21 protein-coding genes are annotated in these 40,528 nt (G+C 32.5%); 10 read left to right on the forward strand and 11 right to left on the reverse strand.

Features of this window, described 5'->3' with window-relative positions:
• Positions 1–522: 522 nt before the first annotated feature.
• The 3 genes from BMX42_RS14010 to BMX42_RS14020 all read right to left on the reverse strand — a co-directional run bounded on the left by BMX42_RS14010 (position 523) and on the right by BMX42_RS14020 (position 3,752).
• Complete coding sequence (locus BMX42_RS14010) at positions 523–2,262, reverse strand: chloride channel protein (protein ID WP_091315935.1); 1,740 nt, start codon at positions 2,260–2,262, stop codon at positions 523–525.
• A gap of 154 nt (positions 2,263–2,416) precedes the next feature.
• A complete protein-coding gene (locus BMX42_RS14015) occupies positions 2,417–3,085 on the reverse strand; it encodes a DNA alkylation repair protein (RefSeq protein WP_091315939.1) in 669 nt (222 codons plus the stop codon).
• The gene (locus BMX42_RS14020) at positions 3,063–3,752 is read right to left on the reverse strand and encodes an acyl carrier protein phosphodiesterase (protein WP_317040037.1); all 690 of its coding nucleotides are present in this window, start codon (positions 3,750–3,752) and stop codon (positions 3,063–3,065) included. The genes BMX42_RS14015 and BMX42_RS14020 overlap by 23 nt, the downstream gene beginning before the upstream one ends.
• A gap of 45 nt (positions 3,753–3,797) precedes the next feature.
• On the opposite strand from BMX42_RS14020, the gene glmM reads away from it, so the two are divergent.
• The gene (glmM, locus tag BMX42_RS14025) at positions 3,798–5,198 is read left to right on the forward strand and encodes a phosphoglucosamine mutase (protein WP_091315944.1); all 1,401 of its coding nucleotides are present in this window, start codon (positions 3,798–3,800) and stop codon (positions 5,196–5,198) included.
• Positions 5,199–5,249: 51 nt separating this feature from the next.
• Here the strand turns inward: glmM and BMX42_RS14030 are convergent, their stop codons facing one another.
• The 7 genes from BMX42_RS14030 to truA form a co-directional block, all read right to left on the reverse strand.
• Complete coding sequence (locus BMX42_RS14030) at positions 5,250–5,684, reverse strand: VOC family protein (protein ID WP_091315947.1); 435 nt, start codon at positions 5,682–5,684, stop codon at positions 5,250–5,252.
• A 100-nt stretch (positions 5,685–5,784) separates the two neighbouring features.
• On the reverse strand, positions 5,785–6,267 hold the full coding sequence (locus BMX42_RS14035) for a hypothetical protein (protein WP_143055662.1): 483 nt from the start codon (positions 6,265–6,267) through the stop codon (positions 5,785–5,787).
• Between the two features lie 147 nt (positions 6,268–6,414).
• Entirely contained in the window at positions 6,415–8,313 is a 1,899-nt protein-coding gene (locus BMX42_RS14040; protein WP_091315955.1) for an SPFH domain-containing protein, read from the reverse strand.
• A 328-nt stretch (positions 8,314–8,641) separates the two neighbouring features.
• Positions 8,642–9,136, reverse strand: a complete 495-nt coding sequence (locus BMX42_RS14045; RefSeq protein WP_091315959.1) for a hypothetical protein — start codon at positions 9,134–9,136, stop codon at positions 8,642–8,644.
• 143 nt (positions 9,137–9,279) lie between these two features.
• Entirely contained in the window at positions 9,280–10,668 is a 1,389-nt protein-coding gene (lpdA, locus tag BMX42_RS14050) for a dihydrolipoyl dehydrogenase (protein WP_091315962.1), read from the reverse strand.
• Between the two features lie 67 nt (positions 10,669–10,735).
• Complete coding sequence (locus BMX42_RS14055; protein ID WP_091315965.1) at positions 10,736–12,562, reverse strand: ABC transporter ATP-binding protein; 1,827 nt, start codon at positions 12,560–12,562, stop codon at positions 10,736–10,738.
• Positions 12,563–12,584: 22 nt separating this feature from the next.
• Positions 12,585–13,319: a tRNA pseudouridine(38-40) synthase TruA gene (truA, locus tag BMX42_RS14060; RefSeq protein ID WP_091315969.1), complete on the reverse strand. Its 735-nt coding sequence runs from the start codon at positions 13,317–13,319 to the stop codon at positions 12,585–12,587.
• Between the two features lie 186 nt (positions 13,320–13,505).
• Between truA and BMX42_RS14065 the strand changes: the two genes are divergently transcribed.
• Entirely contained in the window at positions 13,506–14,000 is a 495-nt protein-coding gene (locus BMX42_RS14065; RefSeq protein ID WP_091315974.1) for a metallophosphoesterase family protein, read from the forward strand.
• A 119-nt stretch (positions 14,001–14,119) separates the two neighbouring features.
• Here the strand turns inward: BMX42_RS14065 and BMX42_RS14070 are convergent, their stop codons facing one another.
• A complete protein-coding gene (locus BMX42_RS14070; protein ID WP_091315976.1) occupies positions 14,120–14,530 on the reverse strand; it encodes a DUF4293 domain-containing protein in 411 nt (136 codons plus the stop codon).
• Positions 14,531–14,713: 183 nt separating this feature from the next.
• Between BMX42_RS14070 and rho the strand changes: the two genes are divergently transcribed.
• The 8 genes from rho to BMX42_RS14110 all read left to right on the forward strand — a co-directional run.
• Complete coding sequence (gene rho, locus BMX42_RS14075; RefSeq protein WP_091315979.1) at positions 14,714–16,450, forward strand: transcription termination factor Rho; 1,737 nt, start codon at positions 14,714–14,716, stop codon at positions 16,448–16,450.
• A gap of 215 nt (positions 16,451–16,665) precedes the next feature.
• A complete protein-coding gene (locus BMX42_RS14080) occupies positions 16,666–18,219 on the forward strand; it encodes a helix-turn-helix domain-containing protein (RefSeq protein WP_091315982.1) in 1,554 nt (517 codons plus the stop codon).
• A 50-nt stretch (positions 18,220–18,269) separates the two neighbouring features.
• The gene (locus tag BMX42_RS14085; protein ID WP_218141450.1) at positions 18,270–19,373 is read left to right on the forward strand and encodes a tetratricopeptide repeat protein; all 1,104 of its coding nucleotides are present in this window, start codon (positions 18,270–18,272) and stop codon (positions 19,371–19,373) included.
• Positions 19,374–19,591: 218 nt separating this feature from the next.
• Positions 19,592–25,714, forward strand: coding sequence for a beta strand repeat-containing protein (locus BMX42_RS14090; protein WP_218141451.1), 6,123 nt, complete (start codon positions 19,592–19,594; stop codon positions 25,712–25,714).
• An 84-nt stretch (positions 25,715–25,798) separates the two neighbouring features.
• Positions 25,799–32,983 (forward strand): choice-of-anchor J domain-containing protein, encoded by a 7,185-nt coding sequence (locus BMX42_RS14095; protein ID WP_091315991.1) that lies wholly within the window; start codon positions 25,799–25,801, stop codon positions 32,981–32,983.
• 124 nt (positions 32,984–33,107) lie between these two features.
• Complete coding sequence (locus tag BMX42_RS14100; RefSeq protein ID WP_091315994.1) at positions 33,108–34,040, forward strand: PorP/SprF family type IX secretion system membrane protein; 933 nt, start codon at positions 33,108–33,110, stop codon at positions 34,038–34,040.
• A gap of 17 nt (positions 34,041–34,057) precedes the next feature.
• Positions 34,058–35,929 carry an OmpA family protein gene (locus tag BMX42_RS14105; protein WP_091315998.1) on the forward strand — a complete coding sequence of 624 codons (1,872 nt, stop codon included), beginning with the start codon at positions 34,058–34,060 and terminating at the stop codon, positions 35,927–35,929.
• Between the two features lie 91 nt (positions 35,930–36,020).
• Positions 36,021–40,528: beta strand repeat-containing protein (locus tag BMX42_RS14110; RefSeq protein WP_394332817.1), on the forward strand; the 4,508-nt coding region annotated here is incomplete at its 3' end.

Consider the following 40,528-nt stretch of genomic DNA (forward strand, 5'->3'; position numbering starts at 1 on the left):
TACAACGTTTTGCGGCTAACCGCAGTGCTGCCTTTTTGGGCAGGATTGCGGTTAACCGCTGTTGTGCGCTGTTGTTTCTTGTCGGCTAAGATAAGAAATAACAGTTACAGTTGGAATGTTAAGAAAGTTAGATAAATGATTTTAAAATATTGACTCCTATCAGACCGTAATGATAGGCGCAGTTTTTTTAAATCTCAGTCTTAAAAATTTCGCTAAACACTAGAGTTAAAACAGTTACAATAAAAAACATTTGACTTTGTCATTTTTTTCTTATAACTTTGGCAAGCCTTTTAGCGACTTCGCTTTGAAAATACATTTTCAGCAAATTTCTTTTGCAAGGCTTGACGAAAAACAAATCCATTTTTCCGTTTCTTAACTCAAGCTTTTCCACAAAATTTTTCGACTATTTATCAAGTTCCATACTTCCAATTGCGTACAACTCATAAATATCCGAACATTTCGTTTTCAATTATTTATAAGTATTTGTTGTTGTTTGTTGTTGTTTGTAAATATAAATAATCTCTACTCAATCACCAATTCTTTCAATTGCTCGCGGTATTTTTCTAGAATATCAGATTTAGAGATGAAACCAATAAAAACTTTATCTTGTACAACTGGTAAAATAATTTGTTGTGTGGTTTCAAATTTATTCATAATGGTTTCGATATTGTCTTCAAAATCTACAATATCTTTCTGTTTTACAGGTTGCATTACTTCGGTGATAGAAGTGTATTTTACTTTAAATGCAGAGAATATAATCGGACGAATATCATCTAAGTAAATTAAGCCTATTAGTTTTTTATCGTCGTTTAAAACTGGGAAAATAACATCATCTGAAGCGGCAATTTTTTCAATTAAAGCTTCTAAGGTTTTAGATTGGGTAACAGGGTTGAAATTGTTGTTAATCAGTTTTTTAACATCGATGGATTGTAGAATATTTTTATCTTTATCATCTGTAAAAACTTCACCTTTATCGGCTAAATTTTTAATGTCAAATGAATACGGTTCAAAGTGTTTCGAAATGGCAAAACTAATAGAAGAAACCAACATTAGTGGCACCATTAAACTATAACCTCCGGTAATTTCCGCAATCAAGAAAATGGCTGTCAACGGTGAATGAAACAAACCACTCAACACACCCGACATTCCAACTAATGTGAAATTACTAATCGGTAAATTCGTAATTTTTAACATGTTGAAAAAGTACGCTGTGGAAAATCCTAAATACGAGCCTACGAATAGAGAAGGAGCGAAGTTACCACCATTTCCACCAGCACCTAAGGTAATTCCGGTGGCAAAAACTTTGAATAAAAGTGTTAGTGTGATGAATCCGAAAATGATCCACTTGTTGTTTTCAAATTTTGCAACTAGTGTGTTTTCCAATAATTTTTCTGGTTGATTGGCAGCTAAAAGTTTGATACCTTCGTAACCTTCACCAAATAAAGAAGGAAATATAAAAATTAAACCAGCTAAGATACAAGCACCAAATAAAGCTTTTCTATAGGAATTTTTAGAACGTTTTGAAAAATAGTGTTCAATTTTTCTGAAATTTCTTGCATAAAAAATAGAAACTAATCCTGATAATATACCTAAGAAAATATAAAAAACGATATTTTTAGAATCAAAATGTTGAATAGTTTTGAAACTGAATAATATATCTTCATTCATTAAAATCATTGATAATATAGAACCTGTAGCAGCACTAATTATTAAAGGCGTAAAAGCCGTAATACTAATTTCTGCTAAAACTACTTCAATAGCAAATAAAACACCTGCAATTGGCGCGTTAAATGCTGCTGCTATTCCGGCTGCCACTCCGCAGGCTAAAAGTAAGGTTCTGTCTTTATAACTCAATCTGTATTTTAAGGCATAATTACTTCCGAAAGCTGCACCAGTAATAGTAATTGGTGACTCTAAACCGGCGCTTCCACCCATACCAACGGTTAACGAACTCGTAATAATTTGCGCATACATTTGTTTTGCTGGCATAACGCTACGTTTTTTAGCAACGGCATACATAATTTGTGAAGTTCCTTTTTGGATGTTTCCGTTTAAAAAGTTTCTTATTACAAAAACTGTTAATAAAATTCCGATTATAGGTAAAGTACTTTTACTGTAAGGTAAGTGTAATTTATTGTTTAAATATTGTGAAAATATAAAGACATTATGAGCAAAAGATTTTAAAATAATTACAGCTAATGAAGCAGATAATCCAACTAATACGCTAGATACATACAAAAACTGACGTGGTTCTAAAACCATCTTCAACTTAGAAAAATATTGTTCAAAAAAATTTGTTATTTTTTGTATTGATTTAAACACAGGGAATTTTTTTTATTTAGAATGGCTAAAATACGGTATTTTTAATTGCTAAACAAAATAATTGACACTTTGAAACCTTTGAAAGTTGACTAATTTAGATAATCTTTCTTATGGCTTCTTTTTTGCTTAAAGGTTTTAAATTGGCCTGATTTACATATTCTAAAACACCAGATGGATTTACGGAACCATATTCGCGCAAAGCCCAACCAATGGCTTTTTGAATGAAAAACTCATTAGAATGTTTGTGTTTTTCACATTCGGAAATTAAAAGATTGAAATCGGTTTTTTGTTTATAACCTAATTGAAAAATTATGGCAGTTCGGTTTAGCCACATATTATCAGAATTGGAAAATTGATCGATAATTGCATATTTTTTTTCAGGGAATTTCGTTAAATAACCACCAACTGCATATTTTGCTAATGTATCTACGCTGTCCCACCACGAGTTAGTTATGATGAGTTTTTCAATTAAATGAATATCATTAATTTGAAATTTCTTCTTGATTTCTTTTAAGAAAATATCGATTGCTGCGTGATGCATTTCTCGGTGTGGAAATTGATATAATTCCCAACAAATAGTTCGAAAATTATCTTTAATGTCTTCTTGGTATTCAGCAGCACAATTTTTTAGTATCTCACGTCTGGCCTGAGTTGGAATGCCATAAAAAGGAAAATTATTTTTTAAATAATCACTTTGTTTTTGTCCGTAAACAACATCTTCATTGACCTCAAATGACTGCTTAATTTCTGTAATCAAACTCATTTCTTAACTTATCTAATTCTAATTTGCATTGTTGTTCTAATTCGGTAAAAAAGATAAAAAATTCTTGTTCAATTTCGGTATAGAATTCTTTGATATCTTCCATTGCAGCTGGCATATTTACACGATGTTGCGTTCTATGATCCATTTGAAATAAAATCAATTCCAATCCGGCTAACGTTTTATAACACACTAACCAATTGGTTTCCATCATATAGGGTAACGAATTCTGAGTTTTCTCCGTTAAAATATTGTAGTTATCTTGTAATAATGTGTAAAAATCATCTGCATAATCTTCTAGTTTTGTTTTAGAATATTGTTTCCAATTCTTAGCTAAAAAATGATCGTAAACAATGTCCATAATTACACCAGAATAATGTCCGAATTTTTCGTGTAAGCGATGTTTACTTTGCCTATAAACTGCATGAGAATCGGTAAAACTATCAATAAAACGGTGTAATCTAATTCCGATTTGAATACCAATTGGATATTGCTCATAATGATTTCCTTTTACCGCATCGGCCATAAAGTTGCCAATTTTAATAAAATCATCATCATCTGAAAGATATATATGAGCTAAATAATTCAAATTTTTATAGTTTAGAAGGTTTTGTGTTGAAATTTCTTTCGTAAATATATAAAAATCTTTCAAAGTTTTATTGAAATCCAATGCTGAACTTTTTATATTTGTAATTCATAAAAAAAATTGAAATAAATGACTTTAATAAAATCTATATCAGGAATTCGTGGAACTATTGGTGGAAAAGTAGGAGATAACCTGACTCCAGTTGATGCAGTAAAATTTGCTTCGGCATACGGAACCTTTTTAAAAGCTGGAAGCGGGAAGTTGGAAGATGGAAGAAAGCTGAAAGTGGTTATTGGTCGTGATGCCCGAATTTCTGGACCGATGATTCATAATTTAGTACAAAATACCCTTTTAGGTTTAGGAATTGATGTGATTGATTTAGGTTTATCAACTACGCCAACTGTGGAAGTTGCTGTTCCAATGGAGAATGCAGATGGTGGAATTATTTTAACAGCTTCACACAATCCAAAACAATGGAATGCCTTGAAATTGTTAAATGCCAAAGGAGAGTTTTTAAGTGGAGCAGAAGGTGCTAAAATTTTAGAAATTGCTGATGCAGAAGCGTTTGATTTTGTTGATGTAGATACTTTAGGTGAAGTAACTGTTAACGATTCTTACATGGATATTCATATTGATGAAGTGTTGGAATTGCCTTTAGTGGATGCAGATTTAGTGAAAACTAAGAAATATAAAGTAGTTGTTGATGGTGTGAATTCAACAGGTGGAATTATTATCCCGAATTTACTAGAACAAATGGGTGTGGAAGTGGTGAAATTATACTGTGAACCAAACGGACATTTTCCTCACAATCCGGAACCTTTGAAAGAACATTTAGGTGATATTTGCAAATTAGTTATTGATGAAAAAGCCGATTTCGGTATTGTTGTGGATCCAGATGTGGATCGTTTAGCCTTTATTTCTAATGATGGAGAAATGTTTGGTGAAGAATATACTTTAGTAGCTGTGGCCGATTATGTATTGAGTAAAACACCAGGTAATACGGTTTCTAATATGAGTTCGTCCCGTGCTTTACGCGATATTACTGAAAAACATAATGGAAGTTACCAAGCGAGTGCAGTAGGTGAGGTGAATGTGGTAGAATTAATGAAGAAAACCAATGCAATTATTGGTGGTGAAGGAAACGGCGGAATTATTTATCCAGAATTGCATTACGGAAGAGATAGTTTGGTTGGAGTCGCTTTATTTTTAACTTATTTGGCTGGTCAAGATAAAACGGTTGCTGAATTACGTGCGAGTTATCCGCAATATTACATGAGTAAAAATAAAATTGAATTGACTCCACAAATTGACGTGGATGCGATTTTAGAATCGTTAACGGCGACATATAAAAATGAGCAAATTTCTACGATTGACGGTGTGAAAATTGATTTTGCAACAGAATGGGTGCATTTAAGAAAATCGAACACAGAACCAATTATCAGAATTTATACTGAAGCGCCAAAACAGCAAGAAGCTGATGTATTAGCGGAACGTTTTGTAAAGGAATTGAAAGTTATTTCTGGGATTTAATGATAAAAAAAAACCTGACAGGTTTTTGAAACCTGTCAGGTTTAATATATTTTATTTTGGTATTTCATCAAAATTTACCATCCAATTGATTCCGAATTTATCGGTAAACATTCCGAAATAAGCACCCCAAAATGTATTTTCCATTGGCATTGTTACTTTTCCACCTGCAGAAAGTCCAGCGAATAATTTATCTGCTTCCTCTTTGCTATCTGCATTAATAGAAATTGAAAAGTTAGTTCCAGAAGTTACACTTCCGCTAAAACTTGTTGCATCACTTCCCATTAAGATTGTTTCTTTACTAATTGGTAAGCTCACGTGCATAATAAGTTCACCTTCTTCTGCACTTGGAGGCGGACAATTTTCGTCTGCTGGCATATCTTTAAATTTACCGATATAAGCGAATTCACCACCAAAAACCGATTTGTAAAAATTGAATGCTTCTTCTGTTTTACCATTAAAGGTAAGATAACTGTTTACTGTTGCCATAATTTTATTTTTTTAGATTTTTTAGTTCAAAATTGAAAAGTAAATATAAAAAAAATCTGCCAAATTTACTCAGCAGATTTTTTAAATTTATGTTATAATTTTATTTGTTTTTACCATTTCCTTTACCATTTCCATTTCCATTTCCTTTATTTTTGATTTTGACTCCATGACCATTATCGTTGCTATATTTTTCTTTAGCGTAAATAACTCGAGTTCTAGGTTGTATAACTTTTACTGATTTATATTTTACACGATGATCGGCATTATAATAATAAGGATAACCACCATAATAATTTAATTGAACTTGTGGAACAACTCCTAAATTAATACTAATAAAAGGAGTAGGAACAGCTACACTTATAGACCAACCACCATTGTTTAAATACAAATAATGATGGGCTTGTAAATCATAATAGAAATTCTGTTGTGGAAAATATACATATCTTGTTTTTGCTCTGTATCCATGTGCTGGCGCCCACTTTGGAGGCTGTGCAAATGAAGTTTCAGGAACAATAAATAAACCTAATAATAAGGCTATTATAAAGACTTTAAAACTTTTGGTTTTTGAGGTTTGAGTTTTCATAATTAAACTATTTAAATTATATAATGTAAAATTAAACATCACACAAGATTTTGAGTTACATGATTAATATAAAATGTTATATAATTATTCTCAAAAATTGTTCTAAAAAAAATCCGTTCCAAATAAATGGAACGGATTTTAAAAAGGTTATTTTTTATCTTCGTTTTTGGTATCCATCATTTCCATGAGTTTCATCCCTAATAAACCACTAATTCCGCCTTCTGAACCGTTTGTTCCAGAAATTAAAACATCAGGAATTACTTTAATATTTCCTTTACCAATTTCTTCGGTAATTTTATATTTCGTAAAGTTATCGCCACCCATTGCAGAAACTTGTAATTGATATGATTCTGCAGTTGATTTACCAATTGCCATAATTTTCTCCGCTTCAGCTAAACCAGTTTTTGAGATTTTTTCTGCTTCAGCACTTGCGTTTAATTTTGTTGCTTCTGCTTGTGCACCAGCTCTTGCTTTAGTCGCTTCTGCTTCTGCAATGGCTCTCATTTTTGTAGCTTCTGCTTCTGCATTTACGTTTAGTTTTAAACTTGTAGCGTCTCCTTCTGCTTTCTTAACCGTTGCATCTGCAGTACGTTGTGCGATTTCCACACTTTGAGAAGCTCGAACAATTTCTTTTTGCATGTCAGCAATAGCAGTTTCTTTTTCCATACCTTGACGTTGTTCTTGCGCCATTTTTTGTGTTTGATATGTTTTTTGCTCTTCTTCTGCTAATTTTCTGTCCGTTAAGGTTTTCATTAATGAATCTGGAGGAACAATGTCACCAATTAAAGTATCCACCGCATTTACGTTGTATTCATCTAAGACTGTTTTAATGTGGTTTTTAGCTGATTCTTGTCTTTCTTTACGTGTACTCAAGAATGAGATTACATCACTATCTTGCGCCGAGTTACGGAAATAGTTGCCAATTGTTGGTTCTAATACCTGAGAAACTAAATTTGTCATACTACCGAAACGAGCAATTACTTTTGGAGCTTCATTTGCAGGAACATGAATAATTTGAGCCACATCTAAATTAAATGGGAAACCATCTTTAGAACGAACCGTAATTGTAGATAAATTTTTATCCAAATCATGTGATTCACTTCTTGCATTTGCCCAGTTTAAAACTAAGTTAGTTGTTGGAACTGCTTCTAATTTTGTTGTATATTTATTTAATGCATATTTTCCTGGTCCAAGTGGTTCCATCCAAACACCACGTTGTCCTTTTGAAACTATATTTCCATGTTTAAATGTGTCTCCTGTAACATCTTTTCCGTCTTCACCAATATATGAAATAACTACTCCTACATAACCAATTGGCACATCTGTCATCGGGTTTTGTTCAATTTGAAATGCCCAAGTATTGATATAGTACGAACCTGCAAGCATTACATTTGGTTGTAAACCTCTGTTTCCACCTTGTTGTAAAAAGGTATCACAATCCTGAAAATTGTTATGTTCCTCTGTGAGTTTACCTGCAATTTGACCTTGTGGAATTGGCTCACCATCTAGAGCCGTTACAATTCCAATCATGTTTTCATAAATCTTTACTTGGTCAATAATAATAATTTCAAATAAATACGTATTAATACGATATGATCCACTTGTAATAAAAGCAGTTTGACGTCCTTTTTGCCCACCATTATCTAAGAAAGCCTTTGCATCTTGAAAGTTATCTGAATCTACTTTTCTAGCTAAAATTCTACCTGTTGGAATTTCTTTTCCATCTTTACTTAAAACCAATCCAATTTTTCCTTCAGGAATAATTGTGAAAGCTGTCATATCAACAGAATATTGCCAAATCCACATTCCCCAATATAAACCTGGAGCTAGAGATTGCGCTTGGAAACCGGCTTCACCTTTAGTAGCAATAATTCTACTATCTGGCAAAGACTTATCAGCTCCGAAAAGCACGAATTTTTTGGTTACTAAACCAATTTTGTCTTCTGGAACAATAACCATTCCGAAGAAAACACGTAAAACAAATTTGTAAAATACAATGGTAAGGACTAAAACTAGCACCCACCAAAAATCGAAAATTGATGTCATATTAAATTATTATAGTTGATAAATGTTTTTGATTTTTATTCTGAAAAGAGATTAAAATGTGGTTAATCTGTGATTGTGCAGTTTCAAATTCTGTAGTAAGAATTGTTTTTTGAAAAGATAGTATTAACACCTATGTGCCATTTGAAGGTCGTTTAAAATAAAAATCTATTATTATACGTAAGTGTAAATAATAAGTTACAAATTTTTAAATAAATATTTTTAGTTAATAGGGAAGTGGTTGTGAATTAATTAGTTGAGTTTTTCTGAATTGCATAAAAAAAACCGTCAAGTTTTGTAACAAGACGGTTTTTGATATTTTTAATAAAAATTATTTCTTTTTGCCGTGACCTTTTCCATTTCCATGGCCTTTATCTTTTCCATTACCACCACCGTGGCCATTGCCATGATGATTGTCATTGTGATGATGATGTCCATCAATTACCACAACTTTATTAGGTTTCATTTTTTTTACTTTAACCTTTTTATATTTTACACAATGAGTTGTGTTGTAATAATATGGGTAAGCTCCATAATAATCTAATTGAATTTGCGGTGCGCTTCCTAAGTTAATACTTATAAAAGGTGTAGGAATTGCTACGCTAATTGACCATTTGCCGCTGTTTAAATAAAAATATGATCTCTGTTGGATGTCATAATAAAAATTTTGCTCTGGAAAATAAATATGTCTTGTTTTTGCTCTGTATCCATGAGCTGGAGCCCATTTTGGAGGACCTTGACTAAACATTTCTGTTGGAAAAAAGAATAGACCTATTAAGGCAAACATGGCAAAAATTTTAATCGATTTTTTAAAAATTACTTTCATACTATTGGTTTTAAATTAATTATTAGTCTGCTTATTCCAAATATAGACAATAATGATGCCAATTGCTAAAAAAAACCGTCAAGTTTTGCAACAAGACGGTTTTGATATTTATATATTACTTTGTAAATCTAAAATTGTAAATCTTAAATATGAATCACTTCATCATAAGCAGCAGCAACAGCTTCCATAACCGCTTCACTCATAGTAGGGTGAGGGTGAACCGCTTTTAAGATTTCATGACCAGTAGTTTCTAATTTTCTAGCTACAACTGCTTCCGCAATCATATCAGTAACTCCAGCACCAATCATATGGCAACCTAACCATTCACCGTATTTTGCATCGAAAATTACTTTTACGAATCCGTCTGTAGTTCCAGCAGCAGTTGCTTTTCCTGAAGCAGAGAATGGGAATTTACCAACTTTAATTTCGTAACCTTTTTCTTTAGCTGCTTTTTCAGTTAAACCAACAGAAGCAATTTCTGGAGTTGCATAAGTACAACCTGGGATGTTTCCATAATCTAATGGTTCAACGTGTAAACCTGCAATTTTTTCCACACATAGAATTCCTTCTGCAGAAGCAACGTGTGCTAAAGCTTGACCTGGAGTGATATCTCCAATGGCATAATATCCTGGAACATTAGTTTGGTAGAAATCATTAACTAAGATTTTGTCTCTATCTGTAGCAATACCTACTTCTTCTAAACCAATATTTTCAATGTTTGTTTTAATTCCAACTGCTGAAAGTAAAATTTCAGCTTCTAAAGTTTCTTCTCCTTTAGCTGTTTTTACAGTCGCTTTTACACCATTTCCTGTAGTATCAATTTTCTCCACAGAAGAATTAGTCATAATTTTTACACCTGCTTTTTTCATTGAACGCTCCATTTGTTTAGAAATGTCTTCGTCTTCAACTGGTACAATATTTGGCATAAATTCTACAATCGTAACATCAGTTCCCATTGAATTATAGAAATGAGCAAATTCCACTCCAATCGCACCAGAACCTACAATAATCATAGATTTTGGTTGCGTTGGTAAAGTCATTGCTTGTCTGTATCCAATTACTTTTACACCATCTTGTGGTAAGTTTGGTAACTCACGAGAACGAGCTCCTGTAGCAATAATAATGTTATCAGCAGAATATTCCGTTACTTTACCATCAGCGGCAGTAACGTCAATTTTCTTACCTGGTTTTACTTTTCCAAAACCATCGATAACATCAATTTTATTTTTTTTCATTAAGAATTGAACACCTTTGCTCATTCCACCAGCCACATTACGTGAACGGGCAACAACTGCGTTAAAATCTTTATCTACATTATCTACTTTTAATCCGTAGTCAGCAGCATGTTTTAAATAATCGAAAACTTGAGCCGATTTTAGTAATGCTTTCGTTGGAATACAACCCCAATTTAAACAAACTCCACCTAAATTTTCTTTTTCAATAACAGCAACTTTAAATCCTAATTGTGAGGCTCTAATTGCTGTAACATATCCACCAGGACCACTTCCTAAAACTATAATATCGTATTTCATTTTTTATATTTTATTGTGTTTTTATCTTATTTTTCTGAATGCGAAATTAGTAAATATTTATTTATTTTTACGATACAACTTCGGGTTTTTCAAATTGTGCTTCGTATAATTTTTTATAGTAACCGTTTTCTAGTTTCAATAATTCTTTGTGTTTGCCTTTTTCTACGATTAAACCTTTGTCCATCACAATGATAGTATCAGCATTTACGATGGTTGCCAAACGATGTGCGATGATAATTGAAGTTCTTCCTTCGGTTAATGTTTTGGTTGCTTTTTGAATTAATTCTTCCGAATGTGAATCGATAGAAGAAGTGGCTTCATCTAAAATTAAAATACTCGGATTGCTAATATAAGCGCGTAAAAAGGCAATTAATTGGCGTTGTCCAGAAGATAACATGACACCACGTTCTTTTACATCATAATCGTATCCGTTTGGTAACGACATTAAAAAATCGTGAATTCCGATTTTTTTCGCCGCATTGTAAACATCTTCTCTTTTTATATTTTCATCGAAAAGGGTAATGTTGTTGTAAATAGAATCGGCAAACAAGAAAACATCTTGCAAAACCATGGCGATTTCTTTTCGAAGCGTTTCTAAAGTATAATCGTTAATATTAATATCATCGATCAATATTTTTCCTGAATCAATTTCGTAAAAACGATTTAATAAATTAATGATTGTCGATTTTCCAGCACCAGTCGCACCAACAATAGCAACAGTTTCCGCTTCTTTTACTTCTAGATTTATACCTTTTAAGATTTCTTCATTTTTCAGATAACTAAATCTTACGTTTTGAAATTTAATACTTCCGTGGAATTTTTCAGAATGAATGGTTCCATTATCTTGAACTTCAACATCAGAATCTAAAATTTCAAAAACTCTATCAGCAGACACAATTCCCATTTGTAATACATTGAATTTATCCGCAATTTGACGTAATGGATTGTACAACATGGAAATGTACATGTTGAACGAAATTAGTTGTCCAACACTAGTTTCTGTATCGCCGTTAATGATTAATAGTGCACCGAAATACACTACCAAACCTAAAGTAATACTTGAAATGATATCGGCAATAGGGAAGAAGATACTATTGTATAAAATGTTCTTTAACCAAGCTTTATTGTGTTTGTGGTTGATCTCTTTAAATTTTTCTAATTCAATTTTTTCACGATTAAATAACTGAACTATTTTCATTCCAGTTAATCGTTCTTGAATAAACGTGTTTAAATTCGCTACTTCATTACGAACTTCGTTAAAAGCCACTTTCATCTTCTTATTGAAAATGTTTGTCGCAATTAAAATAATTGGCATAATAAGTAAAACAATAGCTGTAATTTTCCAGTTGATAATCAGCATAAAAGCTAAAACAATTATCATTTTCAAGAAATCACTGACAATCATAAACAAACCTTGACTGAAAATACTGGCAATGTTTTCCATATCGGAAACGCACCGTGTAATTAGTTTTCCAACAGGTTCATTATCAAAATATTTTGTTTTGAAACTTGCTAAATGTGCGAATAATTTTTCTCTAATATCTTTAACAATATCTTGCCCGAGCCAACTTGAAATGTAAACGAAGAAATATTGAGCAACAACCTCTAAAATTAATATAATAAGCATTAAAGCAACTAATACTTTTATGTTATAACCATCATTACCATCTTCAAGAATAAAGCTCATTAAATTCAGAAAGTAATCCTGAATAACATTGGTTTCTTTACCTGAATTTACGAAGTATTTATCGATAGTAATGTTTAAAACCAGAGGTCTAAGAGCCGCTACAATTGCCAAAAAAATAGCCCAAAAAGCAACACTTACTAGTTTGCTTTTAAATGGCTTGGCGTATTGTAATACTTTTTTAAAAGAGGATGATTTTAAAACGCTCATTTGGCTTATATAATTTTAAAGGCTAAAGATAAGGATATTTTACTTTTGTTAGATATAATCCGTGAGCAGGAACTGAAAATCCGGCTTTGTTTCTGCTTTTACTTTCAATAATTGCTCTAAAATCGGATAAAGAGGTTTTGTGAATCCCAACATTTATTAGTGTTCCAACGATGGCTCGAACCATATTTCGCAAAAATCTATCGGCGGTAATGGTAAAAATTATTTGATTTCCACTTTGTTGCCAATGTGCTTCAGTGATTTTACAATTGAAAGTTCTTACATCGGTATGAATTTTAGAAAAGCATTCAAAATCAATGTATTCGAATAGCATTTTGCTTGCTTCATTCATCAAATCTAAATCTAATTTATGATGCACTTTCCAACTTCCGTCAGCATTAAAAACATCTTTAAATGTATTGATGTGATATTCGTACGTTCTGCTTGTCGCGTCAAATCTGGCATGAGCATCTGGTTTGACTTCAATAATATTGAAAATCGCAATATCTTTTGGTAAAAACGAGTTTAATTTCTGAATAGTATTCTGTACATCAAATTCAACTTCTGTATCAAAATGTGCGAACATTTGTTTGGCGTGTACACCAGAATCGGTACGTCCAGCGCCAACAATTTCAATCTTTTCTCTAAGTAATAAAGATAAAGATTTGTCTAAAGTTTCCTGAATTGAAATCGCATTCGGTTGCACTTGAAACCCAAAATATTCTTTTCCGTTATAGGCAAATTCGATGAAGTATCTCAATTTTTCTGATTTTGTTTGGCAAAAATAATCATTTTCAATTTATTGGAACACAGATTTAACGGATTTCACAGATTTTAATAAAAACTTTGCGACTGATTGTCTTTGTTGTAAAACTTCTTCGCAACTTTAATAAAAACTTTGTGCCTTTGCGTCTTCGTGGCGAAACTTATTTCTTACTTTTGCGATATGAAAAAAATACTCTTACTTTCTGATACGCACAGTCACATTGACGCAACTATTTTAAAATACGTGAAATTAGCGGATGAAGTTTGGCATGCGGGTGATATTGGTGATTTAAAGGTTACAGATACTATTAAAAAACTAAAACCTTTACGAGCAGTTTTTGGAAACATTGACAATCACGAAGCGCGTTTAGAATTTCCTTTGAACAACAGATTTTTCTGTGAAGGTGTGGAAGTTTTAATTACGCATATTGGTGGTTATCCTGGAAAATATAGTCCAGCTATTCGAGAAGAGATAACTAAAAATCCTCCTAAATTATTTATTTGCGGACATTCGCATATTTTAAAAGTGATGTTTGATAAAAAATTAAACTGTTTGCACATGAATCCGGGTGCTGCTGGAATTTCTGGTTTTCATCAAAAAAGAACGATGTTACGTTTTGAAATTGATGGTGATAAAATTCAGAGTTTAGAGATTATTGAAATAGGAGATAAGTAAATTGAATTTATGAATTTTGATTTACGATTTACGTAATATTGAGAAGTTCCTAAAAACGAAAATCCGCTTTGATTTCTCAAAACGGATTTTCTACGCACTAATAAGCTAAGATGATAGGTTTATCGTATTCTGTCCACAGATTTTACGAGATCTTCGTCCTTTTTAATTGCCCTGTTAGCCAAAGCAAGAAAAACGATAGAAAAAATTGGTAGAAACATCCCAATACCTTTCTCAGAAACTTTCGCTTCTCCAGGTAGATTTAGTGAATGATATACTAATAATCCTATAATAATAAAGTTTAATATCATATTCAGTCTGTTTACCACAAACTGGTTTTGTCTTTTCTTATAACTAAACATACTTACAACTGCTAATAAAGCACTTGATGCAAATAAAATTGAAAACAAAATAGCATGAGTAAATAGCTCTTCTTTTTTGGTTACATTTGGCCATAAACTTATAAACAGGGGTAAAACACCTGAAATAACGAAGCATATAAGCAAATAAACCGTTTGAATTCTTTGTAACATTTTTTATTTTTATAGTGACAAAATTATGTTTTCTTTTTTAAAAAAACTATTGTTTTATAATAAAATATTCGTAATATTGCATAGAATAATCGTAAGTACTTCATTATACGATACTTTAAAACAGCAAAAAATTCTCATCACAATTTTTTCATTTTATTAAGATTAAAAAATCCATAAACATTTATGTTTGATACATCTATATTAAAAGGGATGAAACTCTCTGATTTGCAAGAAATTGCAAAAGTTGCTAATATTCAAAAATTCAAAACTTTAAAAAAAGATGAATTAATTACGCAAATATTAGACGCTCAAAATTCTTCAGAAGATAAGCCTAAGGCTGAGAAACCCGCTAAAAAAGTTACTCCAGTTGCAAAAGCAGTTAAGGAAGTTGCAGAGGTTCAAGAAGTTGCACCTGTTGTTGCTGATAACGATGCTAAAACACAACGTGCAAGAATTAAGAAGCCAGTTGTGAAATCTTCAAACAGAGCTCAAGAAACGTTATCTTTTGAATTGGATGCTGAAGTTAAATCAGAATCTTATAGTCAACAACCAAAACAAGTTGTTGAAGAAAAAAAGGAGAAAAATGGAAATTCTGATACTAATGAGAATACACAAAATGTTGTAGCAGAGCCTTCAAACGAAGAAACCCGAGGCGAAGACGAATCGAGCGAAGCTAAGGCAGAAACAACTGAACAAGAAAGAAACAATCAGAATCCAAATTTCAAGAAAAATAATAACCAAAATAACAATCCAAAGTTTAATAAGAATAACGGAAATAAAAACTTCCGCGAATCTGATTTTGAATTTGACGGAATTATTGAAAGTGAAGGTGTTTTAGAAATGATGCCAGATGGTTATGGTTTCTTACGTTCTTCAGATTATAATTATTTAGCTTCTCCTGATGATATTTATTTATCACAATCACAAGTTCGTTTATTCGGATTAAAAACGGGAGATACTGTAAAAGGTGTGGTTCGCCCACCAAAAGAAGGTGAGAAATTTTTCCCTTTAGTGCGCGTTTTAAAAATAAACGGACATGATCCTCAGGTTATTCGTGATAGAATTTCTTTTGAACATTTAACACCACTTTTCCCTGAAGAAAGATTTAATTTATCAGGAAAAAACACATCTATATCTACTAGAATTATCGATATGTTCTCGCCAATTGGTAAAGGACAACGTGCGATGATTGTAGCACAACCAAAAACAGGTAAAACGATGTTATTAAAGGATATTGCCAATTCAATTGCGGCCAATCATCCTGAAGTATATTTAATTGTTTTATTAATTGATGAAAGACCTGAAGAGGTAACAGATATGCAACGTAGTGTACGTGCCGAAGTTATTGCTTCTACTTTCGATGAACCAGCAGATCGACACGTAAAAGTGGCTAATATTGTTTTAGAAAAAGCAAAACGTTTGGTAGAATGTGGACATGACGTAGTGATTTTATTAGATTCAATTACACGTTTAGCAAGAGCTTACAATACAGTTCAACCCGCATCTGGAAAGGTACTGAGTGGAGGAGTAGATGCTAATGCATTACAAAAACCAAAACGTTTCTTTGGAGCGGCTCGTAATATCGAAAATGGTGGTTCATTAAGTATTATTGCAACTGCATTAACAGAAACTGGTTCTAAAATGGACGAAGTAATCTTCGAAGAATTTAAAGGAACAGGTAACATGGAATTACAATTAGATAGAAAAATATCTAACAAACGTATTTTCCCAGCTATCGATTTGGTTTCTTCAAGTACGCGTCGTGACGACTTATTATTAGACAAATCAACGTTACAACATATGTGGATTTTACGTAAATACTTAGCGGATATGAATCCTGTGGAAGCGATGGAATTTATTGAATCTCGTATCAAACGAACTAAAAATAACGAAGAGTTTTTAATTTCTATGAATGATTAGGAATTAAAAAAAAATAAAAAAAGCGGCTTTATGTCGCTTTTTTTGTGTCTAAAAATTATTTCAAAAAGTAGTATTTTTTTAAAATAAAAAGTATATATTAGTGATGTAACAAAATTGATGAAATACGTGAGAATATTGTCAATTTTTTCTTGTTTAATTATGTATATTTGCACAAGAATTATGTTGTATTTTGAATAACCCCCAATGGTATAAAAATGAATAAAAAACTATTTCATTTTACTATAAATTTTTTATTGATATCTCTAATATCATTAAAAGCTCACGCCCAAAATAGTCAGAATAAAGAGAGTTTGAATACGGAAATGGAATCTTTGATATTTACCAATCCAAAACAGTCTTTAAAAATTGCTCAACACTTACTAAGTAAATCGAATACAACCAATAGCGAAAAAGCAAAAATTAATTTAATTATTGCTAAAACCTATTTTGTTAATGGCGATTATAGTGCTTCACTTACCTTTTTATTTGATCAAAAAGAATACATTTCTTATCTATCAGAATTAGATCAAATTGAAATTGAAATTTATAAAGCTAAGATTTTCAGAAAAATAAATTTATTTGATGAAGTAAATTTAATTTTAAACAATATTGAAAATAAAATCAAAAATATAAGTGATGAAGAAGCAAAACTAAACGCAACAACACTTTTTAATATTGAAAAAATTAGTTACGATTTCAATTCAGTTGCAGCCAAAAAAGGGATTGAATTTTTAAAATCTAATAATGGACTACTACATCCCGAAGTTAAACTTTGGAAAAAAGTTGCTATGGGAAATTTTTATCTTGAAACAAAAAATTTAGAATTAGCTAGCCAGTATTATAATTCGGTTTTAGAAGGTATAAAGAAAGAAGAGATTCAAAACTTAAATGCAAAAGTCAATATTCTTATTGGTTTGGCAAATATAAGTCTTCAAAATAAAGAGTATCAAAAAACCAAAAGACTTTTAAACGAAGCAATGAATGATGCCACTTTTATTCAAAATGAATATTTAAAATACAGAATTGTTAGACAACAATTAATAAATTATCAGGCATTAAATGACGAAAGTAGTTACAAAGAAACGTATAAATTATTTAAAGATATTGATGGTGAGTTATCTGGAATGGAAGAAAATACACTAAACGTTGCCTATAATTTGATTTCTGAAGAGTATAATGTAATTGAAGAAGCGAAAAAAGAGAACTATTTTAAAAGTCTATACATTTGTTTTATCATTTTTGGATTGACATTTATAGTTTGCTTTTTTTATTGGAGAAAATACCAACAAAGAAAAATTAATTTAACGGAAGTTTTAAAATATTTAGAATTAACGAGAACCAATACAATTGAAAATAAAGTTGTGAAAATTGAAGTACTTAAAAGAATCAATATTCCAAAAGAAACGGAAGAATTGATTTTAAGTAAATTAAAAAAATTCGAAAACACAACTAAGTTTACAAATAATGATATTTCGTTAGCTGTATTAGCGGGTCAATTTGAAACCAACACTAAATATTTATCTGAAATTATCAATTCTCATTATAATGTAAATTTCAATACGTACATAAATAAGTTGAGAATAAATTATTTGGTTGAAAAGCTAAAATCTGATTCAAACTTTATGAATTATAAAATTAGCTATTTGGCTGAAGTTTCAGGTTTTACTTCTCATAGTAGTTTTGCAACAATTTTCAAATCTATTACTGGAATTTCTCCTGTAACATTTATCGAATTATTAAAAGAAGAAAATGCCAAAAAAATAGCATGATAGCCATTTTTCTACATAATTGTCTACTTAATAGTAAGAAACTAGTTCTTTTGTTTCTTCTATTTCCGTTTTTTATGAATGCTCAAAGTAAGAAAAACTATGATAGTATTATAAAAGAAGGAACGGCTTTAATGTATGAAAATCCAGATAAAGCAATTGCTCTAGGAAATCAAATTATAAAAGAAGCAAAAGACAATACTGATATTAAAATAAAAACTTATAAATTGATTTCTGATGCTTATTCATCTAAAAGAGATTATGAAAAATCTATTTTATATGTAAATAAAGCTAGTCAGATATTGCATTTGTCAAATGATAAATTATTGAAAATCATCATTTATAATAAAATGGGAATTCAATATGAGCAGCTAAAAATTTATGATAAATCACTTCAATATTTAGATCAGTCTGAACAATTAATTTTAGAATACCCATCAAAAGATTCTATTCATTATTACTTAGGTGTAAATTATGTGGTCAGAGGATTTATTTATAAAGAAAAATTAAATTGTGACATTGCTATTGACTTTTTCGATAAAGGTATTTCATCACTTTTAAAATCGAAGTCGAAATCACCAAATTCACCAATAAGTATTGCAAAATACAATAAAGGGAATTGTCATTTACAAATGCTTGAGTATTCAAAAGCGAAGGAAAACTTTTTAGATGCGATTAAGTTTGCTAAAAAAGCTAATGCAAACAGTTTGCATGCTTTTGCTTTGAAAGGTTTGGCGGAAGTAAGTACTAAAGAAGGAAAACATGCGGAAGCTATCAATTTTCTTAATAATGCGAAGCAAATTTCTGCGCAAGTAAATGATTTAGTTTTAAATAAACAATTATATAAAGGTTTGGCTGAGAATTATTTAGCATTAAATAATTGGGATAATTATAAAAAATTTCATAACTTGTACCTGTCAACGCAAAAGTTGATAAAGGAAAATGAAAGAAAATCTATTAGTGAATCATTAAAAGAAAAAAAATCTGAATTAAATCTTAAATTTAAAAATAGTTTACCTAAATTTTACCTTGCTTATATAGCAATATTCTTTACTATAATTTTGCTCGTGTTTGCATTTTTATATTTTATTAAATTAAAAAAGAAAGAAATTTCTGCTCTCCAAGACCAAATAAATACGCTCCAAAATTTAAAATAATACTTACACTGTAAAATAGGCTAACCTGCTTATTTTATCACGTTTTTAGGTAGTTTTTGTGCTTTTAAAATTCGGTAATTTTAAAAGATAACACAATATATATATGTATTTATATATATAATTTTACTTCACTAACAATCAACATAAAGTGTAATATTATGAAACACAAATTACATCTCATCTATAACCCTTTAAAGGGTATTGATGTAAAACTGCAAATGAAACTGCTATTCAGTACAGTTTTCTTTTTTTGCATTGCAAATGTAATGCAGGCTCAAACAGTATTAATTAATCCGGCTACGGATGGAGGTTTTAACTCTGGAAGTACATTTGCCGCTAATGGATGGACTGTTGCAAACGAAGGAGTAAGTACAGTTAAATGGGCTCTTGGATCTGCAGCTTCAGGAACAACATCTGTTGGAGATTTAACTTCAGCTTCCGCTACAGTAACTTTAACTGCACCAAATCCAAACATAATTATTGGTCATATGGTTTATGGAGCTAATATTCCTTTAAATACATTTGTTCAAAATATTGTAGGAACAACTTTAACTTTATCCCAAAATGCTTCAGCAACTGCTAATGGTGTTACATTAGGTTTCGGAAAATTTTCTGGTGGTATTAGTGTGAGTGCAATTGAACCAACAACAGCTTCAATTGCTGCAAATACGTATTCAGTTACTTTAGCTACTGCCAACCCAAATATTTCAGTGGGAATGGAAATTGCTCCGATTGCAGGTTTTATTGGTGCAAATACTTATGTAGCGAGTATTAATGGTACAGCTTTAGGTTTGTCTAAAGCATCTATCAACGGTAGTGCTCTTGCTGTAGCTCAAACATTATCATTTACTGCAACTACTTCTGCAATTTCTGGTAATGCAGCCTATATTTCAAATGATAATGGTTTCACCAATTCATACGGTGGTTACCCAACAAATAGAACAGTTTCTTTTTACAGAAATATAACTGTTCCTGCTTCTGAAAAAGCAATGACTTTAACTTTTGATGTAAAATCGGCACCATCTTCTGGTGGTGGATGGCAAGTATGGGCCGCTCCAGTTTCTCAAACAGTTACTGGTACAGATACTCAAGTTACAGCACCTTTTAATTATGGTGTGAATTGGCCAGGAGCAACGTTGATTTCTTTCAACTCTAACCCACAAGTTGCTACAACTAAAACAACAGCGTTTATTCCTAAATCTTTTGCAGGAACTACTTTCAAATTAATTTTTGTATGGACGAATGGTACTTCAGCTGGAACTTTACCTCCAGCGGCTATTGATAATATTTCATTGACATCAAGAATTTCAGAAGAAATTACATGTGCACATTCAGGACTTTGGTCTCAACCAGGTACTTGGGATGGAAATAAAGTTCCTACTCCTGCTGATTCAGTTGTTTTGGATAATGACGATGAAGTAGTTATGATTGATTCAAGATATTCAGGATGTGAAGATTTAATTCTTGCTGGAACGAATTCATTAGTACAATTTGCAATCAGTACTGTTGTTGATGAATTAACAGTTAATAATGATGTAAATTTGGCTGCTCCGGGCGCTAGATTTAATAATAACGACGGAACAAATGGTAAACATTTAAAAGTTGGACATAATTTTGATGTGGGTGCTGGTGCAAGATTCGATAGTAGTTTTGGATCTGGTACTGCATTTCAAGGTAGATTAACACTTAATGGATCTACAGTTCAAACAGTAACAGTTAATGCTACTGGTTTTGTAGGTGGTTCTGCAGCAGGAACAAATGCATTTGGAAACCGTGCTGGTGTTTTGAATCAATTAGAAGTAAATAATACAGCTACAGGAACACCAAATGTTATTTGGGATGCTAATGGAGTAAGAATTAATGGAGCTTTGTTATTAACAAATGGTAGAGTAAGCATTCCTACAGGGAAAAGATTAATTCTTGGAAATTTTGGTAGTATAAATTCATCTAATTTTATAGTTCTTCCTGGAAGTGGTTTTACAAACGGTACAGTATCTAGATGGATGAATTCTCCAAATACTAGAGATGTACAAGTTGGTACAGAATACCCTGGAACAGATAATAATCACAAACCATTCTTGTATCCATTTATTACTGGTACTGGTTTAGACAGAACATTATATTTATTACCAGATGCAGCTCCACAAAATGTTGGAGGTATTACAGGTGGTGAAGTAGCAGTAACTTATACAGATGCAAGTACTGTAACTAGTGCACTTTCTATTACAGATGGTAGTTATACAATTAATAAAAGATATAATGGAAATTGGGCATTTTCAACTCCAGAATCATCTTCTAATGCTTCTTCTATTATTTACACTGCTAATGCAACAACGCCAACTAATAGAGTAGGAGTTTATGCAAACGGAGCTTTTGAAGCACTTGATGGTTCATCAAGATTAATGAATGCATCAGCAGCATTAACTGGAACACATCAAGATGGAACAGTTCAGCCATTTGTGTTCAGAAAAGATTTACCTTTTGCTGATTTAATTGCAGCTCCAGTTTATGTAGGAGTTAATGATGCTTCAACTTTAAATACAGCTACGGGAATTACTTCTGCAAATTCAGGTGACTGGAATACAGCTTCAACTTGGGTTGGTGGTATAGTTCCTACTTGTACTAATGTTGTTACTATTGCTGCTGGACATAACGTAACAGTATCAACTACTGCAGATGCTGCAAGTGTAGTTATCGCTAAAGGTGGTACTTTAACAAATAATGCTGGTGCAACTACAATGACTGTAGGTTGTACTAACAACAACAACGCTTTCTACAATTATGGTACTCATACCATGACTGCAGGTAATTTAAAAGTGAACGGTTTTGTTTCTCATAAAGTGGGAAGTTTCTTCAATCAAACAGGTGGTGATATTATTGTTGATAGTAATGATGCAGGTAATGCTGCTACTTCTGTTGCTTTTGGTGGTACGTCTTTCAAAATTGAAACGTCTAGTTTAAATTTAACTGGTGGTAAAATAACAATTGTTGACCCATTGGTAAATGTAACAACTCCAATTTCAGGAACTACATTAGGAAGTTATACTTTGAATACTCAAGGTGCGACTGGTATTTTTACATATAATGGTAGTATTACTGGTACTTCTGCAAGTATGGGGAATATTGCTAATATGTTTGCAGTTGGACAAGTAGTAACTGGTCATGCAAATATTCCAGCTGGTACAACTATTACTAATATCACTGTAGGAAGTTTTGGATTCCCTTATCCTCCAGTAACATTGACATTATCAGCACCAGTTACAGCTCCAGTCCCTGCAGGAACTCCATTGAATTTTTCTTCTATGGTGAACAACTGTTCTGCTATAGTTTTGGAAGCGAATACGTCAAATGCAAATTTATCATTAGGACAAGTAGCTTCTGGATCTGGAATACAAGCAGGTTCTACAATTACTGGTTTGTCTTTCGATGGATTTGGAACAGAGTTTATGGTTAAAGTTACTTTATCATTACCTGTCATAACTTTACCTACATCGCCAATTACTGGGACAGAAATAATAACTTTTTCAGCAGTAAATGTAGGAGCATATTCTACAGTTTTAACTGCAACAAATACAAATATTAAGGCAGGTATGATTGTTAAAGGAGCAGGTATCAAACCAGGAACATTTGTTGCTGCGGATGTTACTTCACCTGCTATAACTTTTTCAGAGCCAATTCAACCAGGTGCACCAACACCTTTAGTATTAGAATTTTACCCATTCAATACACAATCTAGTGGTTCATTTATTTATGCTTCACCAATTCATTATGCAGCTGGGTTAAACCACACATTACAAATTGGAGATGGAGTTTCTACTCATAATACAAGTGTTGTTAGTAACGGATTCAACTGTCAGTTTCAAGCATTAGGAGGTTTATTCTCATTAGGGAATTTAACTGTTGATGCACCAAATGGAGATACTAGATATATGAACGTAAGTTCTAACAATATTAATAATGGTTACAACATGAACGTTCAAAATGCATTAACGATTACTGCGGGTAGTGCCTTCAGAAAAACGTTTGCTAACGCTACGGTTTATGTTGGTGGTAATATTGTGAATAACGGATCGCTTAATTTTCCAAAAACTTCAACAGGTTTATATCTTGGAAATTTAATTAACGGAGTTGCCGTACCAACTACACTTCCACAAACTATTTCTGGGTCTGGTTCATTTATGACTAATCAATGGTCTCTTTCTTCAGGTTTGGATAATGTTGCTTTTAATAGTATAACAGTAAATAATACAAATGCTGCGGGTGTGACACTTAACGTACCTGATTTTAGAGTTGGAAGTAGTGTTACTATGACTAACGGAATTTTACATACTTCATCAGCATTTCCTCTTTATGTAGGTAATCCAGATGTAATGTCTGCAAGTAATCCAAGTGGATCACTTTCTGGTGGTAGTGCTACTTCATATATTGAAGGACCGGTTGCTTATGCAAACATGAGTTCTTCAAATATTAATCAGTTAAGATTATTCCCTGTTGGAAAAAACGGAAAATATCTTCCAATTTTAATCTCTTCAACAGGTGGTGTTGAGTTAATGGCTGAAGCTTTCGATACAAATTCAGGTTCTGTAAATACAACTAACGCTTCTAATTTAAGTACAAACAGATGGAAAGTAACTAGAGTAGGTTCTGCAGGAACTTTTACAGGGTATAATGTAAGAATTGCTCCTACAAGTCCAGTGGTTAATAATACAAATATTATTGTTCATGCAACTGCAGATCAAGGAACTTATGATATCGTTTCAACTCCAGCTTCGGCTATAACTTTTGACGCGGCTCATTTTAGTATCCCAGCATTTCCATCAATTGTATTAACTACACCACAAACTGGTGGTTTCTTAGGAAACTTTTCATACGCTCAAGGTGTAGCTTGTACTGGTACACCAACTCCTGGTGCTACAATTGCTTCTTCAATTGCTCCATGTTCAGCTCAGCCTATTACATTAAGTTTAACAACTCCTACAACAGGAGCTAGTGTAACATATCAATGGCAAAGTTCTACAAATGGAGGTTCAACTTGGACTGATATTTCAGGTGCAACTGCTGCAACTTATGTGGCAACTCCAACTGTAAATACTTCTTATCAATGTAATGTAACTTGTGCTTCAACTAGTACAGGTACTTCAACTCCAATTGCAGTAACTGTTTCTGCCTCTGCAGCAACCGTAACAGATGCTTCAATCTGTACAAGTGGTATTGCAAATTTAACAGCATCAGGAAGTACAATTTTAAATTGGTATGATGCACAAACTGGTGGAACATTAGTTGCAACAGGAACTACTTATAGTCCTAACGTAGCAACAACTACTACTTTTTATGTGTCTTCTGCTAGTGAATCTACAGGTTCTGTAAATACTTTAGCTTTTGCAGGTACGGGTACTTCATCGGCTTTATTTAAAGGTATTGCCTTTGATGTAACAAATAGAGTAAAATTAAAAACAGTAACAGTTTATCCTAAAAATACAGCAGCTCTTTCACCAATTACTATTAGTTTATATGATGCTACAGGTAACTTGGTTACAGGAACTACTCCAGTAACTTTTGTACCAACTTTAGTAACTGGTGCAGTAGGAACAACTTCTCAAGTAGTAACATTAGATTACCAAATTCCAGTTGGAAATGGTTACAGATTAGTTGCAACAAATGGTTTAGCTTCTACAACTAATACTTTAGGAAATAGTACTGCTGTAATTGCTTACCCAACTAGTGGACCAATTAGATTAACAGGTAATGTTTCAGCATTAAATGATGTAGTTGCTACTACAGCAAACGCTACAAACTGTTTCCATAATTTAACTTTTGATGAAATATGTGAATCAGTAAGAGTACCAGTTACTGCAACTGTAGTAAATACTGCGGCTCCAACTGGCGCAACTACACAAGATTCTTGTTTAACAGGAACAATTGCAGACTTTAGCACTATTGGTACAGGTCTCATTTGGTATGATGCTGCTACTTTAGGAAATGTTATTCCAACATCAACTGTGGCAGTTTTAAATACTACTTATTATGTGTCTCAAACTATTAATGGTTGTGAGGGCCCGAGATTAGCAGTTTTAGCTTCAGGACCATGTTTAGGAACTGATAATTTCACAATTGCTAATTTATCTTATTATCCAAATCCAGTTGAAAATCAATTAACTATTACTGCTAAAACTGAAATTTCAAAAGTAGAAATATATAATTTAATTGGACAACAAGTAAAAGTTATTAATACAAACTCTAATGCAATTCAAATTGATTTGAGTGATCTTAATACATCAACTTATTTAGTAAAAGTATATTCTGAGCAAAATGTTCAAAATATCAAAGTAATTAAGAAATAAGTAACACTATAAAGTGAGGCAGTTTTTATAATTGCCTCACTTATTTTTTCAAAATAGAATTTTTAATTAATAAAATTTAAAAAAATGCAAAAAGAAATATCAATTCTAAAAGAAATATTTTCTTTAAAATTTTTCTCTAAAAAAGGGAGCAATTTTAAAGCAAATGTTTTAATGCTATTTTCATTTGTTTTATTTTCAAATGCTGTGTTTGCACAATTTCCCACATTAGAAAATTTCAATAGTGGAATACCAGCTACTTGGGGAATTACAAGTAATCAAACAATTGTTAATAACTGGGTGCCAACTGCACCAACTGCAGGTTATTTAAGTACCCAAGGTGTAATGGTAAATCCAGCACTTAACAATACTGAAGGAACAATGACTGAGTACTTTTTAGTATCTCCACAATTTGTAACTCCACAAGTAACGGAAGTAAGATTCCATACTAAACAAGGAAGCTTTATAAATAAAGGGACAACTTTTGAAGTAAGACTTTCAACTGCAAATCAACCAGATTATGGTAGTTTTGATGTTCTTTTAGCCTCTTGGACAGAAGCAACATTAAATGTTTCTGCAACAACATGGGAAGAAAAAATTGTAACTATTCCAGATCTTCCAGCTGGTGTAAATGTACATATTGCTTTTATTGCAAGAACAAATCAAGTAGCTGGAAACGCTAACACAGTAGGGGATATTTGGTATATTGATAATGCTCGTGTAATTGAAAGTTGTGCGAAAGTAACAGGGATTTCTTCTACAATGTCTGCTACTGGTGGTTTAATTAACTGGACACATCCGACAGCTACCAATTTTGAAATTCAAATTGTTGATGATAATGCAGGTATTACTGCTTCTGGAACTCCAGTTACAGGTACTTCATTCAATGCAACAACTCTAACTAATGGTAATCCATTCGTAAATGGTACAAATTACGATGTTTATATAAAAACAATTTGTGACGGAACTACTGCAAGTTTGTGGGCAGGTCCGTTTAATGTTCAAACCTCAATTTTGGGTTTAAATTGTGGAACTCCTTTAGTGATTCCTGCGAGTATTGCAACAGGAGCACCATATGTGTTAAATAGTAATTTAGCGAATTATTATTCGACTACGGATTATACTCCTTATACGACAGTAGGGTCTAATTGTTTTCCAGGAAGTACAACTAATCAATTGAGTGGGAATCATGTATTTTTTAATTATACGCCTACAGCAAATGGACTTATTAATATTATACAAACTGTAACTAATTCATCTGGAGGTGGAGGAAACGGTTGTTATAATGCTTCTTCAAGTGTAATGGTTTTTGACAGTTGTGCCGATGTAGGTGTGAATTGTTTAGCTGCTACAACGACTCAGACTTCTGGAGCAAATTATGGAACTTGGGTAGGTCAAATTAACGATTTTTATGTAGTTGCAGGACACACTTATGTCATTGTAATGTCATCACCATATGAACACGATGAAAATTCAAATGCAAGTTTATGTTTTAATTTTACGGTAAGTAGTGCAACTTGTCCTTCACCATCTCCATCAGGAACAACTTATAATAATTTAACAGAAACAAGTTCTAATTTCTCTTGGAATAATGTTGGGAATTTAGTAAATGAATGGAATTATATAGTCTTACCAGCATCTGCACCAGCACCTACAGGGGCAACAACTGGGTTTAGTATTTCGTCTGGTCCAACTGGTAATATTAATCAACCATCTGGAGTTCTTACGCCTAACACAGAATACAAACTTTATGTTCGTTCTGTTTGTGGTGGTACTCCTGGAAACTGGGCACCAGCATTTCCTTTTAGAACACCATGTAATCCTTTTACTTTACCATATTACACAGGATTTAATGATGGAGATGCAACAATTGATTGTTGGTCACAATTGAATCTAAATAATGATACAAATTTCTTTACTTTTGGCTTTGATGCCGGTATCGATAATGGAGGTCATGAAGTAGCTAAAATTCGTCCTCAAGGCTCGAATGATATGTTAATTTCTCCACAATTAGTATTTGATGGAGTGACTCAAAAAAGATTACGATTTAAGTATAATATTTACGGAAATTGGGGACCAAGTGTAAATCCAACTCCTGGACCAGGTTCTTTTGAAATTAAATATTCTGACACTGGATCTGGAGCTCAAAGTTTCACTCAAACATTACTTCCTTTAGCGTCTTATACTACAGGATATAATTATGTGGAAAAAATTGTACCAATACCAGCAGGACTTACAGGTGATATAAATTTTGCTTTTATATTACCAGCTGGTGCTACACAAACTGGTGGACAAACTTATTTTGAAGATGTATATATTGAAGATATGCCAGCTTGTTCTGAACCAGCTTATCCAGTAATCACACCAGGTACATTAACAACAAATTCAGTTGAAATTTCTTGGACAGCTGGATATCAAAATACACAATGGCAATTAGTAGCTCAACCTTTAGGAATGGGAACTCCAGTATTACCTGGAGGACCAGGAGTTATTGTTTATAATAACGTGACTTCAAATCCATTTTTGTTAACGGGATTAGTTCCATCAACAAGATATGAATTCTATTTGAGAGCAGATTGTGGTGCTGCAGGGCAAAGTATTTGGGTAGGTCCAATCAATTTTAATACATTATGTATTGCTCAACCAACTCCATATTATGAAAGTTTTAATGATGATGATGTTAACACGAAAAAATTCTGTTGGTCAACAAATAATGTAGATGGAGATCCAGCTCAGTGGCATATTAATGAAACTAATGCAACAATACTTCCACAACCTATTGGCTTTTTTGATCCTTTTGTTTCTTATAACGATTGGTTAATTAGTGTACCTGTTAATGCAGTTGGACCAAAAAGATTACGTTTTAATTATAGAGTATTAACGTCTTTCATGGTGCCAACATTTCCAAGAGGTAATTTTGAAGTATTGATGTCTTCAACACCAGACTTTTCAACTTATACTACTTTAATTCCGATGCATGATTTTGACAATCAAGGATTTTTGGAAGATTCAGTTATATTTACTGGTACAGGAGTAACTTATTTTGCTTTCCGTTTGCCAGCTAATTTACCAAATCCAACAGAAACAGGTATTGTAACAATAGATGATTTTGTAGTTGAAGATGCACCACTTTGTCCGAATCCATCTGCATTAGCTGCTACGAATATCACTCAAACTACAGCTAATTTATCTTGGATTACAGGATATCAAGAAACAAAATGGGAAATTGTAGTTCAAGAACAAGGAAATGGAGTACCAACTGGTACAGGAACAACTGTAAATACAACACCTGCTTTTAATGCTATCAATTTAACAGCAGATACAGCTTATGAATATTATGTAAGAGCAATTTGTAATACTACAGATAACAGCGAGTGGGTTGGTCCTTTCAAATTTAGAACGATTTGTAATGCATTACCAACGCCATTTATTGAAACTTTTGATACGACATCAACAACTGAAACTTGTTGGACAGTTTATAATAATAATGGAGATAGTAATACTTGGAACTTTAACCAAACAGTTAACCCAATTTTTGGTGACCAAATGGCTGCCTTGTTTACTGGATCAAACGGTAATAACAATGATTGGTTAATTACACCAACAATTACAGCTCATGCAGGACAAAGATTACGTTTCTTCTATAAAACATTATATAGTGATTATGAAGAAGATTTAAAAGTTATGCTTTCTACAACTGGAGTTGCCACAAGTGCATTTACTTCAAATATTATGTATGAAAATAACTTTACAACAACGATTGATGCAGCTGGAACTACAACTGGTTCTAATGTTTTTACAGTAACAGATGGTTCTGGTGTTCAAGTAGGTGATATATTTTATATCCCTGGTTTCCCAATTCCTTATGCTACAACGGTTACAAACGTAAGTGGTAATACAATAACAGTATCAGCAGCAGCTACAGATACTTTTGCAGGACCATTACATATTGTATTTACTCATGATGTAATTAACAATGTTGTAGAAAAAGAAATGGTTATTAATTTAGATGATCATTATACATTTACAGGTAATACGAATATTAATATCGCATTTAACACACCTTATTTCCCAGAAAATCCATGGGGTTACAGAGGTCAATATACTTTTATAGACAACGTAATTGTAGAAGATGTTCCGGCTTGTCCATCAGTAATTAATGTAACTACACAAAATATTTTAGATGTTACAGCCCAAACGAATTGGCAATCAACAGGAACAGAAGGTTCTTGGGAAATTTCTTTACAACCATATGGAACTACGGCTCCAGTTGGAGCTACTTTACAAGCATATTTACATACAACAAATGCACATCCTTATACTTTTACGAATTTAACACCAGCTACACAATATCAATATTATGTTAGAGCTATTTGTAGTGGTACTTCACAAAGTACTTGGGTTGGACCATTTGAATTTACAACACGTTGTGATTATTCAAATGTATGTGAATATAAATTTACAGTAAGTAATGGAAATACTGGCCAAGTTTATAGAGCGCTTCAAGTGAAACAAAATGAAACAGTTATTCAGGAATTAACTTTCCCTGCTGTTGCACCAGGTCAACCTTTATCAATTGATTATACTGTATTTTTATGTAATGGAGTAGCTTTTGATGTGTATTGGGATGGTTTTGGTAACGGAACTCAATATTCAGAAGCTCAATTAGTAATTAGAGACCAATCTAATAATATTGTATGGACAAGTCCACAAGGATTAGGTACAATTCATACTAATATTTATACAGGATTTACAAATTGCGGAACAGTAACTTGTCCGCAACCAACTAACTTAGCAGTGAGTAACCAAAGTGTTCTATCTTGGACAGCTGGAGGTTCTGAAACACAGTGGGAAGTTTTTGTACAACCTGTTGAAAATGGTACTTTACCACAAGCTAATAGTAATATTCATTTAGTGAATTCACCAACGTATACACCAACTGCAGCTGCAGGTGATTTTGTAAACGGTTTAGCAGGAACATACGAATATTTTGTACGTGCAGTTTGTGGACCAAATGATAAAAGTTTCTGGTTTGGACCAAAAATATTTGTAATCAACGATGAACCAACTACTGCGGTACGTTTAACACCAAATGCAGGAACATCTTGTGAAACATCTGGTATTGATGCTTCATTTATTGGAGCAACTCCATCTTCTGTACCAACAACTTGTGCTGGTGTGAATGGAGGAGATATTTGGTATGATTTTATTGCCGCTTCAAAAGTGCATAATATTGAATTAAGTGATTTTGGACCAGGAAGTTATTATCAATCTTCTGGTGATGGACCTTGGCCAAAAATTATCATGTCATTATACGAAGTTCAACTTGATGGTTCATTAGTTGAAAAAGCATGTAGTGATAATAATGTAATCACAACAACATATTCTTCAGAATTAATTGTTGGAAAAACATATAAAATCAGATTAAAATTAAATAGTGCAATTGCAAACGATAAGAGATTCCATATCTGTGTGACTACACCAGTTATGTGTGATTTGGATGCTTTTAATTACAGTTTTGAGAAGTTCCCAATGCAAACTGTATCAGGAATTACTTCAATGGTTGACCCAACAGTTGTTCCAGCTTGGAAAGTTAATACAGATTGGGGAAATATGTTCTTCATTGAAGGAAACAACATTGGTGTTACTCCTTATGAAGGTGGACAATGTCTTCAATTAACACAAGATGGTGCTGCAGATTGGGATCCAACAGATCCAAATATTAAAGGATTATACAGAGATTTTGAAACTTCAGAAATTCCTGTTATGAATTACAGTTTTGCAAGTGCAACTAGAAATAGTGGTGGAACTAAAGTTCAACTGTATGCTGGGCCACCTTCTGGACCATTTACTATGATTGCAGAAGATTATGCAAATAGTGTAAGTTGGGACTTAATTGAAGGAAATTATATGACAAACAGTATTCCTGTTACACGTTTTATTTTCCGTGTAGAAGGAAATGACATTGGACATCTTTTAGATGCCGCTAATTTTAAGCCAAATACAGATATTAAAACTGTTGATACAACTTTAGATTGTAGTCAATCAAGTATCAATGTGGAAGCATCTGGAATTGGAGAATGGGTTGCAAGTGCAACAAATCCATCAATAGCAACAATTGCTAATCCAACTAATCCAATAACTACAATTAGTGGAATAAATACGGCTGGTGTGTATACATTCTTATGGAAAACACGTTATTGTGAAAAAGCATTAAATGTAACACTTTCAGGCTTTACAGAAGTACCAACAGTAACTTCACCTGTTACATATTGTACATCAGAAACGGCTACAGCTTTAACAGCTACAGCTCCTGCAGGTTATACACTAATTTGGTTTACTGTACCAGTTAATGGAGTAGGTGATGTAAATGCGCCAATTCCTTCAACAACTACTGTAGGAACAACAACTTATTATGTTGCTCTAGTAAATGCTACAGGTTGTGTTGGACCAAGAGTTGCAATTGACGTTATTGTAAATCAATTAATTACTCCAGTTGTTCTGTTTGGTTATGATAATACTGAGTATTGTGAAAACGGTGCTAATCCGGTATTAGTTCCTGCATCAGGATTTACAACAGGTGGAACATATTCGGCAACACCTGCAGGTTTATCAATTGATGCAAACACAGGTGCAATTAACTTACAAAATAGTTCAGTAGGAAATTATGTAATTACATATAATTTGGTTGCTAATGGTTGTACACTAAGTGGTACATCTACAGCTAATATTGAAGTAATTAATGAAGTTACATTTACAATTGAAAGCGTTTGTGAAAATCAAAACATGTTATTAAATGTTATTGCTACAAATGGTTCAGATTTATCAAGTGTGGTTTACACTTGGCAAAATGCTAACGGAACTGCAGTTGGTACTAATTCTCCACAATTTAATATAGGTGAGTATTTAACTCAAAATCCAAGTATTTCATTCCCAACAACATTTACAGTTCTTGTAGACTCAGAAGGATGTATAAATTCTGAACAAATTACTTTAGATGGAAATAACTGCGGTATGATTCCAAAAGGAATTTCGCCAAATGGTGATGGTGATAATGATACTTTTGATTTAACAGGTCTAGGTGTAAAAGAGCTTTCTATTATTAATCGTTATGGTATGGAAGTGTTTTCTTTCAGTGGAAAATATACGAATCAATTTGCAGGAAGTACTAATGATGGTAAACACTTGCCAGATGGAACTTATTTTTATAGCATTTCTTTTGAAAATGGAAAAGCTGTTACTGGTTGGGTTTATATAATTAGACAGTATTAATTAGATGTTTGGTTGTAATCAGTCTGCTTAGTATAATTAAGCAGGCTGATTTTAAACTTTTACACTTAAAAATATGAAGTTTTACACAAGAAATTTCATACTACTAATAAAACAAAATATAAATATGAAAAATAAAATAATAGCATTTGTAATTATTTCCTTGTTTACCTTGCAGTCACAAGCGCAACAAGATCCACACTATACGCAATATATGTATAATATGAATGTTGTAAATCCAGCTTATGCAGGATCTAAAGAAAATTTATCTATCGGTTTGTTATACAGACAACAATGGGTAAGTATTGATGGCGCTCCAAAATCGGCAACATTATCTTTACATAGCCCTGTTGGAAAAAAAGTTGGTTTAGGTTTATCTGTAATTTCAGATAAAATTGGACCAGTAGAAGAAAATAACGTTTATGGTGATTTTTCTTACACGTTAAATTTAGGTGGTGATAACAGATTAGCTTTAGGTTTAAAATCTGGAGTTACATTTCATAAGGTAGGTTTATTTAGTGAAGTTAGTCCATATACTCAACAGCAAAATGATGTAGCTTTCAGAGAAAACACTAGTAACATCTATTTCAATATAGGTTCTGGTTTATTTTATTATTCTAAAAAATATTATGTAGCTGCATCTGTACCAAATATGTTAGAAGCGAAACATTTAGTTGTAAAAGATAATGGCAGCGAATATCAATTTGGAAGTGAAAAACAACACTTTTTTATAACTGGAGGTTATGTATTTGATCTTTCAGCACATACGAAATTAAAGCCATCATTTATGGCAAAATCAGCTTTTGGCACACCAGTTTCTTTAGATCTTTCAGCTAATGCGTTATTCTATGAAAAATTTGAAGCAGGTTTAAGTTATCGTTTAGAAGATTCATTTGGAGCTATGGTAAATTTTGCCGTTACACCAAGTTTAAGAATTGGATATGCTTACGATCATGTTACTTCAGCTTTAAATGTTACAACACCAGCTTCGCATGAATTTATGTTGTTGTTCGATTTAAATTCGATGAAAAAAGTATCAGTTTCACCTAGATTTTTCTAATAAAAAGCACATAAAAAATGAAAAAAACATATAAAACATTAGGCTTACTACTTTTTTCAGGAATTGCCTTTTCTCAAACTCCAGCTATACAAAAAGCGAATCAACTTTTTGAATCGTATCAATATGTTGGAGCAATTGAATCTTATCTTCAAGTTGTAAATAGTAAGCAAGCCAATCAGCAAGTATATCAAAATTTAGCAGATAGTTATTACAATATTTATAACACTACCGAAGCTGCAAAATGGTATGAAAAGGCTCTACAAGGAAATGCAAATCCGGAAACGGTTTTTAAATATGCACAAGTATTAAAGTCTTTAGGAAATTATACGGAAGCTAACAATCAAATGTTGAAATTTTCAAGCATACTTCCAAATGATGTTAGAGCAAAAGAATTTAATACAAACCAAAATTATAAAACATCATTAGATAAATCTAAAGCATTATTTACAATTGAAAACACTTCTCTTGCGGATAATAAAAGTAACGATTTTGGTGCTGTTTTAACTAATAATAATGAATTGTATTTTGTGAGTACAAGAAACAATTCTAAAATTGATAAATGGTCAAATGTGCCATATATTGATGTTTATAAAGCCAATAAAAACACAGATGGAACATTTTCTAAACCAGAAAGTGTAAATGAATTAAATTCTGCTTTTCATGATGGTCCTGTTGCTATTAGCGAAGATGGAAATACTATGTTTTTTGCAAGAGACGGACATAGTACAAAATTGTATGAAAAAGACGCGAAGAACAATGTGAAAGTAGGGCAATTAGGTATTTACAGAGCTGTTAAGGTAAATGGAAAATGGGAAATCAAAGAAGCTTTACCAGTAAATAGTACTGCATATTCTGTAAGTCATCCAAGTTTAAGTAAAGATGGAAAAACTTTATATTTCACTTCAAATATGCCGGGTGGTATAGGAGAGTCTGATATTTGGAAAATCGCTATTACTGAAAATGGTTATGGAAAACCAGAAAATTTAGGTTCAAAAATCAATACTCCTTCACGTGAAGCTTTTCCATTTATTACAAACAATAACGAATTGTATTTTGCTTCAACTGGCTGGGCAGGTTTTGGTGGTTTAGATGTATTTAAAACAGATTTAAATAAATCATCAAGTTCAGTAATCAATGTTGGAAAACCAGTAAATACGGAAAAAGATGATTTTTCATTGAGTTTAAATACGAAATTGAATGTTGGTTATTTTTCATCGAACAGAAATGGAACAGATGCCATTTATCAAATAATTCCAATTTGTGGAACGGATATTTTGCCTTTAGTTACCGATGCTAAATCTGGAAAAGCTATTGGAAAAGCTGTAGTAATTATTTTAGATGAAAACAATACAGTTGTTACAACTTTAGAGACAGATAATTTAGGAAAAACACTTTATCAATTAAATTGTGATAAAGGTTATAATCTTCAAGTTGCTGCTAATAACTACACAACTACTGTTTTACCAATTGCTAAAACTAAAGAAAATAAATTAGAAATTCCAGTACAATTAGTTCCAAATGAAGTAATTATTACTGATAAAGAAGTGCTTTTAGGTGATGTTTATTTCGAGTTTAATAAATCTAACATTACACCTTCAGGGGCTAATCAATTAGACAAATTAGTAAAAATTATGATGGAAAAACCAGAAATGGTTATTTCAGTAAAAGCACATACCGATTCAAAAGGTAATGCAAAATATAATTTAAAATTATCTGAGCAACGTGCTCAATCAACTGTTCAATATTTGATTTCAAGAGGAATTAGTAAAGAACGAATTTCAGGTAAAGGTTTTGGATTTACAGAACCAAAAATTGACTGTGGCGGAAGCTGTACAGATGAGCAAGATGCTATCAACAGACGTTCAGAATTTATTATAGTGAAGAAATAGACTGTTTAAAGCTATCTCTTTTTTGAAATTGTTTTTAATAACTAATCTTAATTTTTTTAAGATTAGTTATTCTAATTAAAATACAACCCAGATGAAACTTTTAAAATTTTATATATTATTTTTATTTACCACGTTTGCTTTTGCACAAACTCCTAATGATTGTGTAAATGCAATTACAATTTGCGGAAATGGTTCTTTCAGTTCAAATGCTACAGGAGCAGGAGTTCAGGAGGTTGCTGGATGTAGTGGTTTCGAACATAATTCAATTTGGTTGAAAATCAATATCGTAAACGGAGGAACTTTAGGTTTTAATTTAACTCCTAATGATCCATCTCCAGTTGTAGATTATGACTTTTGGGTATATGGTCCAAATAAACCATGTAATGCATTAGGATCACCAATTAGATGCTGTACAACTAACCCATTATTAGCTGGTGTTAGTACTGTTACAGGAATGGCAGTAGCACCTTTAAGTACAACAGCTGGACCAGGAGCAAACGGTAATGGTTTTGTTCGTTGGTTAGATGTTTTACCAGGGCAATCGTATTATATTGCTATTGACAGACCTGTTGGTGATGGTGGTTTTCAAATTCAATGGACAGGTTCTGCCATGAACGGTAGTGGTGCTTTTGCAACTCCTCCTACAGCAAATTCTTTAGGAGAAATACGATCATGCAGTAATAATCCAAATGTTGGAATTTTCGATTTTAATAGTTTAAAAAGTCAAATTAATTCTGATTTAATTAATAACACAATAAGTTTTCATTTAACTAGTGCTGATGCTACTGATGGAATAAATCCATTGCCAGGTATCTATGGAAATACTTCAAATCCACAAACAATTTATGCGCGAGTAAAAAATAATTTTTCTGGATGTTTTTCGATAACAAGTTTTCAATTAAAGGTATATCAAGTTCCTAATGGAACAATTTCAACAACTACTCCAACAATTTGTGCAAACTCAAATGGAACAGTTACTTTTAACGGAACTCCTAATGCAATAATTGAGTATAATATAAATAATGGAACTACACAAACTGCAACTTTAGACGGTTCAGGAGTTTTTCAAATTACATCTCCATTAACTTTTACAACAATATATAAATTTATATCAATTAAAATTGTTGATAGTGCAAATGCAACATTATGTTCAAGTACAATAAATAGTACAGCCACAATTACAATTTCATCACCAGCTGCTCCAACAATTTCTAATGTTGGTAATATATGTTCAGATGGAATTCAAACGTTAACTTTTAATGGATTAGCTAATGCTAGTATTAATTATACAATCAATGGTGGAAGCAATCAAACAGTAGTTTTAGATAGTTCTGGACAACAACAAGTTAATTTAACTGGATTAGCACCTGGAAATTATACGGTTTTAATTTCAAGTATTACAGAACCAAATGCACCAAATTGTACTACTGATGTAAATATTACAAGTACATTTACAGTACAAGACGCATTATTCGCAGATATTGCAGTTAGTAGTTCAGTAGTTTGTTCAGGAACTTCTGCAACAGTAACTTTTACAGGGACACCAAATACAACTGTAACATACAATGTAAATGGAGGTAGTAATCAAACAATTACATTAAATAATTCAGGAACTTTTAGTTTAACTACTTCAGCATTATTAACAGATCAAACCTATCAATTAGTTAATGTTTTTACTTTAGCACCTAATTGTTCTAAACCAGAAACGGATTCAGCTACAATTACTGTAATTACTCAGCCATCAGTAACTAGTTTTACAGGAACAACTACAATTTGTTCTGGTTCTTCTACTAATTTAAATTTTGTAGGAACACCAAATGCTACAGTTACTTATTTTGATGGTTCTGCAAATCAAACTACATTCCTAGATAGTACAGGAAATAGGATAGTTTCAGTATCTCCAACAACGCTTACAACATATAGTTTAGTAAGTATTTCAATTGCGAGTAGTCCAGTTTGTTCTAGTTCAGCTTCAGGAAATGTTACAATTACTGTAAACAATGCACCAAATGCAGGTATAGATGGTTCTTTAGATGTTTGTGAAACGAGCACAACTACAATTGATTTATTTGGTTTAATTTCTGGAGAACAAGCAGGTGGAACTTGGACAAGAACTGGAACTGGAGGGGTTTTTGATCCAGTAGCTGGAACTTTTACACCAGCAGTTGGAGCAACAAATTCTACTTTTACATATACTATAGCAGGTACATTTCCTTGTGTTAACGATTCAAGTGTGGCTACTATAAACATAAATGCGCAACCAAATGCTGGAACTGATTCAGGAGCTTTAGTGTTTTGTGAAACTGATACAAATTTAATTAATTTATTTGGTTTAATTACTGGGGAACAAGCAGGCGGAACCTGGACAAGAACTTTAGGAACAGGTGGAACATTTGATGCTGCAGCTGGAACATTTGCACTGACTGTTGGAGTAACAAATTCTTCATTCACTTATACTATATTAGGAACAGCTCCTTGTACAGATGTTTCGAGCGTTGTTTCTGTAAATATTGCTCAACAATCAGTTGCAGGAACCGATGGTGTGGTTTCCGTTTGTGAAGCCAATACAACCGCCATTGATCTATTCAATATAATTTCTGGAGAACAATCTGGCGGAACATGGACAAGAACTTCAGGAACAGGTGGGATATTTAATGCAGCAGCAGGAAAATTTACACCTGCAATAGGTGCAACTAACTCAACTTTTAAATATACTTTAACAGGACCATACCCATGTGCTGATAGTAGTAGTGTTGCAACAATTAATTTTGTAGCACAACCAAATGCAGGTTCGGATGGTACAACAGCAATTTGCGATAATAACACAACACCAATCAATTTATTCAGTTTAATTACTGGTGAACAAGCTGGAGGAACTTGGACAAGAACTGGAGGAATTGGCGGAGTATTTGACCCAACAACAGGAACATTTACACCAGCAGTAGGAGCTAACTCAAGTACTTTTGCTTACACTTTAGTTGCAACAGCACCGTGTGTTAGTGATACAAGTGAGGCAAGTGTTACCATTAGCCCAATTTCTACTAATATTTCAATTTCAGGAGGGACGACAATTTGTTCAGGCGGTTCAGCTAGTTTAACAGTAACTGCAACACCAGGAACAGTTATCACATGGAATGGTACACCAAGTTCATTTACAATTGGTTTATCTGGAAGTAATGTAATTCCAGTTTCACCATCAATAAATACAACATATACTTTAACAAGTGCAAATTTAAATGGTTGTGTAATTCCAATTGTGGCAGGTCCAACTACAACGACTACAGTTAACGTTTCAGCTACACCACAATTTATTACGCAAATTCCAGACATTACTATTTGTAATGGTGGAACATTAAATATTGCTTCTCAATTAACAAGTACGGTTACAGGAGCAACATTTGTTTGGAGTGCTTCTACATATAATGTAAACACAATAGAAGCTAGTAGTGGAACTATAATTCATAATGGAAATCAAAGTAATATTGACTTAATTGTAAATTTAATTGATCCATATGTAGGAGGTAATGTTACTATACAAGTAAGACCAGAGATAGGTAACTGTTCTGGAACACCACAAGAAATAGTTATTACTGTGAAACCTATTCCAGCAATTCTTCCAAATCAAACAGTTGCAGATAAACCTGTAATTTGTAATAACGAATCTGTAAGAATCACAGCGCTAAGTAACCCAGTTGCAACTTCATACAATTGGCAAGTCAATGCTGCTACAACTAATGGTGTTCAAATAGTTGGAGGTGCAACTGGCGGAACTTCAACAACAGGAATTCTTAATTTACAATTGGCTTTAACTAATCCTTTAGTAGGAGGAACAATTAGTTTTAATTTTACTCCAAGTAATGGAACTTGTACAGGAGCAACAGAATTTAATGCAGTAACAATTACTGTAAATCCAATACCAGGAACACCAATTGGTTTACCAGTTGATGAAATCTGTAGTGGAGAAACTACTAATTTAACTATTTCGTCATTCCCAAATATTACAGGAACAACGTTAGTATGGACGGTGGTTGATTATTCAACAGGTATAACAGGATTTACAAACGGATCAGCACCGGCGCCATTTACAATAAGTGATTTACTTGTTAATGGATCAGATGTTCAAGGTTATGTGAAATATAGCGTAACATCAAAATTAGGAGATTGTAACGGAGGAACTACAGAATACACAGTATTAGTAAATCCATTACCAAAACCAAATTTATTAGACGGACATATTTGTGTGAATCAAGACACTGGAGTAACATATCAAGGTTTTGTTTTAGATACGCAATTATCTAATCCAGATTTCACATACGATTGGTATATGTTAAATACAGCTACAAATACGTATGATGTATTAGCAAGTACAAACGGACCAACTCATGAAGTAACTTTACCAGGAACATACCAAGTGATTGTAACTAATACAATAACTGGTTGTAAGGCAGCAGCAGATCAAGCTATAGTAACTACAGTTTATCCAGCAACAGATTTCACATATGTTGTAACGGAAGCATTTACTGATAATGCTACAATCACAGTAACAGTAAACCCAGTAGGAACTGGAAATCTAATTTATTCATTAGATGGAGGTGCATG

The sequence above is a fragment of the Flavobacterium terrigena genome, assembly GCF_900108955.1.
Classification (GTDB): domain Bacteria; phylum Bacteroidota; class Bacteroidia; order Flavobacteriales; family Flavobacteriaceae; genus Flavobacterium; species Flavobacterium terrigena.

What these genes read in the sequence shown, in the direction of transcription:
- BMX42_RS14010 (WP_091315935.1), bottom strand. Translation starts at nt 2,262, where the DNA reads ATGGTTTTAGAACCACGTCAGTTTTTGTATGTATCTAGCGTATTAGTT.
- BMX42_RS14015 (WP_091315939.1), bottom strand. Translation starts at nt 3,085, where the DNA reads ATGAGTTTGATTACAGAAATTAAGCAGTCATTTGAGGTCAATGAAGAT.
- glmM (WP_091315944.1), top strand. Translation starts at nt 3,798, where the DNA reads ATGACTTTAATAAAATCTATATCAGGAATTCGTGGAACTATTGGTGGA.
- BMX42_RS14030 (WP_091315947.1), bottom strand. Translation starts at nt 5,684, where the DNA reads ATGGCAACAGTAAACAGTTATCTTACCTTTAATGGTAAAACAGAAGAA.
- BMX42_RS14035 (WP_143055662.1), bottom strand. Translation starts at nt 6,267, where the DNA reads ATGAAAACTCAAACCTCAAAAACCAAAAGTTTTAAAGTCTTTATAATA.
- BMX42_RS14040 (WP_091315955.1), bottom strand. Translation starts at nt 8,313, where the DNA reads ATGACATCAATTTTCGATTTTTGGTGGGTGCTAGTTTTAGTCCTTACC.
- BMX42_RS14045 (WP_091315959.1), bottom strand. Translation starts at nt 9,136, where the DNA reads ATGAAAGTAATTTTTAAAAAATCGATTAAAATTTTTGCCATGTTTGCC.
- lpdA (WP_091315962.1), bottom strand. Translation starts at nt 10,668, where the DNA reads ATGAAATACGATATTATAGTTTTAGGAAGTGGTCCTGGTGGATATGTT.
- BMX42_RS14055 (WP_091315965.1), bottom strand. Translation starts at nt 12,562, where the DNA reads ATGAGCGTTTTAAAATCATCCTCTTTTAAAAAAGTATTACAATACGCC.
- BMX42_RS14065 (WP_091315974.1), top strand. Translation starts at nt 13,506, where the DNA reads ATGAAAAAAATACTCTTACTTTCTGATACGCACAGTCACATTGACGCA.
- BMX42_RS14070 (WP_091315976.1), bottom strand. Translation starts at nt 14,530, where the DNA reads ATGTTACAAAGAATTCAAACGGTTTATTTGCTTATATGCTTCGTTATT.
- rho (WP_091315979.1), top strand. Translation starts at nt 14,714, where the DNA reads ATGTTTGATACATCTATATTAAAAGGGATGAAACTCTCTGATTTGCAA.
- BMX42_RS14080 (WP_091315982.1), top strand. Translation starts at nt 16,666, where the DNA reads ATGAATAAAAAACTATTTCATTTTACTATAAATTTTTTATTGATATCT.
- BMX42_RS14090 (WP_218141451.1), top strand. Translation starts at nt 19,592, where the DNA reads ATGAAACTGCTATTCAGTACAGTTTTCTTTTTTTGCATTGCAAATGTA.
- BMX42_RS14095 (WP_091315991.1), top strand. Translation starts at nt 25,799, where the DNA reads ATGCAAAAAGAAATATCAATTCTAAAAGAAATATTTTCTTTAAAATTT.
- BMX42_RS14100 (WP_091315994.1), top strand. Translation starts at nt 33,108, where the DNA reads ATGAAAAATAAAATAATAGCATTTGTAATTATTTCCTTGTTTACCTTG.
- BMX42_RS14105 (WP_091315998.1), top strand. Translation starts at nt 34,058, where the DNA reads ATGAAAAAAACATATAAAACATTAGGCTTACTACTTTTTTCAGGAATT.